At 65.8% G+C, this 57671-nt stretch carries 52 protein-coding genes (2 of these 52 only partly in view); 21 read left to right on the top strand and 31 right to left on the bottom strand.

Annotated elements, in window-relative coordinates:
* The 6 genes from ACQR1L_RS16970 to pdhA form a co-directional block, all read right to left on the bottom strand.
* Positions 1-186 carry the beginning of a threonine synthase gene (locus ACQR1L_RS16970; protein WP_434859075.1) on the bottom strand. 1056 nt of this gene lie to the left of the window's left edge, so 186 of the gene's 1242 nt are visible here — the first part of the coding sequence; the start codon lies at positions 184-186; the stop codon falls past the left edge of the window.
* 125 nt (positions 187-311) lie between these two features.
* Entirely contained in the window at positions 312-1733 is a 1422-nt protein-coding gene (gene lpdA / locus ACQR1L_RS16975) for a dihydrolipoyl dehydrogenase (protein WP_434859076.1), read from the bottom strand.
* A 149-nt stretch (positions 1734-1882) separates the two neighbouring features.
* Positions 1883-3238, bottom strand: coding sequence for a pyruvate dehydrogenase complex dihydrolipoamide acetyltransferase (locus ACQR1L_RS16980; protein WP_434859077.1), 1356 nt, complete (start codon positions 3236-3238; stop codon positions 1883-1885).
* A 2-nt stretch (positions 3239-3240) separates the two neighbouring features.
* The gene (locus ACQR1L_RS16985) at positions 3241-3546 is read right to left on the bottom strand and encodes a DUF5076 domain-containing protein (RefSeq protein ID WP_008963957.1); all 306 of its coding nucleotides are present in this window, start codon (positions 3544-3546) and stop codon (positions 3241-3243) included.
* A 12-nt stretch (positions 3547-3558) separates the two neighbouring features.
* Positions 3559-4956 (bottom strand): pyruvate dehydrogenase complex E1 component subunit beta, encoded by a 1398-nt coding sequence (locus ACQR1L_RS16990; RefSeq protein ID WP_006614387.1) that lies wholly within the window; start codon positions 4954-4956, stop codon positions 3559-3561.
* Between the two features lie 33 nt (positions 4957-4989).
* Complete coding sequence (gene pdhA, locus ACQR1L_RS16995) at positions 4990-6012, bottom strand: pyruvate dehydrogenase (acetyl-transferring) E1 component subunit alpha (protein WP_434859078.1); 1023 nt, start codon at positions 6010-6012, stop codon at positions 4990-4992.
* Between the two features lie 449 nt (positions 6013-6461).
* On the opposite strand from pdhA, the gene ACQR1L_RS17000 reads away from it, so the two are divergent.
* Positions 6462-8141 (top strand): methyl-accepting chemotaxis protein, encoded by a 1680-nt coding sequence (locus tag ACQR1L_RS17000; protein ID WP_434859079.1) that lies wholly within the window; start codon positions 6462-6464, stop codon positions 8139-8141.
* 69 nt (positions 8142-8210) lie between these two features.
* Here the strand turns inward: ACQR1L_RS17000 and ACQR1L_RS17005 are convergent, their stop codons facing one another.
* The 7 genes from ACQR1L_RS17005 to eno all read right to left on the bottom strand — a co-directional run bounded on the left by ACQR1L_RS17005 (position 8211) and on the right by eno (position 15217).
* Positions 8211-8528 carry an FtsB family cell division protein gene (locus tag ACQR1L_RS17005; protein ID WP_434859080.1) on the bottom strand — a complete coding sequence of 106 codons (318 nt, stop codon included), beginning with the start codon at positions 8526-8528 and terminating at the stop codon, positions 8211-8213.
* A 68-nt stretch (positions 8529-8596) separates the two neighbouring features.
* Positions 8597-9388, bottom strand: a complete 792-nt coding sequence (locus ACQR1L_RS17010; RefSeq protein ID WP_434859081.1) for an aldolase — start codon at positions 9386-9388, stop codon at positions 8597-8599.
* Between the two features lie 128 nt (positions 9389-9516).
* A complete protein-coding gene (locus ACQR1L_RS17015) occupies positions 9517-10074 on the bottom strand; it encodes an NADPH-dependent FMN reductase (RefSeq protein WP_434859082.1) in 558 nt (185 codons plus the stop codon).
* A gap of 149 nt (positions 10075-10223) precedes the next feature.
* Positions 10224-11393: a serine hydrolase domain-containing protein gene (locus tag ACQR1L_RS17020; RefSeq protein ID WP_434859083.1), complete on the bottom strand. Its 1170-nt coding sequence runs from the start codon at positions 11391-11393 to the stop codon at positions 10224-10226.
* A 247-nt stretch (positions 11394-11640) separates the two neighbouring features.
* Positions 11641-12639 carry an MBL fold metallo-hydrolase gene (locus ACQR1L_RS17025; RefSeq protein WP_434859084.1) on the bottom strand — a complete coding sequence of 333 codons (999 nt, stop codon included), beginning with the start codon at positions 12637-12639 and terminating at the stop codon, positions 11641-11643.
* 121 nt (positions 12640-12760) lie between these two features.
* Complete coding sequence (locus ACQR1L_RS17030) at positions 12761-13900, bottom strand: zinc-binding dehydrogenase (protein WP_434859085.1); 1140 nt, start codon at positions 13898-13900, stop codon at positions 12761-12763.
* Between the two features lie 33 nt (positions 13901-13933).
* Complete coding sequence (gene eno / locus ACQR1L_RS17035) at positions 13934-15217, bottom strand: phosphopyruvate hydratase (protein WP_434859086.1); 1284 nt, start codon at positions 15215-15217, stop codon at positions 13934-13936.
* A 181-nt stretch (positions 15218-15398) separates the two neighbouring features.
* Between eno and queF the strand changes: the two genes are divergently transcribed.
* Entirely contained in the window at positions 15399-15875 is a 477-nt protein-coding gene (queF, locus tag ACQR1L_RS17040) for a preQ(1) synthase (protein WP_434859087.1), read from the top strand.
* Between the two features lie 154 nt (positions 15876-16029).
* Here queF and ACQR1L_RS17045 read toward each other — a convergent pair whose 3' ends face one another.
* The 8 genes from ACQR1L_RS17045 to secG form a co-directional block, all read right to left on the bottom strand.
* Positions 16030-16485, bottom strand: coding sequence for a hypothetical protein (locus ACQR1L_RS17045; RefSeq protein ID WP_434859088.1), 456 nt, complete (start codon positions 16483-16485; stop codon positions 16030-16032).
* Between the two features lie 223 nt (positions 16486-16708).
* Complete coding sequence (locus tag ACQR1L_RS17050) at positions 16709-17065, bottom strand: hypothetical protein (RefSeq protein WP_434859089.1); 357 nt, start codon at positions 17063-17065, stop codon at positions 16709-16711.
* A gap of 736 nt (positions 17066-17801) precedes the next feature.
* Entirely contained in the window at positions 17802-19025 is a 1224-nt protein-coding gene (locus ACQR1L_RS17055) for an MFS transporter (RefSeq protein ID WP_434859090.1), read from the bottom strand.
* Positions 19025-19888: a 3-deoxy-8-phosphooctulonate synthase gene (kdsA, locus tag ACQR1L_RS17060; RefSeq protein ID WP_434859091.1), complete on the bottom strand. Its 864-nt coding sequence runs from the start codon at positions 19886-19888 to the stop codon at positions 19025-19027. The genes ACQR1L_RS17055 and kdsA overlap by 1 nt, the downstream gene beginning before the upstream one ends.
* A 119-nt stretch (positions 19889-20007) precedes the next feature.
* On the bottom strand, positions 20008-20334 hold the full coding sequence (locus tag ACQR1L_RS17065) for an NIPSNAP family protein (protein ID WP_434859092.1): 327 nt from the start codon (positions 20332-20334) through the stop codon (positions 20008-20010).
* A gap of 96 nt (positions 20335-20430) precedes the next feature.
* On the bottom strand, positions 20431-21291 hold the full coding sequence (locus ACQR1L_RS17070) for a hypothetical protein (protein ID WP_434859093.1): 861 nt from the start codon (positions 21289-21291) through the stop codon (positions 20431-20433).
* A gap of 96 nt (positions 21292-21387) precedes the next feature.
* Positions 21388-23019, bottom strand: a complete 1632-nt coding sequence (locus tag ACQR1L_RS17075; protein ID WP_434859094.1) for a CTP synthase — start codon at positions 23017-23019, stop codon at positions 21388-21390.
* Positions 23020-23186: 167 nt separating this feature from the next.
* Positions 23187-23567 (bottom strand): preprotein translocase subunit SecG, encoded by a 381-nt coding sequence (secG, locus tag ACQR1L_RS17080; RefSeq protein WP_434859095.1) that lies wholly within the window; start codon positions 23565-23567, stop codon positions 23187-23189.
* A gap of 210 nt (positions 23568-23777) precedes the next feature.
* On the opposite strand from secG, the gene ACQR1L_RS17085 reads away from it, so the two are divergent.
* The gene (locus ACQR1L_RS17085; RefSeq protein WP_434859096.1) at positions 23778-24344 is read left to right on the top strand and encodes a helix-turn-helix domain-containing protein; all 567 of its coding nucleotides are present in this window, start codon (positions 23778-23780) and stop codon (positions 24342-24344) included.
* A 2-nt stretch (positions 24345-24346) separates the two neighbouring features.
* Positions 24347-24874: a GNAT family N-acetyltransferase gene (locus ACQR1L_RS17090; protein WP_434859097.1), complete on the top strand. Its 528-nt coding sequence runs from the start codon at positions 24347-24349 to the stop codon at positions 24872-24874.
* A 36-nt stretch (positions 24875-24910) separates the two neighbouring features.
* Here ACQR1L_RS17090 and tpiA read toward each other — a convergent pair whose 3' ends face one another.
* Positions 24911-25666, bottom strand: coding sequence for a triose-phosphate isomerase (gene tpiA, locus ACQR1L_RS17095; RefSeq protein ID WP_434859098.1), 756 nt, complete (start codon positions 25664-25666; stop codon positions 24911-24913).
* A 223-nt stretch (positions 25667-25889) separates the two neighbouring features.
* Between tpiA and ACQR1L_RS17100 the strand changes: the two genes are divergently transcribed.
* From ACQR1L_RS17100 to ACQR1L_RS17120, 5 genes are all read left to right on the top strand, one after another.
* Positions 25890-27800: a SurA N-terminal domain-containing protein gene (locus ACQR1L_RS17100; protein WP_434859099.1), complete on the top strand. Its 1911-nt coding sequence runs from the start codon at positions 25890-25892 to the stop codon at positions 27798-27800.
* Positions 27801-27824: 24 nt separating this feature from the next.
* Positions 27825-28838, top strand: coding sequence for an anthranilate phosphoribosyltransferase (gene trpD / locus ACQR1L_RS17105; RefSeq protein WP_434859252.1), 1014 nt, complete (start codon positions 27825-27827; stop codon positions 28836-28838).
* A 15-nt stretch (positions 28839-28853) separates the two neighbouring features.
* A complete protein-coding gene (trpC, locus tag ACQR1L_RS17110) occupies positions 28854-29672 on the top strand; it encodes an indole-3-glycerol phosphate synthase TrpC (RefSeq protein ID WP_434859100.1) in 819 nt (272 codons plus the stop codon).
* Between the two features lie 6 nt (positions 29673-29678).
* Positions 29679-30161, top strand: coding sequence for a cyclic pyranopterin monophosphate synthase MoaC (moaC, locus tag ACQR1L_RS17115; RefSeq protein ID WP_434859101.1), 483 nt, complete (start codon positions 29679-29681; stop codon positions 30159-30161).
* Positions 30162-30310: 149 nt separating this feature from the next.
* Positions 30311-33022, top strand: coding sequence for a bifunctional diguanylate cyclase/phosphodiesterase (locus tag ACQR1L_RS17120; RefSeq protein ID WP_434859102.1), 2712 nt, complete (start codon positions 30311-30313; stop codon positions 33020-33022).
* Positions 33023-33267: 245 nt separating this feature from the next.
* Here the strand turns inward: ACQR1L_RS17120 and ACQR1L_RS17125 are convergent, their stop codons facing one another.
* On the bottom strand, positions 33268-34602 hold the full coding sequence (locus tag ACQR1L_RS17125; RefSeq protein ID WP_434859103.1) for a S41 family peptidase: 1335 nt from the start codon (positions 34600-34602) through the stop codon (positions 33268-33270).
* Between the two features lie 395 nt (positions 34603-34997).
* On the opposite strand from ACQR1L_RS17125, the gene ACQR1L_RS17130 reads away from it, so the two are divergent.
* From ACQR1L_RS17130 to ACQR1L_RS17170, 9 genes are all read left to right on the top strand, one after another.
* Positions 34998-36134 carry an alpha-hydroxy acid oxidase gene (locus ACQR1L_RS17130; protein WP_434859104.1) on the top strand — a complete coding sequence of 379 codons (1137 nt, stop codon included), beginning with the start codon at positions 34998-35000 and terminating at the stop codon, positions 36132-36134.
* Positions 36135-36179: 45 nt separating this feature from the next.
* Entirely contained in the window at positions 36180-36809 is a 630-nt protein-coding gene (locus ACQR1L_RS17135) for an HAD family hydrolase (RefSeq protein ID WP_434859105.1), read from the top strand.
* A gap of 817 nt (positions 36810-37626) precedes the next feature.
* Positions 37627-37869, top strand: coding sequence for a FitA-like ribbon-helix-helix domain-containing protein (locus ACQR1L_RS17140; RefSeq protein ID WP_434859106.1), 243 nt, complete (start codon positions 37627-37629; stop codon positions 37867-37869).
* Positions 37870-37876: 7 nt separating this feature from the next.
* Positions 37877-38311: a type II toxin-antitoxin system VapC family toxin gene (locus ACQR1L_RS17145; RefSeq protein WP_434859107.1), complete on the top strand. Its 435-nt coding sequence runs from the start codon at positions 37877-37879 to the stop codon at positions 38309-38311.
* A 254-nt stretch (positions 38312-38565) separates the two neighbouring features.
* Positions 38566-39225 (top strand): hypothetical protein, encoded by a 660-nt coding sequence (locus ACQR1L_RS17150; protein WP_434859253.1) that lies wholly within the window; start codon positions 38566-38568, stop codon positions 39223-39225.
* 1 nt (position 39226) lies between these two features.
* Positions 39227-40036 carry an alpha/beta fold hydrolase gene (locus ACQR1L_RS17155; RefSeq protein ID WP_434859108.1) on the top strand — a complete coding sequence of 270 codons (810 nt, stop codon included), beginning with the start codon at positions 39227-39229 and terminating at the stop codon, positions 40034-40036.
* Between the two features lie 121 nt (positions 40037-40157).
* A complete protein-coding gene (locus ACQR1L_RS17160; RefSeq protein ID WP_434859109.1) occupies positions 40158-41369 on the top strand; it encodes a molybdopterin molybdotransferase MoeA in 1212 nt (403 codons plus the stop codon).
* Between the two features lie 207 nt (positions 41370-41576).
* Positions 41577-42278 (top strand): transcriptional repressor LexA, encoded by a 702-nt coding sequence (gene lexA / locus ACQR1L_RS17165; RefSeq protein WP_434859110.1) that lies wholly within the window; start codon positions 41577-41579, stop codon positions 42276-42278.
* A gap of 281 nt (positions 42279-42559) precedes the next feature.
* Entirely contained in the window at positions 42560-42997 is a 438-nt protein-coding gene (locus tag ACQR1L_RS17170) for a hypothetical protein (RefSeq protein WP_434859111.1), read from the top strand.
* A gap of 138 nt (positions 42998-43135) precedes the next feature.
* On the opposite strand, the gene ACQR1L_RS17175 is transcribed toward ACQR1L_RS17170, so the two are convergent.
* Positions 43136-45427: a ComEC/Rec2 family competence protein gene (locus ACQR1L_RS17175; protein ID WP_434859112.1), complete on the bottom strand. Its 2292-nt coding sequence runs from the start codon at positions 45425-45427 to the stop codon at positions 43136-43138.
* Positions 45428-45565: 138 nt separating this feature from the next.
* Between ACQR1L_RS17175 and ACQR1L_RS17180 the strand changes: the two genes are divergently transcribed.
* Complete coding sequence (locus tag ACQR1L_RS17180) at positions 45566-45778, top strand: hypothetical protein (protein ID WP_434859113.1); 213 nt, start codon at positions 45566-45568, stop codon at positions 45776-45778.
* Positions 45779-45790: 12 nt separating this feature from the next.
* Here ACQR1L_RS17180 and ACQR1L_RS17185 read toward each other — a convergent pair whose 3' ends face one another.
* Positions 45791-47476 (bottom strand): glutamine--tRNA ligase/YqeY domain fusion protein, encoded by a 1686-nt coding sequence (locus ACQR1L_RS17185; RefSeq protein WP_434859114.1) that lies wholly within the window; start codon positions 47474-47476, stop codon positions 45791-45793.
* Between the two features lie 137 nt (positions 47477-47613).
* Between ACQR1L_RS17185 and gltX the strand changes: the two genes are divergently transcribed.
* Both gltX and gltA read left to right on the top strand, forming a co-directional pair.
* Positions 47614-49038: a glutamate--tRNA ligase gene (gene gltX / locus ACQR1L_RS17190; RefSeq protein WP_434859115.1), complete on the top strand. Its 1425-nt coding sequence runs from the start codon at positions 47614-47616 to the stop codon at positions 49036-49038.
* Between the two features lie 324 nt (positions 49039-49362).
* Complete coding sequence (gene gltA / locus ACQR1L_RS17195) at positions 49363-50667, top strand: citrate synthase (protein ID WP_434859116.1); 1305 nt, start codon at positions 49363-49365, stop codon at positions 50665-50667.
* 566 nt (positions 50668-51233) lie between these two features.
* On the opposite strand, the gene lpxB is transcribed toward gltA, so the two are convergent.
* The 6 genes from lpxB to bamA form a co-directional block, all read right to left on the bottom strand.
* Positions 51234-52427, bottom strand: a complete 1194-nt coding sequence (gene lpxB, locus ACQR1L_RS17200; protein WP_434859117.1) for a lipid-A-disaccharide synthase — start codon at positions 52425-52427, stop codon at positions 51234-51236.
* Positions 52424-53281, bottom strand: coding sequence for an LpxI family protein (locus tag ACQR1L_RS17205; RefSeq protein WP_434859118.1), 858 nt, complete (start codon positions 53279-53281; stop codon positions 52424-52426). The genes lpxB and ACQR1L_RS17205 overlap by 4 nt, the downstream gene beginning before the upstream one ends.
* A gap of 3 nt (positions 53282-53284) precedes the next feature.
* Positions 53285-54094: an acyl-ACP--UDP-N-acetylglucosamine O-acyltransferase gene (gene lpxA, locus ACQR1L_RS17210; RefSeq protein ID WP_434859119.1), complete on the bottom strand. Its 810-nt coding sequence runs from the start codon at positions 54092-54094 to the stop codon at positions 53285-53287.
* A 37-nt stretch (positions 54095-54131) separates the two neighbouring features.
* Positions 54132-54590: a 3-hydroxyacyl-ACP dehydratase FabZ gene (gene fabZ / locus ACQR1L_RS17215; protein WP_434859120.1), complete on the bottom strand. Its 459-nt coding sequence runs from the start codon at positions 54588-54590 to the stop codon at positions 54132-54134.
* Complete coding sequence (gene lpxD / locus ACQR1L_RS17220; RefSeq protein ID WP_434859121.1) at positions 54590-55657, bottom strand: UDP-3-O-(3-hydroxymyristoyl)glucosamine N-acyltransferase; 1068 nt, start codon at positions 55655-55657, stop codon at positions 54590-54592. The genes fabZ and lpxD overlap by 1 nt, the downstream gene beginning before the upstream one ends.
* 120 nt (positions 55658-55777) lie before the next feature.
* Positions 55778-57671, bottom strand: partial view of an outer membrane protein assembly factor BamA gene (gene bamA / locus ACQR1L_RS17225; RefSeq protein ID WP_434859122.1) — the 3' portion only. The gene runs 653 nt beyond the window's last position; 1894 of the gene's 2547 nt are visible here — the last part of the coding sequence; its start codon lies beyond the right edge, outside the window; it ends in the stop codon at positions 55778-55780.

The following is a 57671-nucleotide window of genomic DNA, read 5'->3' on the forward strand; positions in this document are numbered from 1 at the left end:
CTGCGCCAGCGCGTCCTTGGTCAGCGCCTGCTTCACCCCGGCCAGATCGTAGCGCACCAGCAGCGGCTTGCCGGCCTTGGAGAGGTTGTGGACCTGGTCCGCCGGATAGTGATCGCCTTCCATCGCGCATTCGAGATGGGTGACGAAGGTCGGGCGCTCGGTGGTGAGGTTGTCGCTGGATTTCATGTTGTTGTTCTTTCCTGCAGCGATCGGAGTTTGTTGTTCGTCATTGCGAGGAGCGAAGCGACGAAGCAATCCAGAGTCTCACCCTGGGCCCTGGATTGCTTCGCTTCGCTCGCAATGACGGCGACTCACATGTTCAACACACGCCCGTAGGCGTCGAGCACGGCTTCCTTCATCATCTCCGACAGGGTCGGATGCGGGAAGATAGTGTGCATCAGCTCTTCCTCGGTCGTCTCGAGGTTCATCGCGACGACATAGCCCTGGATCAGCTCGGTCACCTCGGCGCCGACCATGTGGGCGCCGATCAGCTGGCCCGTCTTCTTGTCGAAGATCACCTTCACCAGGCCCTGGTCCTCGCCGAGCGCGATCGCCTTGCCGTTGCCGACGAAGGGGAAGCGGCCGACGCGGATGTCGCGGCCCTGCTCCTTCGCCTTGGCCTCGGTGAGGCCGACGGAGGCGACCTGCGGGTGGCAATAGGTGCAGCCCGGGATCAGGCTCTTGTCCATCGGGTGCGGATGCAGGCCCTTGATCGCCTCGATGCAGACCACGCCCTCATGCTCGGCCTTGTGCGCCAGCATCGGGGGCCCGGCGACATCGCCGATCGCGTACAGGCCGGGCACGTTGGTCTTGCCGTAGCCGTCGATCACGATACAGCCGCGGTCGGTCTTCACGCCGAGCTTTTCCAGCCCGAGATTCTCGATATTGCCGACGACGCCGACCGCCGAGATGACGCGGTCGAACTCGGTCGTCTCGATCTTGCCCTTGCCGTCGTCGATCGTCGCCACCACGCTGTCGCTCTTCTTGTCGAGCTTCGTGACCTTGGCCCCGGTCATGATCTTGAGGCCTTGCTTCTCCAGCTGCTTGCGGGCGATGCCGGCGATCTCGGCGTCCTCGACGGGGAGGATCTGCGGCAGCACCTCAACCACCGTCACCTCGGAGCCCATGGTGCGGAAGAAAGAGGCGAACTCGATGCCGATCGCGCCGGAGCCGACGACGAGCAGCGACTTCGGCATCTTGTCCGGCACCATCGCCTCGAAATAGGTCCAGACCAGCTTCTTGTCCGGCTCCAGGCCCGGCAGCACGCGCGGCCGCGCGCCGGTCGCCACGATGATGTGCTTGGCCTGGTAGCTGCCCTCGCCCAGCGCTCCCTTCGGCGCGTCCACATTGGACTTGGTCACGGTGATCTTGCCGGGCGCGTCGATGTTGGCGCGGCCCCAGATCACCTGCACCTTGTTCTTCTTCATCAGGAAGCCGACGCCATCGGCGAGCCGCTTGGAGACGCCGCGCGAGCGCTGCACCACGGCCTTCGGATCGTAGGAGATGTTCTCCGCCGACAGGCCGTAGTCCTTGGCGTGCTGCATATAGTGATAGATCTCGGCCGAGCGGAGCAGCGCCTTGGTCGGGATGCAGCCCCAGTTCAGGCAGATGCCGCCGAGATGCGTCTTCTCGATGATCGCGGTCTTGAAGCCGAGCTGCGCGGCGCGGATCGCGGTGACGTAGCCGCCCGGACCGGAGCCGATGATGATGACGTCGAAGGATGTGTCGGCCATGGCTATGCAATCATTCTCATCGTTAGCCGGTTCGTCGAACTCTTTCCGTCATTGCGAGGAGCGTAAGCGACGAAGCAATCCAGGGTTCCGGCGGGACTCTGGATTGCTTCGCTGCGCTCGCAATGACGGTGGATGCGTTTGCTGCGTGCTCACACCATCATCATCACGGGGTTCTCGATCAGCTGCTTGAAGGCGCCGATCAGCTCGGCGCCGAGCGCGCCGTCGATGGCGCGGTGGTCGCACGACAGGGTCACGCTCATCATGCTGGCGATCTCGATCTTGCCGTTGCGCACGACCGGCCGCTCCTCACTGGTGCCGACCGCGAGGATCGTCGCGTGCGGCGGATTGATCACGGCGGTGAAGTGCGTGATGCCGTACATACCGAGGTTCGACACGGCCGTGGTGCCGCCCTGATATTCCTCCGGCTTCAGCTTGCGCGAGCGGGCGCGCGCAGCAAAGTCCTTCATCTCGCCTGAGATGGCCGACAGCGTCTTGGTCTCCGCCTTGCGGATGATCGGCGTGATCAGGCCGCCCGGCATCGCCACGGCAACGCCGACGTCGGAATGCTTGTGCTTGACCATGCCGCCTTCGGTCCAGCTGACGTTGCAGTTCGGAATCTTCTGCAGCGCCACCGCCATTGCCTTGATGACGAAGTCGTTCACGGAGAGCTTGTAGAGCGGCTTCTTGTCCTTGTCCTTCGGCGCTGCCGCATTGATCTCCTCGCGCGCGGCCAAGAGCTTGCCGATGTCGCAGTCGATCGTCAGGTAGAAGTGCGGCACGGTCTGCGTCGCCGCAGTCAGGCGCTGCGCGATGGTCCGGCGCATGCCGTCATGCGGGATGACTTCGTAGGAGCCCGGCTCGAACAGCGCCAGGATCTGCTTGTCGGACATCGACGGCGCCACGGCGGGAGCGCCTGCCGCCGCGGGAGCGGCCGACGGCGCGGCCTTCAGGCCCTTGCCGGACTTGGCCTCCTCGACGTCGCGGGCGACGACGCGGCCATGCGGGCCGGTGCCGGTGATGCGGCCGAGATCGATGCCGGCGTCCTTGGCGAGACGCCGTGCCAGCGGCGATGAGAAGACGCGCGCGTGGCCGTTGACCTGGGGGGCCGCTGCAGGAGCGGCCGTCGCGGGAGCAGCAGCCGGCTTCGGCGCGGGCGCAGCGCTAGGTGCCGGCGCCGCGGTGGGAGTCGCCGACGCGGTCGGCTTGGCTTCAGCCTTCGGCGCAGCAGCCGCCGGCGCGCTGCCGGCCGCCTTGACGTCCTCGCCCTCACCGGCGAGCACCGCGATCACGTCGTTGACGGGGACGTCCTGCGTGCCTTCCGGCACCAGGATCTTGGCGAGCGTGCCTTCGTCGACCGCCTCGACTTCCATCGTGGCCTTGTCGGTCTCGATCTCGGCGATGACCTCGCCCGACTTGACCTGGTCGCCTTCCTTCTTGAGCCAACGAGCGAGGTTGCCCTTCTCCATCGTCGGCGACAGCGCGGGCATCAGAATGTTGATCGGCATGATCAGTGACCTTGTTTCGACCTGGGGCTGGTGGTGCCCATATCAGTCGGCCGAGCCAGCTCGGCTTCGAACATCTCGACGATGCGCTGCAGCGCCTCGTCTTCGGAATAATCGCTCTCGCGCGCATAGGCGCGCGCAGCATGTCGGGCGACGTCGACCAGGAGCAGCCCCCACACGTCGGGCTCCTCGAACGCGCGCTGGAAGGCGATCGAGAGCCCGCCGTCGAGCACGAAGGCGCGCAACACTTCGGTGGCGTCCTCGCGGCCGACGACGTCGGGCGGCAGCGGCTGCTCCTTGGGTCCGGCCATCTGGGATGTCCCTTAGCGGTAGCAGACGGATTTTGCGGCCTGCACGACCTCCGCCGCCGACGGCAGCGCGAGCTTCTCAAGATTCGCCGCATAAGGCATCGGCACGTCCTTGCCCGAGACGCGCGTCACCGGCGCATCGAGATAGTCGAAGGCGTGCTCCATGATGCGCGCCGCGATCTCGGCGCCGACGCCGCTCTGCGCCCAGCCCTCTTCCACCGTGACCGCACGCCCGGTCTTCTTGACCGAGGCGATGATGGTGTCGGTGTCCATCGGACGCAGCGTGCGCAGGTCGATCACCTCGGCCTCGATGCCCTCCTTGGCGAGCTCATCGGCGGCCTTCAGCGCGTAGGTCATGCCGTTCGACCAGGAGATGATCGTGACGTCCTTGCCGGTGCGGGCGATGCGCGCCTTGCCGATCGGGATGATGTAGTCGTCGAGCTTCGGCACCTCGCCGGAGTGACCGTACAGCACCTCGTTCTCGAGGAAGATCACCGGGTTCGGATCACGGATCGCGGCCTTCAACAGGCCCTTGGCATCGGCGGCGGAATACGGCGCGACGACCTTGAGGCCCGGGATGTGCGAGTACCAGGACGAGTAGTCCTGGCTGTGCTGCGCGGCGACGCGGGCGGCGGCGCCGTTGGGTCCGCGGAACACGATCGAGCAGCCCATCTGGCCGCCGGACATGTACAAGGTCTTGGCCGCGGAGTTGATGATCTGGTCGATCGCCTGCATGGCGAAGTTGAAGGTCATGAACTCGACGATCGGCTTCAGCCCGGCCATCGCCGCGCCGACGCCGATGCCGGCGAAGCCGTGCTCGGTGATCGGCGTGTCCATCACGCGGCGGGCGCCGAACTCCTGCAGCAGGCCCTGGGTCACCTTGTAGGCGCCCTGATATTCGGCGACCTCTTCGCCCATGATGAAGACGTCTCCGTCGCGACGCATCTCCTCGGCCATCGCGTCGCGCAGCGCCTCGCGGATGGTCTGCGTCACCATCTCGGTGCCGGCGGGCACTTCCGGATCCGGCTCGGCGACGCTCTGCGGCGCGGCCACGCCGGTCGGCGCGGGCGAGGCCTGCACGGAGACGCCAGCGTCCGCCGGCGGCGCCGATTGCGCGGCCTTCATTTCGGCAGCCGGCGCCGAGGCCTTCCCGAGATCGGCCGCCGTCTCGCCATCGGCGAGAATGGTCGCGATCGGCGTGTTCACCGCGACGTCGGCGGTGCCTTCGGGGATCAGGATCTTGCCGAGCGTGCCCTCGTCGGTCGCTTCGACTTCCATCGTCGCCTTGTCGGTCTCGATCTCGGCGATCACGTCACCCGACTTGATCGCCTCGCCTTCCTTCTTCAGCCATTTGGCGAGGTTGCCCTTCTCCATCGTGGGCGACAGCGCAGGCATCAAAACTTGAATAGGCATATCAGCTCCAGAGAAATCAGCTTGCGCGCGCGATTAGCGATAGACGTCGGTGTAGAGCTCGGCGGCATCCGGCTCGGGATCGGCCTGCGCGAAATCGGCGGCCTCATTGACGATCTTGCGCACGTCGGCGTCGATCGCCTTGAGATCCTGCTCGCTGACCTTGGCCGCCAGCAGGCGGTTGCGCACCTGCTCGATCGGATCCTGGTCGTGGCGGACCTTCTCGACCTCCTCGCGGGTGCGATACTTCGCCGGGTCCGACATCGAGTGGCCGCGATAGCGGTAGGTCTGCATTTCCAGAATGTAGGGACCCTTGCCCTCGCGGCACCAGGCAACCGCCTTCTCGGCCGCGGCCTTCACAGCGCGGACGTCCATGCCGTCGACCTGCTCGCCCGGAATGTTGAAGGAGATGCCGCGCTTGGAGAAGTCGGTCTGCGCCGAGGCACGCGACACCGCCGTGCCCATCGCATAGCGGTTGTTCTCGATGACGTAGATTACCGGCAGCTTCCAGAGCTCCGCCATGTTGAAGCTCTCATAGACCTGGCCCTGGTTGGCGGCGCCGTCGCCGAAATAGGCCACGCTGACCGAATCATTGCCGCGATAGCGGTTGGCGAGCGCCAGCCCCGTGCCGAGCGAGACCTGGGCGCCGACGATGCCGTGGCCGCCGAAGAAGTTCTTCTCCATGCTGAACATGTGCATGGAGCCGCCCTTGCCCTTGGAGTAGCCGCCGCGGCGCCCCGTGAGCTCGGCCATGACGCCCTTGGCATCCATGCCGCAAGCCAGCATGTGGCCATGGTCGCGATAGCCGGTGATGACCTGGTCGCCGTCCTTCAGCGCCATCTGCATGCCGACCACCACGGCTTCCTGGCCGATATAGAGGTGGCAGAAGCCGCCGATCGCACCCATGCCATAAAGTTGACCCGCCTTCTCCTCAAAGCGGCGGATCAGCAGCATGTCGCGCAGCGCGGCCAATTCCTGCTCTTTGGTGAATTCCGGCGGCGGGCCGTTGTCCCTGTCCTGCCCGTGTTCCTTTGCGGCGGTCTTCTTCGGTGCGGCCATGGCAATTCCGGATTGCGAGAAAAAGTAGCCCTCTCTAGCTCAACTCCAGGGGACGTAAAAGGACCGCGTGAACCCAGGTTCATTTTGCTTTGCCGCAGTGCAAACGGCCGCGAAATTTTAGAAATCGAACCGCCGGATTTTTGAAACGATCAATGGATGGCTGCCTATCGAAGCGTCAGGCTTGAAGCCTTGGGTCGACCAAGTCCCAGCGCCGCTTCGCCCCAGCCCAAGCCAATCGCTGCAGCGCCATTGACGAGATGCCGGGGACTGGACCTTCTGGAGCACGCGGCGGATGAAGGCTGCGCCGCCTGTCCTCGCGGGACGCCAGCCAGCCGGGCATTTCGCCGCCGACTGCGTAGTCCTACTGAGACAAATTCAGCAGGCTTAAACCATCGGTCCGCACGGTGTGCCATGCAGCAATGGCGCTGCTGGCCTTCCGGAAGTGCACCATGGTCCTGACGATTCCCCGCCGCTTCGGCATCCTTGTCGCCGTCTCGATTGCAGTCTGTATCGCGGCCATCGCAAGCCAGCTATTGAGCGCCCGCTCCGCGCTTCTGGATGAACGCAAAACGGCCATCGTCGGCCAGGTGCAATCGGCCGTGTCGATCGTGAAGGCGCTGGCCGCCGAGGTCCAGAAGGGATCGCTGACGGAAGCGGAGGCGCAGAGCCGCGCCAAGGCCACGCTGCGCGGCATCCGATACGGCAAGAACGACTACATCTTCGTCTACAAGCCGGATGGAGAGAATATCGTTCTCGGCCCCCGCCCCGATTGGGAAGGAAAGAATCTCAGCAACGAAAAGGACGCCAACGGCCTGCCATTCGTGCGCGAGCTGGTGGCCGCGGGTCTGCGCGACGGCGGCGGCTTCACCGACTATATGTTTGCCCGCGCCGGCAGCACCATTCCCGTCGCCAAGCTGGGCTACACGCTGAAGGCCGACCCGTGGAATTGGATCGTCGGCACCGGCGTCTATGTCGATGATCTCGACGAGATGTTCTACGCCTCGGTGAAGACGGCGCTGGTCTGGGCCGCCGGCCTGATCGCCCTGCTCTGCGTGATCGCCTTGACCATTGCGCGAGGGCTAGTCCGCCCGCTGCAGGCCATCACCCGGGTGATGACCGAGCTCGCCACCGGCAATCTGGCCGTACAGGTCCCCGGCGCCGAACGACGCGACGAACTCGGCGAGATGGCGCGGGCGGTCGAAGTGTTCAAGGTCAATGCCGAGGCCCGCCAGCGGCTCGAAGCCGAGCAGAAGGAGCAGGAAGGCCGCCTCGCCGCACAGCGCAAGGCCGACACCGAGCGCCTCGCCAACGAGTTCGAGAGCTCGGTCGGCAGCATCATCAACACCGTCTCGTCGGCGGCCGCCGCGCTCGAGACCTCGGCCAAGTCCCTCACCTCGACCGCCGACAGGTCCCAGGGCCTTGCGACCGTGGTCGCCAACGCCTCCGGCGATGCATCGAACAACGTTCAATCCGTGGCGGCCTCGACCGAGGAAATGTCGTCCTCTGTCAACGAGATCAGCCGGCAGGTGCAGCAATCGGCGGCGATCGCCAACGAAGCCGTGGCGCAGGCGCGGCGGACCAACGAGCGGGTCGGCGAACTGTCGCAGGCCGCAGCCCGCATCGGCGATGTCGTCGAGCTGATCAACACGATCGCGGGCCAGACCAACCTGCTGGCGCTGAATGCGACGATCGAGGCGGCGCGGGCCGGTGACGCGGGCCGCGGCTTCGCGGTGGTCGCCTCCGAGGTCAAGGCGCTGGCTGAGCAGACTGCCAAGGCCACCGACGAGATCAGCCAGCAGATCGGCTCCATCCAGGCGGCAACGCAGCACTCGGTGTCTGCGATCCGCGAAATCGGCGATACGATCGGGCGCATGTCCGAGATCGCCTCGACCATCGCCGCCGCCGTGGAGGAACAGGGCGCGGCAACGCAGGAGATCTCCCGCAACATCCAACAGGCCGCGCAGGGCACGCGCCAGGTCTCGGCCAACATTGCCCAGGTCCAGCGCGAGGCCAGCGAGACCGGATCCGCCTCGTCTCAGGTGCTCAATTCCGTGCAGTGTCTGTCGCAGGACAGCCAGCGGCTCAAGCTCGAAGTCAGCCGGTTCCTGGCGTCGGTGCGCGCCGCCTAGCAGCCGCTCACGCACAGCTCCCGAACGCCGGCCAGACTGCGGGCCGGCGTTTCGGCGCCGACGGACCGGTCACTGCGGCCGGTTGATGCGGATCAGGTCACGCGGATTGGCGTAGCCGAGCTGGAAGCGCGCGCGCTCATCGAGCATGTCGGGATCGACGCGGTCGGAGCGCAGCAGCGACACCCGCTTCTCGCCTTCCGCGCGCTCCTGCTTCAGCCGCACCAGCTCCGAGGTCAGCGACACGATCTCCTGGTCGAGCTCCTGGCGGGCATTCAGGCCATAGCGGCCGGTATAGGCATTGATGCCGAAATAGCCGATGATGGCCGCCGCCATCGTGTAGAGGGCGAGCCCGGTCAGGAAGGATTTCAGGCGTGCGCGGGAGACCATGCGCCGGAGAATGCTGCGGCGCCGGTTAAGGAATCGCTAACCTTGCGCTCCCGGGCCCGCTTGCACGTCTAAGTCCGGTAGGCCGGCTCCTCGGCGTCCAGCATCCGCTTGACCGCCTCGAGATGCAGCCGCGCCGATTCCGCATCTCCGTCGCGCATCTGGCGATAGGCCGCCTCGGCAATCTCCGGCGCGACCGGCACCACCTTGCGGCCGGTCGAGAGCGCCAGGCACTGCACCTCGCAGGCGCGCTCCAGGTAGTAGAGATCGTCCCAGGCCTCGGCGATGGTCGGCGCCAGCACCATCACGCCATGATGCTTCATGAAGACGATGTCGGCGTCGCCGATCGCGCCGGCGATGCGGTCGCCCTCGCGGTTGTCGAGCGCCAGGCCGTTGTAGTTCTCGTCGACGGCGGTGCGGCCGTAGAATTTCAGCGCGGTCTGGCCGGCGAAGATCAGCGGCGGCCCCTCGGTCATCGACAGTGCGGTGGCATAGGGCATGTGGGTGTGGAAGGCGACCTTGGCGCGCGGCAGCGCCTTGTGGATGCGGGCATGGATGTAGAACGCGGTCGCTTCGGGCTGGCCCTCGCCGGAGACGACGTGGCCGTCGAAGTCGCACACCAGGAGCTTCGAAGCTGTCAGCTCGCGGAAGGCGTAGCCGTAGGGATTGACGATGAAGAGGTCGTCATAGCCGGGCACCAGCGCCGAGAAGTGGTTGCAGATGCCCTCCTCCAGACCGTGCCGCGCGGCCATCCGGAAGCAGGCGGCCAGATCGACCCGCGCCTGCCAGACCGCGTCGGTGTCGAGAACAGGCTGGTTCGGTCCCGGCTTTGACGAGCTGGCGGGCGTAAAGGAATGGGCCATGGCGTGTCCTATCGGGTTGCGCTTCGTTGCGCAGGTGACCAGCCACGCCTTGAAAACGGATCGGGCAAGGCGCGTCAACGCCCTGCCCGTTATACCCGTCATGTCCTGGCGACAATGTGCCCAGAATCTCAGCCGTTCTGCTTGGCCACGAAGGCCGCGAAGGCGTCGAGATATTGCTGCAGCACGGCCTTGAGCGACTCCTTGGTCAGCTCGCCATTGCCGTCGAAGGCGTCGCCGACGCCATTAAGGTAGATCTCCGGCGTGCCCATGACGGGGCCCGAGATGCCCGGCATGATGTTCTGCAGATGCTTCGCGGCAGCGACGCCGCCGAGCGGGCCGGGCGAGTTGGAGATCAGGCCGACCGGCTTGCCCAGGAACGAGCTCTGGCCGTAAGGGCGCGAGGCGATGTCGATCGCGTTCTTCAGGACGCCGGGAATCGAGCGATTGTATTCCGGGGTCAGGATCAGCACGCCGTTCGACGCCTTGAGCTTGTCGCGGAACGCGAGCCATTCGGCCGGCGGATTGGCCTCGACATCCTGGTTGAAGAACGACAGGCCTTCCAGCGTGACCACCTCGATCTTGAGGCTTGAGGGCGCGAGCTTGGCCATCGCCTTGGCGATCTTGAGCGTGAAGCTCTCCTTGCGGAGGCTGCCGACGAGCGCGACGATGGAATACGGGGCGGGCATGGGAAAAATCCTCTTGAGACCGGGATGGCGCGGCACTTAAGGCGCGCCGGCAGGAACATGCAAGTGCATGGAATAACGCTTCGCGAAACTCAGCGTTTCATCGCGGAGCCCGCCTGAGCGGTTCCGCCTCCGGCTCACACCCGGCGGAATCAACCTGTCCCCTTGAGACAGCGGGTGAATTCCGCGACCGCCTGGTGCGTCAGCCAGATCGCCTGGCCGTCGACCGGCTGGGCCCAGCTCGACAGCTTGGCGATCACGATTTTGTTGGCGGCGTCGACGAACAGATTCTGGCCGTGGATGCCCATCGCGAACATCAGCTGCGGCTGATCATTGATGACGTACCAGCCGCTGCGGTAGTGCATGTTGCGGCTGATCGCGGCAAAGCTGTCGCGCCACTGGCCGTCGCGCCAGGCCTGGGTATCGCCGTTGTGCCTGATGTCATCGAGCCAGCCTTCTGGGACGATCGCGTGCGAGCCGCGGCGGCCGCCCGACAGCACGAGCTGGCCGAGCCGGGCGACATCGCGCAACGTCGCGCAGAAGCCGCCGGTGCAACGCGGCGCGCCCTTGCGGTCGACCGTGATGAACGCCTCGCCGCTGGCTCCCATCGGCTGCCACAGCAAGGTGCCGACGAGGCTCGCAAAGCTGCGGCCGGTGGCGCGCTCGATGACCCAGCCCAGGAGATCGGTGTTCGACGAGACATAGCTGAAGGCGCCACCATGCGGCTTGGCCTGCGCCCGCATCGTCGCAAAGAAGTCGTGCAGGTTCGGCGTCGTACCCGGGGCGACCGGTTCCCAGCCGGCGGCGTCGGCATAGGCCTGCAGGCCGACAGCGTCGAACACGATGCCGGCGCGCATGTCGGTGAGCTGGCGAATGGTGGCGCCGCGATAGGCCGTGCCTTCGACCTCCGGCACGTAGCGCGTGATCTCGGCGTCGATGTCGATCTCGCCACGGTCCGCGAGGATGCCGAGCATCAGGCCGGTGATCGACTTGGTCGCCGACATCAGGATGTGCGGCGTGTCGCGGTCCATGCCGCCGTCGTAATGTTCGAACACGATGCGGCCGTCGTGCAGGATCAGCAGCCCGTCCGTCGCGGTCGCTTTCAGGAAGCCATCGAGGTCGAGCGTGCCGCCCTTCGGCAGTTTCAGGCTGAAACCGTCGAACGACACCGGAGCAGCCGGCAGCGGCCACGCGCTGCCCGGCGCGCTCGCGATGTCCGCGACCGGCAGGAGCGAGCGGATGTTGTGGAACGCCCAGCGGCTGTACGGAGCGGTGCGCCAGTTGGAGAGATCGGCGCTGGCGGGAGACGGATCGGTCGACATGCGGGGCCCTGCGGATGGCGGAGCGTCCGACATAGGCGGTCATGGCAGCGGCGGAAAGCCCCGATCTATCGCATATGCAAAAACGAACAGGCCGCCCGAAGGCGGCCCACTCTCTCTCCGCCGTCATTGCGAGGAGCCCCCGGGTCTCGCCTCCGGCGAGCCCGAGGACAGGCTCCGCGACGAAGCAATCCAGAGTCCCGACCGAGCCCCTGGATTGCTTCGCTTCGCTCGCAATGACGAAGAAAACTTACAGCACCGGATTCCACGGCGCCGGGATCAGCCGGTACTTGGCGCCGTCCTTCTCGACATAGCCCACCGACGGGAACGAGAAGTGGAAGCCGATCACCTTGGCCTTCTCGGCGGCGACCATGTCGTAGAACTTGTGCCGGGTCTCCTGGGCCTGCGCCGCGTCGGTGTCGAACATCACGTGCCAGTCCGGATTGCGCAGGAACAGCTCCGGCACGTTGGTGACGTCGGACTGGATGAACACCTTGGCATTGCCCGAGGCGACCGCGAACGAGGTGTGGCCCGGCGTGTGGCCGGGGGTGGCCAGCGCGGTGATGCCGGGCGCGACCTCCTTGTCCCACTCGTACTGGGTGACCTTGTTCTCCAGCCCGCCGAACACCTTCTTGAAGTTGGCGAAGTTGCCCTTCATCAGCTCGGAGGACGCCTTGGCGGCGTTCTCGTCGCTGTTCCAGAACGCCCACTCGACCGAGGGCACCTTGAGCTCGGCGTTCGGGAACGCCAGCGAGCCGTCGGCGAGCTTGAGGCCGTTGATATGGTCGCCATGCATGTGCGAGAGCACGACGATGTCGATCGCCTTGGGATCGATGCCGGCGGCGGCGAGGTTCTGCTGCAGGCGGCCGACGGCGCCCTTGCTGGCCTCAAACGCGCCCGCGCCGTTGCCGGTGTCGATCAGGATCAGCTTGGAGCCGGTATTGATCAGCTGCGGATTGAAGGGAATGGTGATCATGCCCTTCGGCATGTAGGCGCTCTCGGCCGCGGCCAGCGCCTCGTCCTTCGGCGTGTTGACGACGAACTTGTCGGGCATCGGGAAGGTGCGCGCGCCGTCGTTGATCGAGGTGCACTCGTAGTCGCCGACCTTGTAGCGGAAGAAGCCGGGCGCCTGGGCGCCGGCCGGCGCGGTGGCTGCGCGGGCTTGCGTGCCCGCGAGCGAGGGCAGCGTGCCGGCGGCGCCAGCCAGCGCGGCACCGGCCAGGAAGCGACGGCGATCCAATTGTGTCATCAGAAATCTCTCCTCAGAGGTGTCAGCGGCCAGCACCGCCCGCGAACCAAGACGGCGCGGATTGTCTTCGGCCGCAGGCCAAAGGCAAGCCCGTCCGCAACGTTCGGGACGCGGCGTTAGGTCACTTATCTTTGTTGGGGTCGATAAGGAATTTTTCGCCAGTGGCCCGTTTGGCGTACACGGCGAGGTTGGCCGGATCGAGCGCCTCGGCCAGCGACACCACCTTGGTGTAGTGGCTGGCGAAGGTGGTCTTGAGCTCGTCGACGACGCGCTGGCGCAGCCGCTCGCTGTCGGCCTTGCCGATCTTCATCAGGAAGGGAAACAGCAGCCAGCCGCCGACGCTCCAGGTCATGCCGAAGCCGCGCGTGATCTCGGTCGGGCGCAGATCGAGACCGCCGTAGATGTAGACCTGCTTGTGCACGGCCGAGCCGTAGCGGCTGTAGGGATACTTGCCCGACTTGTTGATGGCCGCTTCCATCGCATTGAGGATCTGCCCGGCGAGCTTACCGCCGCCGATCGCATCGAAAGCGATGGTCGCGCCGGTCTCGACCAGCGCCGCCGTCAGCTCCTCCATGAAGGTCGGAGACGTCGAGTCGACGACGTACTTCGCGCCGATGCCGCGCAGCAGTTCGGCCTGCGCCTGGCTGCGCACGATGTTGACCAGCGGGATGCCGTCCTTGAGGCAGATCTTGTTGAGCATTTGCCCGAGATTGGAGGCGGCCGCGGTGTGTACCAATGCGGTGTGGCCCTCGCGCTTCATCGTCTCGGTCATGCCGAGCGAGGTCAGCGGATTGACGAAGCAGGAGGCGCCCTCCTCCGGCGTCGTGCCGTCCGGCAGCGGCAGGCACTCGGAGACCTTCAGGCAGCGATACTGGCTGTACATCGCGCCGCCGATCGCCGCGACCGTGCGGCCCATCAGCGCCTTGGCGGCGTCGGACGATCCGGTCTTGACGACGACGCCGGCGCCCTCGTTGCCGATCGGCAGGGACTCGTCAAGGCGGCCGGCCATTGCGCGCATGCCGGCCTCCGGCACCTTGGCGGTGATCACGGGGCGATCCTTGCTGCCCGACGCCCTGGCGGTCGAGAGATCGGCCGCGCCGACGAGAAGGCCGAGATCGGACGGATTGATCGGGGCCGCCTCGATGCGGACCACCACCTCGTCCGGCCCCGGCTCAGGGGTCGGCACATCGACCAGCGACAGTTCGAGCTCACCGCTGCGCTTGATCAGCGTCCGCAGTTGCAGGCCGGTCTCGCCACTCATCTGTGCCTCCCTCGTCTTGTTGTCAGCGACCGATCAGGCCAGCGCCTTCAGCGCCGCGCGGCCGGCATACTTCGCCTGCGCATCCAGCTCCTGCTCGATGCGCAGCAGCTGGTTGTACTTGGCGGTGCGGTCGGCGCGCGCCAGCGAGCCGGTCTTGATCTGCCCGCAATTGGTGGCGACCGCGAGATCGGCGATGGTCGAATCCTCGGTCTCGCCGGAGCGGTGCGACATCACGGCGGTGTAGCCGGCCTTGTAGGCCATCTCGACCGCGGCGAGCGTCTCGGTCAGCGTGCCGATCTGGTTGACCTTGATCAGGATCGAGTTGGCGCGGCCGTTGCGGATGCCGTCCTCGAGCCGGTTCACATTGGTGACGAACAGATCGTCGCCGACCAGCTGGCACTTCGATCCGATCAGGTCGGTGAGCTCCTTCCAGCCGTCCATGTCGTCCTCGGACATGCCGTCCTCGATCGAGACGATCGGATAGCGCGCGACGAGATCGGCGAGATACTTGGCCTGCTCCGAGCGCGAGCGGCTCTTGTTCTCGCCTTCATAGACGTATTTGCCATCCTTGAAGAACTCGGTCGCGGCGCAGTCGAGCGCCAGCATCACGTCCTCGCCGGCGGTGTAGCCGGCCTTGCCGATCGCGGCCATGACGAAGTCGAGCGCCGCGTCCGCCGACGGGATGTTCGGCGCGAAGCCGCCCTCATCGCCGACATTGGTGTTGTGGCCGGCCTTCTTCAGCTCGGCCTTGAGCGTGTGGAAGATCTCCGAGCCACAGCGCAGCGCCTCCGCGAAGCTCGGCGCGCCCACCGGCATGATCATGAATTCCTGGAAGTCGATCGGATTGTCGGCATGCACGCCGCCGTTGAGGATGTTCATCATCGGCACCGGCAAGGTGCGCGCCGAGGTGCCGCCGACATAGCGATACAGCGGCATGTCGTAGGAGATCGCGGCCGCCTTGGCGCAGGCCAGCGACACGCCGAGGATGGCGTTGGCGCCGATCCGGCTCTTGTTCTCGGTGCCGTCGAGCTCGATCAGGATCTGGTCGATCTGGACCTGGTCGTGCGCCGACATGTCGCTGAGCGCCTCATAGACCTCGTCATTGATGGCCTCGACGGCCTTGAGCACGCCCTTGCCGAGATAGCGGCGCTTGTCGCCATCGCGCAGCTCGACCGCCTCATGGGCGCCGGTCGAGGCGCCGGAGGGAACCGCGGCGCGGCCGACCGAGCCGTCCTCCAGCACGACGTCGACCTCGACCGTGGGATTGCCGCGGCTGTCCAGGATTTCGCGGCCGATGATGTCGACGATGGCGGTCATGGGGGTCCTCGTGAGACGTTTCTGGGTGGGCTTTGCTGCGCCGCTTCTACCGCATGGTCACGGGGGCGAAAAGGCCAAGTCGAGCGGAAGTCGGGCAGAACTGGCGTCGAAATCACGAACCAGATGACGCCCGCCCGGCGATTGGCTAAAGCGGCGCCAATTCCGACGGATGACACAAAACATGGCGAAGAAATCCACCCCACCCCTGACATCGGCCGGCCTTCAGCTCGGCCGCGAGGTGGCGGCCCCGGACAGTCCGGAGGCGGCCAAGCTCGACCGCGTCCCCAACCCGCAGAAGGACACCGATTACCTGGCCCGCTTCACGGTCCCGGAGTTCACCTCGCTGTGCCCGGTGACGGGACAGCCGGACTTCGCCCACCTGGTGATCGACTACGCCCCCGGCCCCTGGCTGGTGGAATCCAAGTCACTCAAGCTCTACCTCGCGAGCTTCCGCAACCACGGCGCCTTCCACGAGGACTGCACGGTCGCCATCGGCAAGCGCCTGGCATCAGAGATCAAGCCGAAATGGCTCCGCATCGGCGGCTACTGGTACCCCCGCGGCGGCATCCCGATCGACGTGTTCTGGCAGACGGGCAAGCTGCCGAAGGGCCTGTGGGTGCCGGAGCAAGGCGTGGCGCCGTATCGCGGGCGGGGGTGAAGGGATTGATAGCTCGTCCACAGCGTGATCGTCGCAGTCATTCCGGGGCAAGGCCGCAGGCCTTGAACCCGGAATCTCGAGATTGTTTGCGTCCGGTGACCGGTCTTTCAACGCAAAATGACAGTCAACCCAATTTTCGCTTCCGACAAGCCAACTATTTCAGAGGCGATCTTGTTCGCTCCAGATCGGATTCCGTGATCACTCGCTGCCACTCGCTATACTTGGCGGCGCTGATAGGAAGGCCGATCAGATGATAGCCGGAGGAGTCTTCGTACATCGCTACGAAATAGTCCTGCTCGAGCTGATACGGGGTGCTGGGACCTAGCGCGTAGCTCAGATCGCTTCCGAACTTAACGTTTATGCGCTCTAGCTCCGGTCGCTTGCCACGAATAACGTCAAGCACTTGCAGCCAAGCTGACCAGGGCTCTCGGGGAACTATGCGCGCGGGCTGTCCAGATTGGTCGGGGCCGACCAGATATGTAGGCCGGTTCAACACCCGCACTTTGGCCAACACGACTTGATCCTCTGACGACGGGGCCTTGGGTTTTGGTATCTCTTGAGGGATCTCTTCCAAGAAGTAGGTGAGGAAATCATCGGCTGCCGCCTTCACGATCGTGGTCCAAACCAGGACAACACAGACCAAATAACTTGCGAACGATCTCATCACTTTCGACCTCGACCGGGAGTTACGGTGAACTTAACCTGTAACCCACCCTCTAGCCCCTATATATCGAGTGTGCTTTCACCGTCATTCCTTTTCAGCCGAGCAGATCGTCCTCGGTCTCAGTCGTGCACCGCACTAGACGACCGCTTCCGAGGTCCTGGCACATTGATCATGCAACGTCGGCTGTCATCGTCCGCGAAAGCGGACGATCCAGTACACCGTGACGTTTCGGGTTGATCTCTTCTGCCGCGGAGTACTGGATGCCCCGCTTTCGCGGAGCATGACAGCGGTGGAGATGGCGAGAACTCGCCCCGGAAAACAATTGTTTCCACGGAAATGCTCGATCTTCCGGCCGCCGCTCGCTGGCACCTGAGTCGCCCGCCGGGCACGCGCCCCGCCCGATAGTCTCATTCCGGACGATCAGCAAACCGTTGCTCCCGGAAGTTGATTTCTGCCGCGCTTTCAAACCGATCACCGCGATCATATCTTGCGCGAAAAATTCTTCTTTCGCTTTATCGGAATTCATGATTGACTGTCGCCGTCCCGTCTCGATCTGAGGGGCGCTTCGCGGTCGTCACGGACGTTGAGGCGGGATGCGGTGGGCGTGTCGGGTTCGCAGCGTGATCAGTCATGCGGACGAACGGGCCTGATGCGCCGGCGAAGTCGTATGGTCCTGGCCTCCCGACGCTGAGGTCACGCTGGTGGTGATGATCCGCCGGTCACGGAGGCAAGACAGCCCGGTCCCCGGGGAGAGTACGTATAAGCCGCCCAACCATCGCGCGGGGAATGCCGGGATGTCTCGGCTGAACCTGTGGTTCTCGCCGCCTGCATTTTTTTCCGCAGGCGGGCCATGGGGGCGGCCAGCTCCCGGCATTCCCCGTGCCCTCTTCGAAGGAAAAGGGCATGTCCAAAGCCAAAGCTCGGACGCAGATGCGCCGCGAGGCAGCGGCGGTATGTCCTGTGACGAATGACGAGACGAACCCAAATGTCTCAGCCGCGCATGTTCAGCATCGAGAGTGAGATAGCACCTACAGGCTCTTGCTTGGTACTACCGAGGCCGACGGCGCGCATTTTTGCGCTCCCCTCTCTCCGCGTCGTCATGGCCGGGCTTGTCCCGGCCATCCACGTCGTTCGGCATGCTGAGAAGGACGTGGATGCCCGGGACAAGCCGGGGCATGACGGAGAAACAAATGAGCAGCCCTTCCTGCGGCCCTGGCCCTACGTCGGCGAATGCGGCCATGCGCTCGCCCTGGAGACGACCTTCACGTCGCCGCCGCATCCGCCGGCGGCCGCTGCCGCAGCAGGGCGGCGCAGGCAAGGCCGAGGGCGACCATCAGGGCGCCGGCGATGAACAGCGTCGGCTGCTTGCCGCCATGCACGACGCCGAAGCCGTAGGCGATCGGGCCGACGGTCTGGCCGAGGAAGAAGAAGAACGAGTGCAGCGACATCGCGGTGGCGCGCGCGCCGATCGACAGCTCGCTGGCGAACACCTGGAGGCAGCCATGGATCATGTAGAAGCCCCAGCCCATCATCAGCATGCAGGCGAATTGCAGCTTCCAGGATGGGCCGAACGACAGTGCGGCGAGCTGCACGCCGACCAGCGCGGCGCCGACGATCATCATACCCTTGACGCCGAGCCGCGGCAGGAAGTTCGACACGGTCGCCGTGTAGAACAGGCCGCCGACGGCAAAGCCCGCGATCACGATGCCGGCGATCGACAGCGAGGTCTCGCCGAGGTCGAACAGGAACGAGGCGATGAACGGAAACAGCCCGAACACGCAGCAGCCTTCGACGAACACCGCCGAGTAGCAGAACCGCGTGTTCGGATTCCTGAAGATGATGCCGTAGCCCTTCTTCAAGGTGGCGAGATCGGTGGTGGCGGCGTGCGTCACCTTGGCGCCGCGGAAGCCGGCGGCGACCGCGAAGGAGGCGATCAGCCCGAGCGCGCCGAGGATCGCGAGCACGCCGCGCCAGCCGATGAAATCGCCGATGATGCCGGACGCGGTGGCGCCGAGCAGATTGCCGGCCATCGAGCCCGCGAGCGTGCGGCCGATCGCGACCTGGCGCTTGTCGGGCGCGACGAGGTCGGCGGTCAGTCCCAGCGCCACCGGAAACACGCCGCCGGAGGCGATGCCGGCGAGGATACGGGTGGCGAACAGCAGCGGAAACGAGGTCGCGAGCGCGCCGAGCACGCTGGCGACGCCGAGCAGCGCGAGGCACAAGGTCATCAGCCGCGCCTTGCCGAACAGGTCGGCGGCGGCGCCGATCGCCGGCTGGATCAGCGCGTAGATCAGCGCATAGCCGGCGGCGATGCCGGCCGCGGTGGCGATGCTGATCGAAAAATCCTCGGCGACATGCGGCAGCACCGGATCGAGCGCGCGCGTCGACAGCGCCGCGGAGAAGCCCGCCAAGGCGATGATGTTGACGGCCGGCGGAAACTTGTTGTCTGGCTTGTTATCAGACGGCTTGGCGACGGGCTGGTGCATCAACTGATGGCGTCCGCCGCCTGCCCCTTCGCGAGCTGGTCGAACGCCATCAACGTCCGCAGCAATCCCTCGAACTGCGCGAGCGGCACCATGTTGGGTCCGTCGGAGGGCGCATGATCGGGATCGGGATGAGTCTCGATGAACACGCCGGCGACGCCGACGGCGACCGCGGCCCGCGCCAGCACCGGCACGAATTCGCGCTGGCCGCCCGACGAGGTGCCCTGCCCGCCCGGCTGCTGCACCGAATGCGTCGCATCGAAGATCACCGGCGCGCCGGTCATCTTGGCCATGATCGGCAGCGCGCGCATGTCGGAGACCAGCGTGTTGTAGCCGAACGAGGCGCCGCGCTCGGTCGCGAGCACGTTGGGATTGCCGGCACCGGTGATCTTGGCCACCACATTCGCCATGTCCCAGGGCGCCAGGAACTGGCCCTTTTTGACGTTCACGACCTTGCCGGTCGCGGCCGCCGCGAGCAGCAGGTCGGTCTGCCGGCAAAGGAAGGCCGGGATCTGCAGGATGTCGACGGCTTGCGCCACCTCGGCGCATTGGCTGGCGTCATGCACGTCGGTCAGCACGGGAAGGCCGAGCGAGGACCGGATCTCGGCGAAGATCGGCAGCGACTGTGCGAGGCCGAGTCCACGCGCGGCAGAGCCGCTGGTGCGGTTGGCCTTGTCGAACGAGGTCTTGTAGACGAGGCCGATGTTCAGCCGCGTCGCGATCTCCTTCAGCGCCGAGGCGACCTCCAGCGCATGCCCGCGGCTCTCCAGCTGGCAGGGACCTGCGATCACCGCGAGCGGCAGCTGATTGCCAAACTTGACGGCGCCGACGGTGACGACCGGCGCGGCAGAGATCGAAGCGTTCAAGACATCATTCCTCTCGTGGGCGCGCGACCATGACCCGGCGCAGGCCGCCCAATCAACCCGGCGCATGGGCGCGAATAGCAGGGTTGCGGGGACCGGTCATCCCCGCCCCTGCCCGGCCTCTATTTCAGCGCCGAGAACGCCGTCGGCACCAGGAACTGGCTGGTGATGTTGGCGACGATCTGGCCGTCCTCCTCGCTCTTGGCGCGCGCCGCGATCCACTCCGGATTGGTCATGAACGCGGTCCATTTGGTCTCGCGCTCAGCCAGGGATTCCCAGACGAGGAAATAGGTCAGGTCCTGGTTGGATTCGCCGATCAGGGTGGTGAAGAAGCCGACCGGTCGGATACCGTGCTTCTCCCACAGCTTCAGCGTGGTGTTTTCGAAGCGCTTCAGCAACGCCGGCAGCCGGCCGGGAATGCAGCGATAGATGCGGCTCTCGTAGATCATTGGCGATCCCTCCCTGATTTCGTTTCACATCGAATGATCAGGCGGGTTGTCGCAACAATCCCGGTCCGCGTCAAAGCCGGCCGCTTAGGGCATCTTTCAGGGCATTTTGGGCGGCGGAATTCGGCCGGCGTTCTGCGCGATGTTCGGATCGACGAGATCGATCTTGTCGCCGGGATCGATGCCGAACACGGCCTTGAAATCCGCCGGGCCGAGCACGCGCGCCGCTTCATCGAGCATGTGCTGGTTGCGCGCATTCAGCGCATCGGCACTCGGCTGTCCGGTTCCCGGCCAGGCCCGCGCGGCGAACTGGTGCACGTCGGATCGCAGCCGCAGCAATTCGAGCAGCTTGGGATTGCCGGGCCCGAGAACGCGCTGGGCGTGGGCTTCGAACTCGTCCGCGCCACCCGGGCCAGGGGATGCCGAAACCGTCATGGAGCCTCCTGCCGTCGCCGGCGGCGCAAGCCTCATGCTGCTGCACGCAGCAATCCTGGCGGCCCACGCCGCGTGTTGCAGCCCGTATGTCCCATAGATGAACGTACTCGCTGCATAGCCTCGGGCCAAGTTCACGGTCAGCGGCGAGCCCCCGCCAAGTCCGGTCGCATACAGGACCTGGTTGGCAAGCTGGTGGCAGACGCCGTCGACGCCGTAGACGTAGACGGTCCCGCGCGCCGCAGGCGTCGTCGCCGAATCCGCATTCGCCTGCACCAGGCACTGCGCCAGAGCCAGATCGCCCGCCTGGCTGCCGAGAAAACCGCTTGGATTGATCGGCGTTCCTCCCGTGGGATGAAACGATCCCCAGCAATACCAGTAGAACTCGCCGGCAGCGGCGACCGCCGCGTCGTTTGGATAGACCGTCCGGCGATTGTCGTACGTTGTGACCCAGGTGTGATCGACCGGCGAGCCCGTCGTGAAGGCTGGCACGGCCCAAGCAAACAACGTCGCCGTCGCTGCCGCCATCGTTTCCGCCCCATCGCATGGAGGCGGCAGCATCGCCGCCTCGGGAGCACAACCTTAGCGTTTATTGAGTTCGGAGGCCAGCCTGCGATCTGGCCGTCACACCAGCCGCGACTGCACCACCGCCGCCTGGATGAACGAGGCGAACAGCGGGTGCGGCTCGAACGGGCGCGACTTCAGCTCGGGGTGGAACTGGACGCCGATGAACCAGGGATGGTCCTCGTACTCCACGATCTCGGGCAGCACGCCGTCCGGCGACAGGCCGGAGAACTTCAGGCCGTGCTGCTCGAGCCGGTCCTTGTAGGCGGTGTTGACCTCGTAGCGATGGCGGTGCCGCTCCGAGATCTCGGTCGCGCCGCCATACACCTCGGACACACGGCTGCCGCGCTTGAGCGCTGCAGGGTACGCGCCGAGTCGCATCGTGCCGCCGAGATCGCCGGTCTGCGAGCGCTTCTCCAGCTCATTGCCGCGCAGCCACTCGGTCATCAGGCCGACCAGCGGCTCCCTGGTCGGCCCGAACTCGGTCGAGTTGGCTTCGGTGATGCCGACCAGATTGCGCGCGGCTTCGATCACCGCCATCTGCATGCCGAAGCAGATGCCGAAATACGGCACGTCACGCTCCCGCGCGAACTGCGCCGCGCGGATCTTTCCTTCCGCGCCGCGCTGGCCGAAGCCGCCGGGCACCAGGATGCCATTGACGTGCTCGAGGAACGGCGCGGGGTCCTCGTTCTCGAACACCTCGCTCTCGATCCAGTCAAGCTTGACGCGGACCTTGTTGGCGATGCCGCCATGCGACAGCGCCTCGATCAGCGACTTGTAGGCATCCTTCATGCCCGTGTACTTGCCGACGATCGCAATCGTCACGTCGCCTTCCGGATTGCGGACACGCTCGTTGATCGTGTGCCAGCTGGCGAGCGCCGGCGGAATGCGCGGCTCGATGCCGAACGCCGCCAGCACCTCGTCGTCGAGACCGGCGGCGTGATACGCCTCGGGCACCGCGTAGATGTTGTCGACGTCGCGCGCCTCGATCACAGCGCTCTCACGCACGTTGCAGAACAGGCCGAGCTTGCGCCGCTCCTCCTTCGGGATCTCGCGATCGGTGCGGCACAGCAGGATATCCGGCTGGATGCCGATCGAGCGCAGCTCCTTCACCGAGTGCTGCGTCGGCTTGGTCTTCAGCTCGCCCGCGCTCGGGATGTAGGGCAGCAAGGTGAGATGGATGTAGATCGCGTGATCGCGCGGCAGCTCGTTCTTGAGCTGGCGGATGGCCTCGAAGAACGGCAGGCCCTCGATGTCGCCGACGGTGCCGCCGATCTCGACCAGCACGAAATCGTACTCGTCGTTGCCCGACAGCACGAAATCCTTGATCGCGTTGGTGACGTGCGGGACGACCTGGATGGTCGCGCCGAGATAATCGCCGCGGCGCTCCTTGGTCAGGATGTCCTGATAGATGCGGCCGGTGGTGATGTTGTCGGCCTTGGTCGCGGGCCGCCCGGTGAAGCGTTCGTAATGGCCGAGATCGAGATCGGTCTCGGCGCCGTCGTCCGTCACGAACACTTCGCCATGCTGATACGGCGACATCGTGCCTGGATCGAGGTTGAGATAGGGGTCGAGCTTGCGAAGCCGGACCTTGTAGCCGCGGGCCTGCAGCAGCGCGCCTAACGCGGCTGAAGCCAGACCCTTTCCGAGCGAGGAAACCACGCCGCCGGTGATGAAGATGTACCGCGCCATGGGACCCTACCTTTAATGCCGCGCGCTCGATTCGCCAAAACGAATCGTGGTTGGCCCGCAACGCTGTCGCGGGCCTGTGGGTTACGTCGAAATATGAATGGTCTCAGGAACTTGAGACCGCCTCCTGATGCAGGACGCCAATTGCGTTCCTGCATGGCATCCCCGCGTTATTGCGACTGCGGGGCGGACGGCGCGCTCGGTGCCGCAGGCGCCTGCTGCTCGTCGGCCTTCTTCAACTGGTCGAGCACGCCGCCGCTGCCCGGCGCCACCGGCGTTCCGCCGGACTGCGTCTGGCCGGGCACGGTGCCGAGAATCGAAGTCGGCTTGCGCTCGAGGCCCGCGAGCCAGGTCAGCAACAGGCTGGTGATGAAGAAGCCGACCGCCAGCACCGCCGTCGTGCGCGTCAGCAGGTTCGCGGTGCCGCGGCTCGACATGAAGCCGGCACCGCCGCCCATGCCGAGGCCGCCGCCTTCGGACTTCTGCAACAGCACCGCGCCGATCAGGACGGCGACGATCATGAGGTGGATGACGATCAAGACAGTCTGCATGGTGACCTTCCGTCACAAGCCCTCGCTGGCCCCGACCGGAGGCCGGGATCGCGAGAGCTTCGCGGGCTATTCGGAAATTTGCGCGGTGTTACACGATCAAATCGGGCAACGCCACCCCGCAGATAATCGCAGCCGCGCTTCTCACAAGCGCAGTCACGAGCGGCGTCGCTTCCTCTTGAAAGCTGAACTTCATTCCATTATTAGAGACAAATGGATCAAATAATAGACGACTTCAGCCAACGGCTCGCCCGGCGCCTTCAACTGGAGCGCGACGGCCGAGGCTGGTCGCTGGCCGACCTCGCCGAGCGCTCAGGCGTCTCGAAGGCCACCATCAGCAAGATCGAGCGCGCCGAAGTGAGCCCGACGGCTGTGGTGCTCGTCAAGCTGGCGAGCGCCTTCGAGCTCAGCCTGGCAGGACTGATGCTGCGCGCCGAGGCCCAGCCGGAGCGCGTGTCCAGGGCCGATGAGCAGCCGGTCTGGCGCGACCCGGACACCGGCTACCTCAGGCGGCAGGTGTTCCTGCGTCCAGACCATCCGGTCGAGCTGGTGTCCGTCGAGATGCCCGCTCGCCGCAGCGTGACCCTGCCGGCCTCGTCCTACATCCATATCCGCCAACTGCTCTGGGTGCAGAGCGGACGCCTGACCATCATCGAAGGCGCCGAGCGCCATGAGCTTAGCCCCGGCGACTGCCTCGGCTTCGGCCCGCCGATCGATACCACCTTCGCCAATGAGACCGACGCGCCCTGCACCTATGTCGTGGCGCTTGCCCGGAGTTGAGAATGTCCACGATTCGAATTGCGCCCCTGTCCGATACACCTGCCGTTCGCGCCGGGCTGAACGCGATGCTGATCGAGACCGTGGCGAACGGTGGCTCCGTCAGCTTCATGCACCCGCTCAGCACTAACGACGCCGACGCGTTCTGGCGCGATTCGCTGTCGAGCGCCGCGCGCGGCGAGCGCATCGTGCTGGGCGCCATCGACGGAGATGCGGTGGTGGGGACCGTGACCTTGCAGCTCAAGCTGCCGCCAAACCAGCCGCATCGCGCGGAGATCGCGAAGATGATGACGCGTGTCAGTCACCGCAAACGTGGAATCGCCACCGCGCTGCTGCGCGCCGCCGAAGGCCTTGCCCGTCAGCACGGACGGACGATGCTCGTGCTCGATACCGCCGAAGACGGCGGCGCGTCGGAGCTGTACGAGGGTCTCGGCTTTCAGCTCAGCGGCATCATTCCGGACTACGCCGTGAAGCCGCATGGCGGCCTCACCGGGACGAAGATCTATTGGAAGCGCCTCGGAGAAGCGGCGTGACGCGTGAGTGTTGGCGCGCTGTCTTCAGACGGCCCTTCAACATCCCTTCGCAATTGCGAGAAAATCCGCCGCCTTCAGGCTAGCGCCGCCAACCAGCGCGCCGTTCACATTCGCGACCGCCATCAGCTCGGCGGCATTGGAGGGCTTCACCGAACCGCCGTAGAGGATTCGCATCTTCGCGCCCTCCCCCTTGAAGCGATTGGTCAGCAACTCCCGGATAAAGGCATGAATCTGCTCGACATCCTTTGCTGTCGGCGTCAGCCCGGTGCCGATCGCCCAGACCGGCTCATAGGCCACGACGAGGTTATCGGCCCGCGATCCCTCGGGAAGGCTCAGGTTGAGCTGCCCGCGCAGGATATCCAAGGTCTGGCCGGCATCGCGCTGCTGCTGGGTTTCGCCGACGCAGACGATCGCTACCAGCCCGGCCCGCCAGACCGCCTCGGTCTTCTGGTGCACGACAACATCGCTCTCGCCGTGGTCGGCGCGCCGCTCGGAATGACCGACGATGATGGCGCTCGCGCCGGCATCGGCCAGCATCTCCGCCGACAGATCGCCGGTATGGGCGCCCGACGCCTTGGCGTGGCAATCCTGCGCCCCGACCGCGATCGCCTTGTTGCCATGCGCCTTCTCGGCGAAGGCCGACACCAGGGTCGCCGGCGGACAGACCAGAAGATCGGCCTTCGCGGTCACCTCGGCGGCACCCGCGATCATCGCCTCGAACTCCGTCATCGAGGCCTTCAGGCCGTTCATTTTCCAGTTGCCGGCAATCAGGGGGCGGATGCGGTCGGTCATGGCAGGATTCCAGCAAGCGTTGTGACAGGAGATCGGCTAGCAGAGCCCCTGCAGGAGTACCAGAGCGGGAACGGTGTTCCCACCGCTTCAATCCGCCTCAGGCGCGAGGTTGCGACCGGGCGGCTGCCTCTTTATAAGCCGTTCCAACTCGGTGACGCCCTTCCGCGAACTTCGCTCCAAGGCGCGGCCCCTTCATCCTTTTTCCTGCAGACAGACTGGACCCATGCTTCGAGGATTACGCAAGGCCTCATCAAACTGGCTCGGCAAGACCATCATGGCGGTGGTCATGGGCGTTTTGATCGTCAGCTTCGGCATCTGGGGCATCGCCGACATCTTCAAGGGCTTCGGGCAGTCGACGGCTGCAACCGTGGGACGCACCGAGATCTCGATCAACGAGTTCCGGCAGATCTATACCGACCGCCTGCAGCAGATCGGCCGCCAGATCGGCCGTCCGCTGAGCCAGGAGCAGGCCCGCATGTTCGGGCTCGATCGTTCGGTGCTGCAGCAGACCATCGCGGAGGCCGCGCTCGACGAGCAGGCCCGCCGGCTCGGTCTTGGCCAGTCCGACGCGGAGACGATGCGCGTGATCCTGAGCGACCCCAACTTCAAGGGTCCGAACGGCGCCTTCGACCCGCAGCGCTTCCAGGCGATCATCCGCAATTTCGGCTTCACCGAGCAACGTTATCTGGCCGACCAGCGCCGGCAGTCGCTGCGGCGGCAGATCACCGGCACCATCGCGGCCGGCCTCGAGCCGACCACCACGATGCTCGATGCACTGAGCCGCTTTCAGAACGAGCAGCGCTCGATCGACTATATCAAGCTCGACGCGGCGCAGGCCGGCACCATCGAGACCCCCGCGCCCGAAGTTCTCGCGGCCTATTTCGATGCGCACAAGGCGCAGTTCAAGGCGCCCGAGTATCGCAAACTCTCTTTCGTCGTGGTGACCCCCGAGGAGATCGGCAAGTGGACCACCGTCTCTGACGAAGACGCGCGGAAGCTGTTCGATCAGCGCAAGGGCCTGATGGGCACGCCGGAAAAGCGCCAGGTCCTGCAGATGACCTTCCCGAGCATGGAAGAGGCGCAGGGGGCACGGGCGCGGATTGCGTCGGGCGAAGTCACGTTCGACGAGCTCGCCAAGGAGCGTAACCTGAACCCCGCCGATCTCGATCTCGGATTGGTGACGAAGTCGGCCATCCTCGACCCCGCGGTCGCCGATACCGCGTTCTCGCTGCCGACCGGCGAGGTCAGCCAACCGGTCAAGGGCGCCTTCAACGTGGCGCTGGTGAAGGTGAGTGCGATCCAGCCCGGCCAGGAGCCGGCCTATGAGAGCGTGGCCGCCGACATCAAGAAGGAGATCGCCGCCGACCGCGCCAAGTCGGAGGTCGCCAATCTCCGCGACAAGATGGAGGACGAGCGCGGCGGCGGCGCGAGCGTGGCCGAGGCCGCCAAGAAGATCGGCCTCAATGCCGTGACCGTCGAGGCGGTGGACCGCTCCGGCAAGCAGCCCAACGGCCAGCCCGTCCCGAACATTCCGCTCGGCCTCGATGTCGTCTCGCAGGCCTTCAACAGCGATGTCGGCGTCGACAATGAGCCGATCTCGTTCCGCGGCGGTTATGTCTGGTTCGAGGTGCTCGGCATCACCCCGCCGCGCGATCGCACCCTCGACGAGGTCAAGGATCAGGTCGCCGCGCGTTGGCGCGACGACGAGGTCGCGGCCAAGCTGCGCGCCAAGGCGGCCGAGCTGGTCAAGAAGCTGAACGAGGGCGGCAAGCTCGCGGATGAGGCGACCACGCTCGGCGTGAAGCTGGAGAACGCGACCGCGTTCAAGCGCGATGCGAGCCTGCCCGGCGTCCCCCCTGGGGCGATCACCGCTGCGTTCCGCACGGCGAAGGACGGCGTCGGCCAGACCGAGGCCGATGGCGGAAAGCAATGGATCGTCTTCCGCGTCACCGACATTGTCGATCCCAAGGTCGATCTGGCGTCCGAGGACGTCAAGAAGCTCAAGGATCAGCTGCAGCGCGCGCTCGCCGACGAGCAGGGCACGGCCTATGTCCTCAAGCTCGAGAAGGACATCGGGACCACGATCAACGAGGCGGCCGTGGCCCAGGTGGTCGGCGGCGGCAGCAACCAATAATCGCTCGCCAGGGGTAAGCGCGTGATGGACGATCTCAAGTCGATCATTGGCAAGGTGGCGACAGGCGCTGCTCTGTCCCGCGACGAAGCCGCGTCCGCCTTCGACCGCATGATGTCGGGCGAGGCGACGCCGTCGCAGATGGGCGCGCTGCTGATGGGCTTGCGCGTGCGCGGCGAGACCGTCGACGAGATCACCGGCGCCGTGAGCGTGATGCGGGCGAAGATGCTGCGCGTCGACGCGCCGGCCGGAGCGGTGGACATCGTCGGCACCGGCGGTGACGGCTCCGGTTCGGTCAACGTCTCGACCTGCGCCTCCTTCATCGTCGCCGGCGCCGGCGTGCCGGTCGCCAAGCACGGCAACCGCGCGCTGTCGTCGCGCTCGGGCGCCGCCGACGTGCTCGCCGCGCTCGGCGTCAAGATCGATCTCAAGCCCGACCAGGTCGGGCGTTGCGTCCGCGAGGCCGGCATCGGTTTCATGTTCGCCCCCGCCCATCATCCGGCGATGAAGAATGTCGGCCCGACCCGCGTCGAGCTCGCCACCCGCACGATCTTCAACCTGCTCGGGCCGCTGTCGAACCCCGCCGGCGTCAAGCGCCAGATGGTCGGCGTGTTCTCGCGGCAATGGGTCGAGCCGCTGGCGCAGGTGCTCAAGAATCTCGGCTCGGAAGCCGCCTGGGTCGTGCACGGTTCCGACGGGCTCGACGAGATCACGCTGACCGGTCCGACCTTCGTCGCCGCTCTGGAGAACGGCCAGATCAGAACCTTCGAGATTTCGCCGGAGGAAGCCGGCCTCGGCCTGTGCGGCAGCGACGGTCTGAAGGGCGGCGATGCCGCGGCCAACGCCGTGGCGCTGCAGAGCGTGCTGGATGGCCTGCCGAGCCCCTATCGCGACGTCGCGCTCCTGAATGCTGCCGCTGCCCTGGTGGTCTCGGGCCGCGCCAAGACGCTGAAGGAAGGCGTCGCGATCGGCCGCGATTCGCTCGACAGCGGCGCGGCGGCCGCGCGTCTGAAGCAGCTGATCGACGTTTCCAACGGCTGACCTCTGGAGTCCGGCATGTCCGACATTCTGGCCAAGATCGAAGCCTACAAGCGCGAAGAGATCGCGGCCGCGAAGCGGGCATGCCCGTTGCCGGAACTCGAGGCGCGTGCGCGCAATGCCTCGCCGCCGCGCGGCTTCGTCAACGCGATCCGTGCCAAGCATTCGCACGGCAATTATGCGCTGATCGCCGAGATCAAGAAGGCGTCGCCCTCGAAGGGCCTGATCCGCGCCGATTTCGATCCGCCGGTTCTTGCCAAAGCCTACGAGGCCGGCGGCGCGGCCTGCCTGTCGGTGCTGACCGATACGCCGTCGTTCCAGGGCCATCTCGACTTCATGGTCGCCGCGCGCGCCGCAACCGCCCTGCCCGTGCTGCGCAAGGACTTCATGTTCGACACCTATCAGGTGGTCGAGGCGCGCGCGCATGGCGCCGACTGCATCCTGATCATCATGGCCGCGCTCGATGACGCGGCGGCCGCCGATATCGAGGCGGCGGCGCTGGCCTGCGGCATGGACGTGCTGATCGAGATTCACGACCGCGCCGAGCTCGACCGCGCGCTCAGGCTGCGCTCGCCGATGATCGGCATCAACAACCGCAACCTGCGCACCTTCGAGACCACGCTGGCGACCTCGGAAGCGCTGGCGCCGCTGGTGCCGAAGGAGCGCCTGCTGGTCGGCGAGAGCGGCATCTTCACATGCGCGGATCTTGCGCGTCTGGCACGGGTCGACATCCAGACCTTCCTGGTCGGCGAAAGCCTGATGCGGCAGGCTGACGTGACAGCGGCGACACGTACCCTGCTCGCCCGTGATTCCGCCTCTGCCAGCGCGGCCGAGTAGCCGGCGATGACCGAGAAGCCGTCCCTCACCCATATCGACGCCCGCGGCGAAGCCCGCATGGTCGACGTGTCCGACAAGGCCGCGACGGAACGGACCGCAACGGCCGAGGGGCGCGTCGTGATGAGCCCGGCGACGCTGGAGCTGATCGTCTCGAGCAATGCGAAGAAAGGCGACGTGCTCGGCACGGCCCGCATCGCCGGGATCATGGCGGCGAAGCGGACGTCGGACCTCATTCCGCTGTGCCATCCGCTGGCGCTGTCCAAGGTCACCGTCGACATCACGCCGGATGTTGCCCTGCCCGGCTGCATCGTCACCGCCACCGTGAAGGTGACCGGACCGACCGGCGTGGAGATGGAAGCGCTCACGGCGGTCTCGGTCGCCTGCCTCACGATCTACGACATGATCAAGGCGGCCGAGCGCGGCGTGCGCATCGAAGGCATCCATCTGACCGAGAAGATCGGCGGCAAGTCCGGGCATTATCGCGCCTGACGGTATTTTCAATCTCAATACAACTTCAAATTAATCGTTCGCTAACTCAACTTCCTAACCTCACTTCCATCGCGGGCATGTAGCCATGGTTGTGGGAGGGGCGTCATGCGTTCCATCCCGAAGCGCCGATCGCAAGCGTATTCAGGACGATGACGACCAAGATCGACCCACGGGATGCCCTCGGAACTTCGAACGACCGCGGCGGTCCGATCCGCTGGCTGGTCGGCGGAGGACTTGTGCTCATCGCTGCCATCGCGATCGGCGCGACCATCATGGCCGACAGTTTTCGCGAACGCGCGCTGAACAGCGCGACGCGGGAACTCGAGAACACGGTGCTGCTGCTGGCGCGCCATTTCGACCAGCAGATGGAGGATTTCGCCGCCATCCAGCGCGACCTCGCCAACTACGTCCGGCAGAGCCGCATCGACACCGGCGCCCGCTTCCACGACCAGATGGGAACGGCCGCCGTCAATTCCATGCTGAAGGGCAAGCTGAGCGCGATGTCCTATGTCGGCGGCCTCAACATCTTCGATGCCGACGGCAACCTGATCAATTCGGCAACGGTGTGGCCGGTGCCCGCGATCAACATTTCCGATCGTTCGTTCTTCAAGCGCCTCAAGTCCGACCCGACCGCGCCGCAACTGCTGATCGAACCGATCGTTGGCCGGATCAGCGGGACCTATGTCGCGGTCCTCGCGCTGAAGCTGACCAGCCCGTCCGGCGAATTCCTCGGCATCATCAGCCGCAGTCTCGAACCCATCAATGTCGAGCGCTTCTTCGCCTCCGTCGCGCTCGGACCCGAAGCTGCGATCTCCATGATGCACTTCGACGGCACGCTGCTGGCGCGATACCCGCGGCATGACGGCATGGTCGGCCAGAACTACAAGGATGCCCCCATCTTCCGGCAGATCCTTGCCGGCGAGGGCAACACGACGGGTATCTTCAACAGTCCCGTCGACGGCGAGCACCGCATCGGCGCCTCGCACCGGCTGACGAGCTATCCGCTGATCGTGACCGCGACGACCACCGTGTCCGCCGCGCTGGCCGATTGGCGCGAGCAGATGCGCTTCCTGATCAGCGTCGGCGTCACCTCGGTCCTGCTGATCGCCGGCATGCTCACCGTCGTTGTGCGCCGCCTGATCAGCGATCACGAGGCGTCGAACCGCCGCTTGACGCTGGAAAAGGAGCGGCTGGACAAGGCGGTCAACAACATGACCCAGGGACTGCTGCTGTTCGACGCCTCGGAACGCCTGGTCATCAGCAATCAACGCTACATCGAGATGTACGGCCTGTCCGCCGAGATCGTGAAGCCCGGCTGCACCTTCCGCGAGCTGATCGCGCACCGCAAGGCGTCCGGCTCGCTCGCTGGTGACGAGAGTGAATATGCCGAGGCCGTGCTGCGCGACGTCGGTCGGAACAGCTCTCAGATCATCGAGACCACCGACGGCCGCTGGATCCAGATCGTCAACGAGCCGATCGCCGGCGGCGGCTGGCTCGCCACCCACGAGGACATCACCGAGCGCAAGCGCGCCGAGCAGCAGATCACCCATCTGGCGCATTACGACGCGCTGACGGACCTGCCCAACCGCACGCTGTTCCACGAACGGTTGAAGCAGCACTTGGCCGATCTTGCGAGCGGCCAGCGGCTTGCGCTGCACTACATCGACATCGACGAATTCAAGGGGGTCAACGATTCGCTCGGCCACCTGATCGGCGATGAACTGCTGAAATCGGTCGCGGCGAGTCTCCGGACCTGCGTCGGCGACGCCGGCTTCGTCGCGCGCCTCGGCGGTGACGAGTTCGCCGTCGTCCAGACATCGATGCGCGACCAGCAGGACGTCGAGCGGCTGATCGAGGCCATCCTGGCCGCGATCCGCGTGCCACGCGACTGCCTCGGTCACCAGCTCACCGCAGATGCCTCGATCGGCGTGGCGCTGATCCCGGAGCACGGCACCGATCTCGACCAGATAATGAAGAACGCCGATCTGGCAATGTATGCCGCGAAGGCCGCGGGACGTCATACCTGGCGCTTCTTCGCCCCCGAGATGGACGCCCAGGTCAAGGCGCGCCGCCAGCTCGAGGTCGACCTGCGCCAGGCGATCGCCGACGGCCAGCTCGAAGTCTACTACCAGCCCTGCCTGAGCCTGCAGGACGACCGCATCGTCGGCTGCGAGGCGCTGGTGCGCTGGAAGCATCCGATGCGCGGCAACGTATCGCCCGCCGAATTCATTCCGATCGCCGAGGACACCGGGCTGATCAACGATCTCGGCGAACACGTTCTCCAGGTCGCCTGCAGCGAGGCTGCGAGCTGGCCGGACGACATCCGCCTCGCCGTCAACGTCTCGCCGGTGCAGTTCAAGAGCGGCACGCTGGCGCTGAAGGTCGCCAAGGCGCTCGCCGACTCCGGGCTGTCGCCGCACCGTCTGGAACTGGAGATCACCGAGGCGGTGCTGATCCGTGACGACGACGCGCTCGACACGTTGCATCAACTCCGTGCGCTCGGCGTGCGCATCGCGCTCGACGATTTCGGCACCGGCTATTCGAGCCTGAGCTATCTGCAGCGCATCCCGTTCGACAAGATCAAGATCGACCGCTGCTTCGTCAAGGACATCACCGAGAGCGAGGGCTCGGCGAGCATCGTGCAGGCCGTCGTCAACATCGCCGCCATCCGCAAGATGACGACGACTGCCGAAGGCGTCGAGACCGAGGCGCAGCGCCAGGTGCTGAAACGGCTCGGCTGCTCGGAGATGCAGGGCTATCTGTTCAGCCCTCCGAAGCCCGCGGCCGACGTTCGCCAACTCTTCGCGACGCACCGCGCCGACCCCGATGCTCGTCGGCGATCCCGGTCCGACGCGGCCTGACCGCAGTTCCAAACCGATAAATACCGCTGCAATTTGAGCCTTTTCCGCAAGCCGAATTCAAACCCTATCCGCCGAATCGTACCACCTGCCGCTTGCGGTTCACCTCAGCGCCATGATCTATCGGACACAGGCGGACATACTCCGTGTTCGTCTGTACACGCTGGTCGAAAACCACGACGGGACGGCCGTAACGGCCGCCCCGTCGGGTGTGAAGCATCCGGCGCCACCTGGCCGCGCCGTCCTGATCAGTTCGGCACCGCCGCCTTGGCACGCACATCCGCATTGACGGTCACGCCGCGCAGCACGTTGAAGGCCGCGTGCAGCGCCTTGTCGTCCTTCTCGTCCGGCGGAACGTAGGATTGCGACCCGGTCTGCTCGGTGCCGTCGGCGGCCGAGAGATGGCCGCGCATGCCGGCCTCGCCCTTGAGATCGGTCCTGTCCTTCAGATCATCCGGCACGTCCTGCTTGACCTCGATGTCCGGCGCGATGCCCTGCGCCTGGATCGAGCGGCCCGACGGCGTGTAGTAGCGCGCGGTGGTCAGCGCCAGCGCGCCGTTGCCGGCGCCGAGCGGAATGATGGTCTGCACCGAGCCCTTGCCGAACGAGCGTGTGCCGACCAGCGTCGCGCGCTTATGATCATGCAGCGCGCCGGCCACGATCTCGGACGCCGAAGCCGATCCGCCGTTGATCAGCACCACGAGCGGCTTGCCCTTGGTAAGATCGCCGCCGCGCGCCGTGAAGCGCTGCGTCTCCTCGGGATTGCGGCCGCGCGTGGAGACCACCTCGCCGCGCGGGATGAAGGTGCTGGACACCGACACCGCCTGATCGAGCAGTCCGCCGGGATTGTTGCGGAGATCGACGACGTAGCCCGCGAGCTTCTCCTGCGGGATGTCCTTGGAGATGCTGGCGATGGCCTTGCGAAGACCTTCGGTGGTCTGCTCGTTGAACGAAGTGATGCGGATGTAGCCGATGTCGCCGCCCTCGGTGTGATAGCGCACCGGCCGCACCTTGATGATCTCGCGGTTCAGCACGACGTCGAGCGGAGCATCCTTGCCCTTGCGCATGATGGTGAGCTTGGTCTTGGTGTTGACGCCGCCCTTCATCTTGGCGACCGCCTGTTCGAGCGTCAGCCCCTGCACGTTCTCGCCGTCGATCTTGGCGATGAGATCGCCCGAAAGGATTCCGGCCTTGGAAGCGGGCGTGTCGTCGATCGGAGCGACGACCTTCACGAGGCCATCCTCCATGGTCACCTCGAGACCAAGCCCGCCGAATTCGCCGGAGGTGGTCTCCTGCATGTCGCGCCAGGATTTGTCATTCATGTAGCGCGAATGCGGATCGAGCGACGACACCATGCCGTTGATCGCGCCTTCGATCAGCGCGGGATCGCTCGGCTTCTCGACGTAGTCGGCGCGCACCCGCTCGAACACGGCGCCGAACAAATTGAGCTGCGAATAGGTGTCGCCCATGCCGGCCGCCGCCTTGGCCTTTGCGACGAGCTGCGCGCCATCGGGCCCGGTGACCATCAGGGTCAGACCGATGCCGGTCATCGTGCCCGCCAAGAACAGCCAGTTTTTCCGCATTGTTTGCTTCCCGAGCGTTTGTTGGATGGCCGGCCGATTCACTGGTCCGCACGCATCGCCGGCGCGATTGGTGTTGCGAACTCACACCACATTTTCGGTTTCTTCAAGGCCGATATTGCGCCGCCAACCCGCGACCGCGCCCGCTTGAGCGGAAATGGACGTTTCAGGCCTGAAATCAAGATCGAAACGCAGCCTTCGCCGGATCCGATCAGACCTCTCCGGTCTTCCACGGTGACGGGCCGATCACAGCTCACCAAGTCGTGTTGAGCTGCTGCACCCTGCCCGGCCCGCGGCGAAGCGATCACTCGCCAGTTCGGAATGGCTTGCACTGGGGCTCGCCGATGGGCAATGCTCGCGAAAAGATAACGCAAGATAACAGGTGCTGGGAGGCAGGCATGAATCAACAGACCCCGATCGAGGGTGGATGGCGCAACGTCGAGCTCGGCGCCAGCGACGAGAAGTTCCAGAACCTGCATGAGTTCATCCGCAAGGCGCGCGCGCAGCTCAATCAGAACGCCTGGGACTACATCATCGGCGGCGCCGAGACCGAGACCACGCTGCGCCGGAACCGGATGGCGCTGGACGAGATCGCGTTCCGGCCGCGTGTGCTGCGCGACGTCTCGCGGGTCGACGGCTCGGTCGAGGCGTTCGGACGCAGGCTGCGCCTGCCCGTCGTGATGGCCCCGGTCGGCGCGCTCGAGATCTTCGATCCCGCGGGCGCGGCGAGCGTGGCTCGCGGCGCGGGCCGATTCGGAGCCGCGCACATGCTGAGCTCGGTGTCGGAGCCGGGATTGGAGAAGACGGCCGAGGCCGCGCCCGGCGCGCTGCGCATTTTCCAGCTCTATGTCCGCGGCGACGACGCCTTCGTCGAAGATTACGTGAGCCGCGCCGTCGCCAACCGCTACGCCGCGTTCTGCCTCACCGTGGATACCGCGCATTACAGCCGGCGCGAGCGCGACATTGCCAAGCGCTATGTGCGCGAGAGCCGGCTGCGCGCAACCGGCGGCGATCACCAGAAGGCGCTGAGCTGGCACACGGTCAAGCTGATCAAGGACAAGTTCAAGCTGCCGCTGATCATCAAGGGCATCGCCACCGCCGAGGACGCGCAAATCGCGGTCGATCACGGCGTCGACTGGATCTACGTCTCCAACCATGGCGGCCGCCAGCTCGATCACGGCCGCGGCGCCATGCATGTGCTGCCTGAGGTGGTCGCGGCGGTGAAGGGCCGTGCCAAGATCATGGTCGATGGCGGCTTTTGCCGCGGCACGGATATCGTCAAGGCAATCGCCTCCGGCGCAGATCTCGTTGGAATCGGCCGACTGCAATGCTGGGCGCTCGCCGCTGCCGGCGAGGACGGCATCCTTCGGATGCTCGAATTGCTGGAGGACGAGGTCATCCGCGCGCTCGGCCTGCTCGGCGTCACCTCCTTCGCCGAGTTGAACGGCTCCTATCTGCATCCGGCGACCGCGACCAACATGCCGAGCGTCGTCAGCGCGTTTCCGCTGGTGGACATCGAGCCCTATCGGTATTGAGGAGGCGATCCTTCGCTTCAACCTCAAGCCCGACCGCAGCTTCCCATGCCCTCCTCCGCTCTCCGTCCCGGCGCGGCCGATGCGCTGCTGTTCGATCTCGGCCGCGTCGTCATCGACATCGATTTTTTCGAGGTCACCTCGCGCTGGGCCGCGCATGCCGGCTGTCCCGCCGAGCAGATCGCCGTGCGCTTCGTGCGCGACGAGATCTATCACGGCCATGAGCGCGGCACCGTCTCGGATGCCGCGTTCTTCGCCAATCTGCGCAGCCAGCTCGGCATCGACATCACCGACGAGCAGTTTCTCGACGGCTGGAACGCGATCTTCGTCGGCCCGATGCCGGGCATCGCGCCGCTGCTGGCCCGCGCCGCCGAGAAGCTGGCGCTGTACGCGTTCTCCAACACCAACCAGCCGCACGTCGAACACTTCTCGCCTGTTTATGCCGACCTGCTCGGTCATTTCCGCGAGGTCTTCCTGTCGTCGACGATCGGCCTGCGCAAACCGGACCTTGAGGCCTTCGCGCATGTGGTCGCTGCGATCGGCGTGCCGGCGGAACGCATCGTGTTCTTCGACGATCTCGCGGAGAACGTCGACGGCGCGCGTGCCAGCGGGCTGCAGGCGGTGCTGGTCCGTTCGACGGATGATGTGGCGGCGGCCATGCAGGCGCTGGGGATCTGAGTGCGTTTGACTTGCAGGTTGCCATTGCCTCCCAAGTCTCTCCTCCCAAGTCTCTCCTCCCAAGTCTCTCCGCACGAAACAATCAATAGGTCCTTCGTCATTGCGAGCCACCCGGTCCGCGCGAAGCGCGGCCGGATGACAGGCTCCGCGAAGCAATCCAGAGTCCCGCCCGCCACCCTGGATTGCTTCGCTGCGCTCGCAATGACGGTTTTCAACCAAGCAAATTTGTTCTCGCGGCATGAGATGCCCGAGCTTTGCTGAACTCATCACCCTCCTCCCTCGGAGGGCGCAGGGAATGCCGGGCTGCAGGCCGCAACCCATGGCCCGCCTGCAACAAGAAAAGCAGGCGGCAGTCACCACAGGTTCAGCCGACATCCGGCATTCCCTGCGCGATGGTCTTCACGCTTATACGCGATCTCCCCGGTGCCCGGCTTGTTGGCCACCGTCGCCAGCTGGGATCATCAGGACCCACCGGCTTGGCATCAGCATCGGGATGCCAGGACCACGCGATTTCACGTCCACGTCATGCCGTTCGTCCGCGCGCCATCAAAGCACGCTGCGACACGTCGCGGCCACCGCATCCCGCGCTCCACGTCTCGTGACGATCGCGAAGCGCCCCTCCTGTCGAGCACGGGACCAAATCAGCATAGCAGAGTATTCGGAAATATAGAAGACATTTCTTTGCTCGGCATTTGGGAGCCGGTGCGGCGCACACAGCAGGCCGAGCCAAGCTCCGAATATCCCGGTCGGCAAGGAGCCGTAGCTTGATTGCAATGCAATCAGCGCTTAGTCTCAGACGGAGGTATAAGAGGCGATCATGGCGAGTATCACCATCAGCGATGTGGACGATAGGCTGAGGCTCCGCCTCGAGGTCCGCGCAGCTCGGCACGGCCGATCACTCGAGGAGGAGGCACGCGAAATACTGCAGCAGGCGATCGGCGACGGGGTGCCGGTAGCAAACCTCGGCCAGCGGATTCACGAACGCTTTGCTGCGCTCGGTGGCGTCGAGCTTGAGCTTCCAGAGCGCAAGCCGATGCGCGACCCGTCGGGGCCGACGTGAGGCATTTTTGATCATCATCGATACCAACGTGATTTCCGAAGTTATGAGGCCTGTGCCGGCGTCGGCAGTGTTGGGCTGGTTCGCCGCTCAAGATGCAAGCGAGCTTTATTTGAGCGCGGTAAGTGAGGCTGAGCTGCGGGTCGGAGTAGCCGTCATGCCGAGCGGCAAGCGTCGCGAGGCCCTAATGGCAACAATTGATGCTATGATTGATCAGGACTTCGCCGGTCGAATCTTGCCATTCGACAGTTCCGCGGCAAAGGCTTATGCGGCCATCGCTGCAGTCCGTCGCGCTCTCGGTCGTCCGATCATGGATGCCGATTGCCAGATTGCAGCCATCGCGCAGGTCGCAGGTGCTGCCCTGGCAACGCGAAATGTTGCTGACTTCAACGGATGCGGACTCCGCATCATCAATCCATGGCAGAGTTCAGCAACGAGCGGCTGACTGATTTTGCTCGACCTGACGCGGAACGTAAATTGAACTCAGTCTTGCCAAGGTATAGCGAGCTTGCCAGCGTTTGCGGCAGCGGTCGCCACGGTGGATGAGCCTAGCCTGCGCCGATCGACGTCCGTGAAGGTTTGGTCCAGGCGCGCTCGACGGGAGGTTCAATGAACATCGACATCATCTCCTTGCGCGACCGCCCGGACTTGATCCCCTGCGTGTTCTCGCCCGAGCTCGACGCCGTCTGGCCCGAGTTCATGCGGCAGGATCGGACGGCGATGCTGTATTATGATGAGCCCGCGTTCGCTCATTACGCCGACTGCGCTTTCGCAGCTCTCGCCGGCGACGAGGTTGTCGGGCGCGCCTTCGCGGTGCCCTTCGCCTTCGGCATCGAGGGCCGCGACGAACTGCCCAATGCCGGCTGGGACGAGGTGATCCGATGGGGTCACGAGGACCGCATGCTGGGACGGCAGCAGACGACCATGAGCGCATTGGAGATCGCCCTGCTGCCGAAGGCGCGCGTGCCGGGCAGCTCGCGCGCCATGCTCGATGCGTTCAAGCAATGCGCGCGAGCGAAGGGCTTCTCCGAGCTCTACGCGCCGGTGCGGCCGAACCAGAAGCATTTGCAACCGAAGACGCCGATGCGTGACTATCTCGAACAGCGACGCGCCGATGGCCAGCTCGCCGATTCCTGGCTGCGCACGCACCTCGCCATCGGCGGCGAGATCGTCAAGATTGCGCCTTGCTCGATGACCATTGTCGGCACGCTTGCAGAGTGGTCACAATGGACGGGCGTGCCATTCGATCATTCAGGCGAGGTCGAGATCCCCGGCGCGCTGGTGCCCGTGCTCACATCGGTCGAGCAAGATTACGCCGTCTACGTCGAACCCAACGTGTGGATCAGGCATCCGGTGTGATATGAACTCACTTCGTCGAATTATTTCCGGCCGTGCAAAACTCGCGACGTTGGTTGCCGGCCGAGGCGAGCCCGTCGTCTTCCTGCATGCAGCGGTGTTCGACCACACCATGTGGCTTGCGCAGATCGACGACATCGCAGCCACCCACACGGCGATCTCCTACGATCGCCGCGGCTTCGGAGAGACGGTGGCAGAGATCGAAGACCATTCACCGGTTGCCGACTTGCTCGCGGTGATCGATGCGCTCGCGCCGGGCCGGCAGGCGACGCTTGTCGCCTGTTCGCAAGGCGGAAAGATCGCGCTCGACTTCGCGCTGGCGCAGCCGTCGCGGACACGTGCCCTCGTTCTGATCGCGCCATCGATCAGCGGAGCGCCAGAGCCGGTCTACCCACCGGCCATCACGGCGCTGCTGCGCGATGTCGCCGCAGCAGAGGCGGCACGCGATTGGGACCGCGTCAGCATGCTCAAGGCGCATCTCTGGCTCGACGGTCCGCTCGCACCTGATGGGCGCGTATCGGGCGAGTTGCGCGACATGTTTCTGCAGAAGAACGCCGCCGCGCTGCGCGCAGCGCCGGTGGGCGCAAGTCTCGACGTGACACCTGCCTTCCCGCGCCTCGGCGAGATCACCGCGCCGGCGCTCGTGATCTGGGGCGACCTCGACTTTCCTCATATCCAGGAGCGAAGCCGATTGCTTGCTGCGACGATGCCGAACGCGGCCGGTCACGGGATCACCGGTGTTGCGCATCTGCCGAGCCTCGAACAGCCCGCGGAGGTCACCGGACTGATCACGAGGTTTCTCGCCACATTGTAAGAGCGCCCCGCGCGAGGCTGCTCCCCAAGGCACCGGTCGGATTGGCCCCTTGGCCCCGCCCTGCGCGTTCGGTTAGAACGCGACTCCCTCGACTCGTCCGCTTCCTTCCAAAGGAACTCTGATGGCCTTGATGCCGGTGTCCGATGCGTTGTCCGCGGTGCTTGCCGGCGCCGAGCCGCTGCCTGAGGAGATGGTCGGGCTGGACGAGGCATTCCACCGCATCCTGGCGCGCGACCTGGCAGCACTGCGGACGCAGCCGCCGGAGGCGATGTCGGCGATGGACGGTTACGCGCTGCGGGCGGCCGATGCCGACAGGCCGGGCGCCAAGCTCAAGGTGATCGGCGAGGTCGCGGCCGGGCGGCCGTTCGATCGCGTGGTCGGCGCTGGCGAGGCGGCGCGCATCTTCACCGGCGGCGTCGTGCCGGAGGGCGCCGATGCGGTCGTCATCCAGGAGGATACGACCGCGGAGGGCGGCCATGTGGTCGTCAATGAGGCCGCCATCAAGGGCCGGCACATCCGCCCCGCTGGCGTCGACTTCCACCAGGGCATGGTGCTGCTGAAGGCCGGACGCCGGCTCAGCGACCGCGACCTGTCGCTGGCGGCCAGCATGAATCATCCGGCGCTGCCGGTGCGGCGGCGGCCCAAGGTGGCGCTGCTCGCGACCGGCGACGAACTGGTGATGCCGGGCTCCGAGCCCGGTCCCGGCCAGATCGTCTACTCCAACGGCTATGCGCTGCGGGCGCTGGTGCGTAGCGAGGGTGCCGAGCCGATTGATCTCGGCATCGCCGTCGACACGATGGAGGCCACCGTGGCCGGCATCCGCCGGGCACGCGAGTCCGGCGCAGATATCTTGATCACCACCGGCGGCGCCTCGGTCGGCGACCATGATCTGGTCAAGCAAGCCCTCGAGGCCGAAGGCGTCGAGATGGCGTTCTGGAAGATCGCGATGCGGCCGGGCAAGCCGATGATGCACGGCCGGCTCGGCGGCATGAGGGTGATCGGCCTGCCGGGCAACCCGGTGTCGTCCTATGTCTGCGCCATCCTGTTCCTGGTGCCGCTGATTCGTGCCCTGCTCGGGCGCGAGGAGGTCGCGCCGCCGCGCGAGACCGCCCTGCTCGGCCGCGAACTCGGGCCGAACGACTCACGCGAGGACTATCTGCGCGCGCAGTTGGAAGAGCGCCCCGACGGCACGCTGATCGCCACGCCGGTGAACCAGCAGGATTCGTCTCTGCTCGGGAATCTCGCGCTTTCGCAGGCGCTGGTGATCCGTCCGGCCTTCGCGCCGAAGGCTCCCGCAGGCAGCCCTTGCGAGATCCTGCGCCTGCCCAGGTGAGGCGTCGGTGGGTGGGCTTCCTCCGGTAAAGCTCGGTCCATTCATCATATTTTTAGGATTGCAGAACACACATCGAACAGATAGTGTCCGTTCATGATTTGTTTTTAGTATGTTGCGGGTGACGTGAATGACGGTCGTCCAGTCTGGCTCTGGGACGCAAGAGCTCTTGAGAACTTCGGACGACAACCAACCGGGGACCAGGTCGAGATGCTGACGCGCAAACAGTACGAACTTCTGCGGTTCATCAACGAACGGCTCAAGGAAGCCGGCGTGCCGCCGTCCTTCGACGAGATGAAGGATGCGCTCGACCTGCGCTCCAAGTCCGGCATCCATCGGCTGATTACAGCTCTCGAAGAGCGCGGCTTCATCCGCCGGCTGCCCAATCGCGCCCGCGCGATCGAGGTGATCAAGCTGCCCGAGCTCTCGCAGGCCGCCAACAACCGGCGCGGCGGCTTCACGCCGTCGGTGATCGAGGGCAATCTCGGCAAGGTTCGCACATCGACACCGGCGCTCGACGATGGTGAGCGTCCCGTCGCGGTGCCGGTGATGGGCCGGATTGCCGCGGGTACGCCGATCGAGGCGCTGCAGACGCGCAGCCACACCATCAGCGTGCCGGCCGACATGCTTGGCAATGGCGAACACTACGCGCTCGAAGTCCGCGGCGATTCGATGGTCGACGCCGGCATCCTCGACGGCGACATGGCGCTGATCCAGCGCAACGAGTCCGCCGACACCGGCGACATCGTCGTGGCGCTGATCGACGACGAGGAAGCGACGTTGAAGCGCTTCCGCCGCCGCGGCGCGTCGATCGCCCTGGAGCCGGCCAACACGGCGTATGAGGTGCGCATCCTGCCGCCCAACCGGGTGAAGATCCAGGGCAAGCTGGTCGGGCTGTACCGGAAGTACTGAGTCCCGGCGTCTGCGAGGCCGCCGGATCTGCCCAGCAGATCGGCGGTGTGAGCCGCCCGGACTCGCGGCCGCCTATTTATGAGTCAGTTGAGAATGCACATCATGATGTGCAGCGCGGCACACTCAAACGCTTGTGATCGGCAGCGCCCGCGCGCACTGCAGATCAGCGCAGAATTGCCGCGAAGCGCGCGCTAACATCGCTCCCGATGTCCACTCTGATAGAGGCCTGCGCCTGTCCGGGGGGAGCGTGGGTCAGCTATCTCTGAACGAGGAGCGATCCGATGTGTGACTACAGCCTCCATGCCGTTGCCTCCCGTCCCGCCAAAGTCGGCGAGACGCTGATCTCGACGACGTTCCGCGGCACCGCGACCCGCGGCTTCGCCTTGGAAAGCGAGCCGACCGTCGCGGTCTGCATGCTGCCCGGCACCGAGCTCGCCTTTGCCGAGGACGTTCGCTACGACAGCCGCTGGCTGTGGACCCGCACGATCCGCGAGCGCGTCGCCAAGTTCAACACCATCGAGAAGCACATTCCCGACCGCCATCACGACGCGATCGAGTTCGCGGATGGACGCCATGTGCTGGTGACTCAGCTCTGCGAGGGCCAGCGCGTCACCGTGCTGCAATTGCCGGTCAGCAAGCAGCCGGGCGAACGACGCGAGATCGCGGAGGAGGCGCCGGCGCAGCAGCCGACGCCAATCCGCCGCATCAGCATCACCTGAGCCACGCGCAACATTCGATGGGCTGAGCGTCAGCTCATTGTCATGCGGATCGCACGCTGACGCCGCAATCGTCGACCGGCTCTACTCCGGAGCCGACCGTTGCGGCGCCGGTGTCGTGTGCTGCATTCGACCCAAGGACTAATCCTCTCCAGCCTGCTCCGTGTCAGGCGGTGTCGCGTCCTGCGCGCGCGACGGTGGCGCGCGCGGCGTCAGCGTCGCCTCGAACTCGCTGGGCTCGGCGGGTGCCGGCCACCACGGCCGGCCCGTGCCGTCGGCGCGCACCGGCGTGACGGCAAGGCCCTTGCCGTTCTGCACGAGCATCAAGGCCCCCTGCTGCTGCAGGCGCGGACGGTCGATCACGGCAGCCTCGCACGACTGTGGGGCCGAGCGCGCCGTCACCACCAGCGCGGCGCGGGTGCAATCGTCGGCAAGTGCATCGACCCGCAGCGCCAGCGCGACGATGCGGCCGTCTGCCATCGCGACCACGCAGCCCTGCTCGTCACAGGACACGCCGTCACCAAGCGACGAATCGGCGGGCAGCCGCGCGTCGGCGTCGGCCGCGAGCCATTCCTTGGTGACGAACACGTCCTTGCCGCTGCGCATCACATGCAGGCGTCCGTCGCGGCCGCGGACGGCCACCGCGCGGCCATCGCCGGAGACGAGAATATCGGGACGGGGCGTCATCGCGGCCCAGGCCGTGGCCGCCGCCAGCAGCACGGCGCCCGACCAGCGCAGCGGCGTGCGCAACAGGCCGATCAGGATGAGGCCCAGGCTGGCCGCGATCAGCGGGCCGATGCCGAACGCCGGGATACGGCCGACGGCACCGGGCAGCGCCGCCACCCAGCGCGTCACGGCGATCATCCAGTCGATGCCCCAGCCCATCAGCGTCCACCAGGGGCCATCGAGGCCGAACGGCGCTGCGAGCAGGCCCAGCAGGCCCGCCGGCATCACCAGCACCGAGACCACCGGCATCGCCGCGAGATTGGCGAGCACGCCATAGGGCGTGATGCGGTGGAAATGGAAGGCGGCATAGGGCGTCGTCGCGAGCCCCGCGATCAGCGAGGCCAGCAGCAGCATGGACAGTTCCCGGCCGCCCCACAGCGCGATGCGCTGCGTGGTCGAACTGTCGGGGGTCGCGAACAGTCTCGGCAGGCCGAACTGCACCAGCGCGACGAGGCCGAGCGTGGCCGCGAACGACATCTGGAAGCTCGGATGCACCAGCGCTTCGGGGGCCGCGATCAGGACGATCATGGCGGCCACCGCGAGCGTGCGGAAGGTGACGGCGCGGCGATCGACCATCACGGCGATCAGCACCACGGCCGTCATGAAGAACGATCGCTGCGTGGCGACCTCGGCACCCGACAGCAGCAGATAGAACGCGGCCGCGACCAGTGCCGCGGCGGCGGCCCATTTCTTGATCGGATGGCTGATGGTCAGGCCGGGGATCAGCGCGAGCAGCGCGCGCACGGCGAAGAACACGACGCCGGCCACGACCGCCATGTGATAGCCCGAGATCGACAGCACGTGGCCGAGGCCGGAGACGAACATCGCGTCGTTGACATCCGGCGTGATGGCGTCGCGCCGTCCGGTCAGCAGCGCAGTAGCAATGGCGCGCTCGTCACCACTGAGACGGGAGCGGATGCGCGCATCGATCGCATCGCGCAGGCCCTGCATGGTCGCGGCGTAGCGCAGGGCGTAGCTGCTCTCCTGTGGCGGTGGCTGGGCCGTGATCGTGCCCATCACGAAACCGGAGGCGCCGATGCCCTGGAAAAACATGTCGCGCGCGAAGTCGTAACTGCCGGGACGCACCGGCGCGAGCGGCGGCAGCAGCCGCGCCTTGAGCTGCACGAAGCTGCCAACCTCCGGCGCCGTGCCCTTGCGCACCGCGAGCCGCACGCGCACCAGCGCGACGCTGCTGCGCGGGCTCTCCATCGATGCCACCCGCAGCACGATGCGGTCGCTGCGCTCGCGGATGTCGCGCGCTTCGACGAAGCCTGTGAGCGAGACCGAATACAGCGGCCGCGCCAGCACGGGGTGGGCGACGCGGGCGGTCCGGGCGGTCGCGGCGGCAAAGCCGGCCGCCGCCGCTGCGATCATCACGACCGCCGGAAACAGCCGATGCCGGCGCATCAGCCCGGCCGCGACGCAGAGCAGCACCGCGGTGACCGCGGTGACCCACAGCACGGGCTCGTGGTCGGCGGAAAAATACAGCGCGATGCCCGCGCCGAACGCGACGGGCACCCACGGCAGCAGCCGCCCTGCGCCGGCCTCCTCCCGGGCCCAGCTCTTGAGCTTGCCGGCAAGCGACGGCCATGCGCCGGCGCCGATCGCGGGCCAGCCGGCGGCAAGCGCGCCGCGCGGCGGCCAGACATCGGCCATCACGCCCGCGAACCCGCGCCGCCCTCCTGGCGGCCGCACCGGCCCCGCCATGCCCACACCACCCGCTACCGGACTGGCGTCAGGCTACCGGAAGCTGTGCGAGCGCGCCTAGCAGAACGGAACGGGAATACCGGTCGATGCATCCCGCAATGCACGGGAACTTTCGTGCACCCCCGGACTTATACGGTCATGGACGACCACGCGATCGACGACCCCTTCGCCGACCTCGAACTCGAGAAGGCGATCCACCTGCGCTGGACCCTGCGCGACATCAAGGCCAACCGGCTCACCCTCTCTCCCGTCAGCGACGAGGACCTGTCCCTGCTCGCCGAGCGCGGCCTCGTCGAGCTCGGCGAGGGCGTGCCGACACTGACCGATGCCGGCCAGGACGCGATCGGCTGAGCGGCGCGCGCCTCAGCCCTTCGCGACCTCCTTGGCGAACGTGTCGCGCAGGCCGATGGTGCGGTTGAACACCAGCCTGTCGGGCGTCGAGTCGGGATCGCGCACGAAGTAGCCCTGACGCTCGAACTGCATCGGGTCGGCCGAATTGCTTTCGGCGATCGCCGGCTCGATGCGCGCGTCGGTCAGCACCTCCAGCGAGTCCGGATTGAGGTCGGCGGTGAAGTCCGCCGCGTTCGGGCTCGGATTGGCGAACAGCTGGTTGTAGAGGCGGATCTCGGCTGTCAACGACTGCGCGGCCGGCAGCCAATGCATCGTCGCCTTGACCTTGCGTCCGTCGGGCGCGTTGCCGCCCTTGGTCGCCGGATCATAGGTGCAGCGCAGCTCGACGATCTCGCCGGCGTCGTTCTTGATGACCTCGCGGCACTTGATGAAATAGGCGTAGCGCAGCCGCACCTCGTTGCCTGGCGACAGGCGGAAGAACTTCTTCGGCGGGTTCTCCATGAAGTCGTCCTGCTCGATATAGAGCTCGCGGCCGAACGCGATTCTGCGCGTGCCGGCCGAGGGATCGTCGGGATGATTGATCGCCTCGAGCTCCTCGACCTGGCCTTCCGGATAGTTCTCGATCACCACCTTCAAGGGACGCAGCACCGCCATGCGGCGCTGCGCCGTGCGGTTGAGCTCCTCGCGGATGCAGAATTCGAGCATGCCGACATCGACGATGCTGTTGGCCTTGGCGATGCCGATGCGCTTGGTGAATTCGCGCACCGCCGCCGGCGGCACGCCGCGTCGCTTCAATCCGGCGATGGTCGGCATACGCGGATCGTTCCAGCCGGAGACATGGCCGTCCTGCACCAGCCGCGTCAGCACGCGCTTGGACAGCAGCGTGTAGGTGAGGTTGAGGCGCGCGAACTCGTACTGCCGTGGATGCGACGGCACCGGCAGCTTGTCGAGCAGCCATTCGTAGAGCGGCCGGTGATCCTCGAATTCGAGCGTGCAGATCGAATGCGTCACGCCCTCGATCGCGTCCGACTGGCCGTGGGCGTAGTCGTAGCTCGGATAGATCTTCCAGGTATCGCCGGTGCGCGGGTGGTGGGCGTGCAGGATCCGGTACAGCACGGGGTCGCGCAGATTGATGTTGCCGGCGGCCATGTCGATCTTGGCGCGCAGCACGCGCGCGCCGTTCGGGAATTCACCGGCCTTCATGCGCCGGAACAGGTCGAGATTCTCCTCGACGGTGCGGTCGCGGAACGGGCTGTTCTTGCCGGGCTCGGTCAAGGTGCCGCGGGCCAGCCGGATCTCCTCCTGGGTCTGGTCGTCGACATAGGCGAGGCCGGCCTTGATGAGGCCTTCGGCCCACTCGTAAAGCCGCTCGAAATAATCCGAGGCATAGAACAGGTTGTCGTCCCAGTCGTAGCCGAGCCAGCGCACGTCGGCCTGGATGGAATCGATGTATTCCTGCTCTTCCTTGGTCGGATTGGTGTCGTCGAAGCGCAGATTGCAGCGGCCGCCGAATTCCTTGGCGATGCCGAAATTGAGACCGATCGACTTGGCATGGCCGATATGCAGGTAGCCGTTCGGCTCCGGTGGGAACCGGGTGACGACCGTCTTGTGCTTGCCGCTGTCGAGATCGGCCTGGACGATGTCGCGGATGAAGTCGCGCCCTGCCTCTGCCGTCGCTGCCGTGTCGTTCGTGGTCATCAAGAAATATCCTGCTCCGGAATTTGGCAGTCTATGTGCCAAATCCGCCTCCCCCAAGGAAGGCTTTAGTTATGCGATAGGCCTGCTATACACCCCCCGCCCGCTTGAGCCCCTGCCTGGATTTCGTGCTGCCGCCCATGACCACCCCGATCGTCACGCGCTTTGCCCCCTCCCCGACCGGCTTTCTCCATATCGGAGGCGCCCGGACGGCCCTGTTCAACTGGCTGTATGCGCGCGGCCGCGGCGGCAAGATGCTGCTCAGAATCGAGGACACCGACCGCGAGCGCTCGACCGACGCGGCCATCACGGCCATCCTCGACGGGCTGAAATGGCTCGAGCTCGATTGGGACGGCGAGGTCATCTACCAATATAGCCGCGCGGCGCGGCATCGCGAGGTCGCCGAGCAGCTGCTCGCCAGCGGCATGGCGTATCGCTGCTATGCCACCGCCGACGAGCTGGCAGCCATGCGCGAGAAGGCGCGCGCGGAAGGCCGCACTCGGCTCTACGACGGCATGTGGCGCGACCGCGATCAGAAGGAGGCGCCGGAGGGCGTCAAGCCGACCATCCGGCTGCGCGCGCCGCTGACCGGCGAGACCGTGATCGAGGACCAGGTGCAGGGCCGCGTGGTCTGGCAGAACGAGAACCTCGACGACCTCGTGCTGCTGCGAGGCGATGGCAATCCGACCTACATGCTGGCCGTGGTGGTCGACGATCACGACATGGGCGTCACCCACGTTATCCGCGGTGACGATCATTTGATCAATGCCGCGCGCCAGAAGCAGATCTACGATGCGCTGGGCTGGACGGTGCCGTCGATGTCCCACATCCCGTTGATTCACGGGCCCGACGGCTCGAAGCTGTCGAAGCGCCATGGCGCGCTCGGCGTCGATGCCTACCGCGCGATGGGATATCTGCCGTCCGCGCTGCGCAATTACCTGGTGCGGCTCGGCTGGAGCCATGGCGACCAGGAGATCTTCTCGACCGACGAGATGATCAAGGCGTTCGATTTGCCGGCGATCGGCCGCTCGGCCGCGCGGTTCGATTTCGCCAAGCTCGAAAACCTCAACGGCCACTATATCCGCCACAGCGACGACGCCGCCCTGGTGCGGCAGTTCGAGGACGTCTTGAACTACGAGCCGAACGGCGCGGCGCTGAAAGCCAAGCTCAACGATACGACGCGCGCACAGCTCACCCAGGCGATGCCGAGCCTCAAGGAGCGCGCCAAGACGCTGCTGGAGCTGATCGACGGCGCCGCCTTCATCTTCGCCGACCGGCCGCTCGCCATCGACGCCAAGGCTGCCGCGCTACTGACACCGGACAGCCGCGCCTTGATCGGCCGGCTGCACGAGGCGCTGTCCGCGGTCGAGCCGTGGAGCGGACAAGCCACGGAGGCCGCGCTGCGTGCGTTTGCGGAAGCCAACAATCTCAAGCTGGGCGCGGTGGCCCAGCCGCTGCGGGCCGCGCTGACGGGGCGGACCACGTCGCCCGGCATCTTCGACGTCCTGGCGATCCTGGGACGTGATGAATCCTTGGGCCGTCTGCAGGACCAGGCCACCTCATAAGGTCTGAGGGACCCCATCTTGCAGCGCACAGGGCAATACGGTACGCATTTGCGCGGCACCATCTGGTGTCCCCGACTTTGACATTCACGACACGTTGCGGCGGGCTCGTTGACGGATGTGAGGGCCGAAGGACACTAGTAAGTATAAGATTCCAGTGTGGTTTCGGATTTGACCTTCGCTTAAGCACTTCGCGCAAGACTCGCCGCGACCTGAAGCGAATGCCAGAACCACCGCACTGGATAAAGTCCACCCGCCCTGCCATCTCTCACAAAGAACAAGGGCCAAGACTAACGATCAGCCTAACGATCTCATCGGGGACAAACGATGGACGCAAAATCCGCTAGCAAGACCGCGACCCTCACCGTCGGCAACAAGAATTTCGATCTTCCGATCCTGAGCGGCACGGTGGGCCCCGACGTCATCGACATCGGCAAGCTCTACGCCCAGACCGGGATGTTCACCTATGACCCCGGCTTCACCTCCACCGGCAGCTGCCAGTCGAAGATCACCTATATCGACGGCGACGCCGGCGTGCTGGAATACCGCGGCTACCCGATCGAGCAGCTCGCCGAGAAAGGCGACTTCCTCGAGACCTGCTATCTCCTGCTCTACGGGGAGCTCCCGACCGCCGCGCAGAAGAAGGACTTCGACTATCGCGTGACCCATCACACGATGGTGCACGAGCAGATGTCGCGCTTCTTCCACGGCTTCCGCCGCGACGCGCATCCGATGGCCGTCATGGTCGCCTCGGTGGGCGCGCTCGCCGCGTTCTACCACGACTCGACCGACATCAACGATCCGAAGCAGCGCATGATCGCGTCGATGCGGATGATCGCGAAGATCCCGACGCTGGCGGCGATGGCCTACAAATACACGATCGGCCAGCCTTTCGTGTATCCGAAGAACTCGCTGTCCTTCGCCGAGAACTTCCTGCACATGTGCTTCGCGGTGCCGTGCGAGGAGTACAAGCCGAACCCGGTCCTCGCCGACGCGCTCGACAAGATCTTCATCCTGCACGCCGACCACGAGCAGAACGCCTCGACCTCGACGGTGCGCATCGCCGGCTCCTCGGGCGCCAACCCGTTCGCCTGCATCGCCGCCGGCATCGCCTGCCTGTGGGGTCCGGCGCATGGCGGCGCCAACGAGGCGGCGCTGAACATGCTGGCCGAGATCGGCACCGTCGACAAGATTCCGGACTTCATCGCCAAGGTGAAGGACAAGAACAGCGACGTGCGCCTGATGGGCTTCGGCCATCGCGTCTACAAGAACTACGACCCGCGCGCCAAGATCATGCAGAAGATGTGTCACGCGGTGCTCAAGGAGACGGGCCACGCCGACGACCAGATGCTGAAGGTCGCGATGGAGCTCGAGAAGATCGCGCTCAGCGATCAGTACTTCATCGACCGCAAGCTGTACCCGAACGTCGACTTCTATTCGGGCATCACGCTGAAGGCGATGGGCTTCCCGGTGTCGATGTTCACCGTGCTGTTCGCCGTCGCCCGCACTGTCGGCTGGATCAGCCAGTGGAGCGAGATGATCGAGGACCCGCAGCAGAAGATCGGCCGCCCGCGCCAGCTCTACACCGGCGTCACGACGCGCAACTACGTCGACATGGACAAGCGCAGCTGATCGTAGCCAGCAACAGATGAACGATGAGAGGCCCGTCCGGTACGCTGGATGGGCCTTTTCTATTGCGGCTGAAGCCCGCGTAGCATTGCGATCGCAGCGAAGCATTGCAGAGTCTTGTCGCGGAAAAATTTCTGGATTGCTTCGCTACGCTCGCAATGACGGGGGCGAGAGAGGCGCAAGACAACAATGAAACGGGGTGAGCGACGGCCCCAGACGCTACGATTCAGTGGTTCCGCGACAACGGCATGAGTTGGACGCGCATTCTGCATCCGCGTCATTGCGAGCGCAGCGAAGCAATCCAGGGCCGCGCAAGGACACTGATTAGTCACCGCTGCCCGCGGACACCCGGATGTCGCTTCGCTCACCCGGGCTACGAAATGTCAGGTACGCATGCGCGACAACTTATGAGGAGCCGTAGGGTGGGGAAAGCAGCCGCCGCGAGGCGGCAGCGTGCCCACCGTCGTGCAGCGGATTTTGCCGCAAGACGGTGGGCACGGCGCCACCGAGATCTCACATGTCGAGAGAGCACGGCGGCGCCTTTGCCCACCCTACGCTTTCATTACTAATTAGGACGTCACCTGCCGTCCCCCGCGCATCGTCGCCAGCACGATGTCCGCCGCGCGTTCGCTCGGCGAGGCCGCGCCTGTCGCCATGATGCCGTCGAGGCGATTGAAGGCCTCGACCTGGCGCGTGCGGATCGGCCCGCCGTTCAAAAGATCCACCAGCACCGGCGCGAGGTTGTCGGCCGTGCAGGCCTCCTGCAGATATTCCGGGATCACATTCTCGCCGATCACCAGGTTGGCAAGGATCACGGACTGCACGTTGACGACTCGTCTGAGAATGAAGGCTTCGACCTCGCCCACGCGATAGGCCGTGACCATCGGAACACCTGACAGCGCGAGCTCCAGCGTCACCGTTCCCGACTTCGCGAGCGCCGCATGGGCGCTTCTGAAGGCGGCGCGTTTCTCGGCTTCGCCAGTCACGATGGTCGGCGTCACCGGCCAGCTTGCAACCCCTGCCCTGACGGCGGCCTCCAGATGCTGCGTCGTCGGCAGCACTGCTTCGAACGCAATGCCTTGCGCCTGCAGGCGCGACAGCGTCTCGCCGAACACCGCCATGTGGCGCGCGACCTCGCTGCGACGGCTGCCGGGCAGCACCAGCAGCAGCGGCGGCTTGCCATCGCGCCGCGCCTGCTCCTCGGCGTTCGGACGCAAGCTCGACAATTGCTCGATCAAGGGATGGCCGACATAGCTGCAGGGCGGACCGCCCAACCTCTGAAACGCCTCGGGCTCGAACGGCAGCAGGCCGAGCACGTGGTCGATATAGCCGTGCATGGCGCGCGCACGGCCGGGACGCCAGGCCCACACGGTCGGCGCCACGTAGTTCACGATCGGAATGGCGGGATCGCGGGCGTGGACGCGCTTCGCCACGCGTTGGGTGAAATCCGGGCTGTCGATGATGACAAGGACATCGGGCTGGCTCGCCACGACGGCGTCCACCGTCTGCCGGAGCAGGCGCAGGATCTTCGGCAGCTGCTTGATGACGGCCGTGAAGCCGACGATCGAGAGCTCCTCGATCGGAAACAGCGAGGACAGCCCCTCGCCGATCATGCCGCGGCCGCCGACGCCGGAGAATTCGACGCTGTCGCCGAGCCGCTGGCGCAGCACCTTCATCAGGCTGGTGCCGAGCCGGTCACCGGACTCTTCGGTCGCGACCAGGCAGATCCTGCGGACGGCCCGGCCTGCCGACGGCGGCGTCACGCGGTGACGCCCGTGATGAACACACCGGCGCGGTCGGCGGCTTCCACGGTCTCCTGCGGATCGGCCAATAGCGTGTAGGCCGCTGCGACGGCGACACCGGCAAGGCCGGCGGCGGACAGTCCTTCCACCGTGCGCGGACCAATGGTCGGCAGATCGTAACGCAGGTCCTGGCCGGCTTTGGGCGCCTTCACCAGCACGCCGCGCCCGGCGGCGGCGCGGATGCGCCTGTTGGCACGCAGCCGGGCCACGCGGGCCAGCAGCCCGTCGGTGCCCTCGATGTCCTCGAGCGCCACGACGTGGCCGTCGATCACCACCACCGCCTGCCCGACATCGAACGGCGCCATCGCCTTGAGCACGGCAAGCCCCTTGGCGATATCGTCGCGGACCAGATCGTTCGGCGCGTTGCGCGTCAGCCGGCCCTCGGGGACCAGGAGATTCGGCGCGATATCCTTGACGCCGACCATGTGGAAGCCGTGGCGCTCGAAGATGCGCCCCACCCCCGACAGCAGATGATCATCGCCGCCGCGGAAGGCCGACCAGATGTAGGGCAGCTCGCGCAAGGTGCCCCAGTCGAAGCGGATCTCCGACACCGCCGGGCGTACCAAGTTGCCGATGAACATCAGGTCGCGGACGCCTTCGGTCTTCAGGAGCTTCAGCGCGTTGCCGAGCTGGCCGAGGCCGATCCAGTGATGGCGGAAGCGCGCCAGCGGCTTGGGATCGCAGATGCCCTTCAGCGCGAACAGCACCGGCGTCTGACCGCGCGCGACGACCGCGTCGGCCACGGCGAACGGCAGCACGCCGCCCGCAGCGATCAGGCCGATCGGAGGGGCGGTGTCTGCGGCCGGCGCGCCCATGGCTCAGTGCTCGGCGGCAGGCCTGCCGCTCTCGGGCAGGCACAGCGCGCGGTGACGGCTGCCGTCGATGAAGGCCAGGATCTCGGCGATCGCAGGGTCCTCTCCGGCGAGCGGACGCACGCCCGCCAGGCGATCGGCGAACACGCCGGGGCCATGGAACAGCTTCTGATAGAAGGCGCGGACGGCGGCCAGGCGCTCGCGGGTGAACTTGCGGCGCTTCATGCCGATGACGTTCAGGCCTTCGAGCGCGGCATACTGGCCGTTGACGAGGCCATAAGGAATGATGTCGCCGCGCACGCCGCAGACGCCGCCGACCATCACGCCATGGCCGATGCGGGTGAACTGATGCACAGCCGAGAGGCCGCCGATATAGACAGCGTCACCGACCTCGACATGGCCGCCGAGCGTCGCCGACGTCGCGAAGATCACGTTGTTGCCGACCACGCAGTCATGGGCGACATGCGCGTTGTTCATGAAGAACCCGCCATTGCCGATCCTCGTCAGGCCGCCGCCCTTGGTCGTGCCGATGTTCATCGTCACGCCCTCGCGGAAGGTGCAGCCGGAGCCGATCTCGAGCCGGTGCGGCTCGCCGCGATAGCTGAGATCCTGCGGCGCACCGCCGAGCACGACGAACGGCGAAATGACGTTGTCGTCGCCGAGCGTGGTGTGGCCCATGATCTGGACGTGGCTGATCAGCTTGCAGTTCGCCCCGATCACGACGTTCGGACCGACGATGCAGTACGGGCCGATGACCGTGCCCTCGCCGATGACGGCGCCGTCCTCGACGCGCGCGGTGGGATCAATCTTGCTCATCTCGACGCAATCAACTCTCTACCTGCAACCCGCAACGTCAGTCGGTCAGCATCGCGCCGACGTCGGCTTCCGCGACGACCATGCCGTCGACCTTGGCGTCGCCATGGAACCACCACATCGTCTTGCGCCGTCCGATCGAGCGCATGTGGTACTCGATGGTCTGGCCGGGCAGCACCGGCTTGCGGAACTTGCACTTGTCGATGGTGAGGAAATACACCGCGCGCGGCTTTTCCGTGCCCTCGACCGATTTGATGCCGATCACGCCCGCGGTCTGCGCCATGCCCTCGATCATCAGCACGCCCGGATAGACCGGCCGCTCCGGGAAGTGGCCCTGGAAGCACGGCTCATTGAACGAGACGTTCTTGACGCCGATGCCGCTGTAGTCGGCGCGGATGTTCTTCACGCGGTCGATCAGGAGAAACGGGTTACGGTGCGGCAGCGTCTTCAAGATCTCGTTGATGTCGATGTCCGCAAACCTGATGGGTGACTCCTCCATCACTCCTGTCCTTCGTCCTTTTTCGTCGCGGTCTGATCACGCACCAGCCGTTCCACGGCGACGATCTCGCGGAACCACTGCTTGGTCGGCTTGGCAAAGAAGCCGCCCCACCGGCCGTTCGGCGGAATGTCGTCCTTGACGCCGCTCATCGCGGTCACCTGGGCGCCATCGCCGATCGTCAGGTGATTGTTGATGCCCACCTTTGCCCCGAGCGCGACGTTGTCGCCGATCGTGAGGCTTCCTGCCAGCCCGATCTGGGCCGCCAGCAGGCAATGCCGGCCGATCGTGACATTGTGGCCGATCTGAACCTGGTTGTCGATTTTGGTGCCCTCGCCGATCACCGTGTCGCGCAGGCTGCCGCGGTCGATGGTCGTGCCGGCGCCGACCTCGACATGATTCTGGATCAGCACCCGGCCGGTCTGCGGCACCTTGGTGTGCCCGTCCGCTCCGAAGAAGATGAAGCCGTAGCCGTCCTGGCCGATGCTGCAGCCGGGATGGATCAGCACGTCATTGCCGATCAGGGCGCATTGGATCACGGTCCGGGCGCCGACATTACAGTCGCGGCCGATCTTGACGTGCGGGCCGATCACGGCGCCGGCGCCGACGATGGTGCCGGAGCCGATCTCGACATGGGCGCCGATCACGGCGAGCGGCTCGACGATGACGTCGTCCTCCAGCCGCGCGGTGGGATCGATGATCGCCTGGGGCGAGATGCCCTCGCAACCGAACCAGGATTGCGGACGCAGCGCATCGCCGTGCATCTCGCGCGCGAGTTGCACGAAGGCGCGGAACGGCTGGTTGGCGCGGAGAACGGCGACATGCGGCGGCACGCGTGCCTCGAACCGTGGGCTGACCAGGCAGGCCCCCGCCTTCGTCGCGGCGAGCTGGTCGGCGTATTTGAGATTGTCGAAGAACGCCAGGTGCATCGGACCGGCTTCGTCGAGCGACGCCAGCCCCTTGATCACCTGCTCCCCACGCGACGGATCGACCAGGGTGGCCTTGGCCGCAGTGGCGATCGCCGCCAGGGTGGTCCGCGGCGGGGATTGGAAGAAGGTCGGCTGGCCCATTCGGTCGCACTCTCAGGACAAAAAGTCAGAGCCCGGCTCCGGCCTCCCGGAACCGAGCTCCCATCTCTTACACCGTCCGGGGTGGCTCAAGCCAACCCGGAATTGGCCGGAACGGCTGGCTTAGAAGCTCGTGCCACCACCGAAGCGGAATTCCTGCGTGCGGTCGAACTGCCCCTTGGTGAGCGGGATCGCGTAGTCGAAGCGCAGCGGACCGAACGGCGACGCCCACACCAGACCGACACCGACCGAGGTCCGAACCGTGTTCTGGTCGTTGAACTGCAGGCCAAGGCAGGTGCCGGCATTGTTCGGATTGCGCGTCGGCGCCCGGCATCCAGCGACGTTGACCTCACCCGTCTGGGCCCAGGACGTCGGGCCCTGATAGCCCCACAGGCCGCCGGCATCGGCGTAAACCGCACCCTTCAGACCAGTCTCCTTGGGCAGGAACCAGAACGGCATCTGCAGTTCGAGCGAAGCGCCCCAGTACTTGGTGCCGCCAAGGGCGTCCTGGGTACCGAAGGGATTGATGTCACGCGGACCAATACCGTTCGGAGCGAAGCCGCGAACCAGGTTCGGACCCATCTGGAAGTGATCGAGCATGCGCAGCTGCGTGTTGCCGATCTTGTTCAGAATGCCGCCCTGGAGGTGGACGATGCTGACGATGTCCGACACCAGCGGGGTGAAGTACTTCGCATCGAACGCCGTCTTCAGGTAGGACACGTCGCCGCCAACACCCGCGAAGTCCTGCTTGAAGTCGACCAGCAGGCCGTCGGTGGGGTTCTTGTTGTTGTCGAGCGTGTTGTAGTTCAGCGTGTAGCCGAGCGCCGAGGTCAGCGTCTTGCCGTTCGCCAGCTCCTGGCGGACCGGGAGCGACGCCTCGCCATTGGCGAAGCAGCCCAGACCGTTGTTGCCGGTCGGATCGACACCGCCATTGGCGTTGATGAAGGCAGGCGTCGGGTTGAACGGCACGAAGCGGTTGCCGATCATGGTGCCGGCCGCGATGTTGTTACAGTCGGACAGCGTCGTCGGCAGCGAGATCTCCTGGCGGTAGATCGAGTAGCGCAGCTGCAGCGACAGGTCTTCACGCAGCTGGAAGCCGAGGCGCGGGCTGAAGCCGAGCGTCTTGGTGCCGTAGGAGATGAAGTTGTTGGCGAGCTGCTGGCGCTGATAGAGGTCGAGACCCAGCGCGACGCGGTAGTCGAGAAGATACGGCTCGACGAAGGACAGCGAGTAGCCGCGGGCGAACTGGCCGTAGGTCACCGACGCCTTGGCGAACAGGCCGCGGCCGAGGAAGTTGCGCTCGGAGATCGAGACCTCGGCCAGCGCGCCGTCGGTGGTCGAGTAGCCGCCCGAGATCGAGAAGTCGCCGGTCGACTTTTCTTCCAGAAGGACGTTCAGGACGACGCGGTCGCTCGACGAGCCCGGCTCGGTGGTGATCTTCACGTCCTTGAAGAAGTCGAGGTTCTTCAGGCGGCGCTCGGCACGGTCGACCAGGGCGCGGTTGTAGGCATCGCCCTCGGAGATGTCGAACTCGCGGCGAATGACGTAGTCACGGGTGCGGGTGTTGCCGCGGATGTTGATGCGCTCGATGTAGGTGCGCGGGCCCTCGTCGACGGCGAACACCACCGACACGGTATGCGCCTCGAAATTACGGTCGCCGCGCGGACGGACCACCGCGAACGCGTAACCGCGCCGCGAGGCCTCGATCTGCATCTCCTCGACCGACTTCTCGACGTTCTCGACGTTGTAGAGCGAGCCGACGCCGACGCGGGAATAGCCGCGCAGGGTGTTGGCATCGAAATTCGCGATCGACGACTGGAAGTCGACCGAACCGACCCGGTACTGCTGGCCTTCCTCGATCTTGAAGGTGACCATGAAGCCCTTGCGCTCGGGATCGTACTCGCTGAGCGCGGCGACCACCTGCACGTCGGCATAGCCGTTCTTCAGATAGAAGCGGCGAATCAGGTCGCGATCGGCCTCGACGCGGTCCGGATCGTAGACGTCGCCCGAACCCAGG

The sequence above is a fragment of the Bradyrhizobium sp. HKCCYLR20261 genome, from assembly GCF_051168435.1.
Classification (GTDB): Bacteria; Pseudomonadota; Alphaproteobacteria; order Rhizobiales; family Xanthobacteraceae; genus Bradyrhizobium.

Coding starts and splice junctions, on each gene's coding strand:
- lpdA (WP_434859076.1), bottom strand. CDS start 1,733: ATGGCCGACACATCCTTCGACGTCATCATCATCGGCTCCGGTCCGGGC.
- ACQR1L_RS16980 (WP_434859077.1), bottom strand. CDS start 3,238: ATGCCGATCAACATTCTGATGCCCGCGCTGTCGCCGACGATGGAGAAG.
- ACQR1L_RS16985 (WP_008963957.1), bottom strand. CDS start 3,546: ATGGCCGGACCCAAGGAGCAGCCGCTGCCGCCCGACGTCGTCGGCCGC.
- ACQR1L_RS16990 (WP_006614387.1), bottom strand. CDS start 4,956: ATGCCTATTCAAGTTTTGATGCCTGCGCTGTCGCCCACGATGGAGAAG.
- pdhA (WP_434859078.1), bottom strand. CDS start 6,012: ATGGCCGCACCGAAGAAGACCGCCGCAAAGGAACACGGGCAGGACAGG.
- ACQR1L_RS17000 (WP_434859079.1), top strand. CDS start 6,462: ATGGTCCTGACGATTCCCCGCCGCTTCGGCATCCTTGTCGCCGTCTCG.
- ACQR1L_RS17005 (WP_434859080.1), bottom strand. CDS start 8,528: ATGGTCTCCCGCGCACGCCTGAAATCCTTCCTGACCGGGCTCGCCCTC.
- ACQR1L_RS17010 (WP_434859081.1), bottom strand. CDS start 9,388: ATGGCCCATTCCTTTACGCCCGCCAGCTCGTCAAAGCCGGGACCGAAC.
- ACQR1L_RS17015 (WP_434859082.1), bottom strand. CDS start 10,074: ATGCCCGCCCCGTATTCCATCGTCGCGCTCGTCGGCAGCCTCCGCAAG.
- ACQR1L_RS17020 (WP_434859083.1), bottom strand. CDS start 11,393: ATGTCGACCGATCCGTCTCCCGCCAGCGCCGATCTCTCCAACTGGCGC.
- ACQR1L_RS17025 (WP_434859084.1), bottom strand. CDS start 12,639: ATGACACAATTGGATCGCCGTCGCTTCCTGGCCGGTGCCGCGCTGGCT.
- ACQR1L_RS17030 (WP_434859085.1), bottom strand. CDS start 13,900: ATGAGTGGCGAGACCGGCCTGCAACTGCGGACGCTGATCAAGCGCAGC.
- eno (WP_434859086.1), bottom strand. CDS start 15,217: ATGACCGCCATCGTCGACATCATCGGCCGCGAAATCCTGGACAGCCGC.
- queF (WP_434859087.1), top strand. CDS start 15,399: ATGGCGAAGAAATCCACCCCACCCCTGACATCGGCCGGCCTTCAGCTC.
- ACQR1L_RS17050 (WP_434859089.1), bottom strand. CDS start 17,065: ATGAATTCCGATAAAGCGAAAGAAGAATTTTTCGCGCAAGATATGATC.
- ACQR1L_RS17055 (WP_434859090.1), bottom strand. CDS start 19,025: ATGCACCAGCCCGTCGCCAAGCCGTCTGATAACAAGCCAGACAACAAG.
- ACQR1L_RS17065 (WP_434859092.1), bottom strand. CDS start 20,334: ATGATCTACGAGAGCCGCATCTATCGCTGCATTCCCGGCCGGCTGCCG.
- ACQR1L_RS17070 (WP_434859093.1), bottom strand. CDS start 21,291: ATGGCGGCAGCGACGGCGACGTTGTTTGCTTGGGCCGTGCCAGCCTTC.
- ACQR1L_RS17075 (WP_434859094.1), bottom strand. CDS start 23,019: ATGGCGCGGTACATCTTCATCACCGGCGGCGTGGTTTCCTCGCTCGGA.
- secG (WP_434859095.1), bottom strand. CDS start 23,567: ATGCAGACTGTCTTGATCGTCATCCACCTCATGATCGTCGCCGTCCTG.
- ACQR1L_RS17085 (WP_434859096.1), top strand. CDS start 23,778: ATGGATCAAATAATAGACGACTTCAGCCAACGGCTCGCCCGGCGCCTT.
- ACQR1L_RS17090 (WP_434859097.1), top strand. CDS start 24,347: ATGTCCACGATTCGAATTGCGCCCCTGTCCGATACACCTGCCGTTCGC.
- tpiA (WP_434859098.1), bottom strand. CDS start 25,666: ATGACCGACCGCATCCGCCCCCTGATTGCCGGCAACTGGAAAATGAAC.
- ACQR1L_RS17100 (WP_434859099.1), top strand. CDS start 25,890: ATGCTTCGAGGATTACGCAAGGCCTCATCAAACTGGCTCGGCAAGACC.
- trpD (WP_434859252.1), top strand. CDS start 27,825: ATGGACGATCTCAAGTCGATCATTGGCAAGGTGGCGACAGGCGCTGCT.
- trpC (WP_434859100.1), top strand. CDS start 28,854: ATGTCCGACATTCTGGCCAAGATCGAAGCCTACAAGCGCGAAGAGATC.
- moaC (WP_434859101.1), top strand. CDS start 29,679: ATGACCGAGAAGCCGTCCCTCACCCATATCGACGCCCGCGGCGAAGCC.
- ACQR1L_RS17120 (WP_434859102.1), top strand. CDS start 30,311: ATGACGACCAAGATCGACCCACGGGATGCCCTCGGAACTTCGAACGAC.
- ACQR1L_RS17125 (WP_434859103.1), bottom strand. CDS start 34,602: ATGCGGAAAAACTGGCTGTTCTTGGCGGGCACGATGACCGGCATCGGT.
- ACQR1L_RS17130 (WP_434859104.1), top strand. CDS start 34,998: ATGAATCAACAGACCCCGATCGAGGGTGGATGGCGCAACGTCGAGCTC.
- ACQR1L_RS17135 (WP_434859105.1), top strand. CDS start 36,180: ATGCCCTCCTCCGCTCTCCGTCCCGGCGCGGCCGATGCGCTGCTGTTC.
- ACQR1L_RS17140 (WP_434859106.1), top strand. CDS start 37,627: ATGGCGAGTATCACCATCAGCGATGTGGACGATAGGCTGAGGCTCCGC.
- ACQR1L_RS17150 (WP_434859253.1), top strand. CDS start 38,566: ATGCGGCAGGATCGGACGGCGATGCTGTATTATGATGAGCCCGCGTTC.
- ACQR1L_RS17155 (WP_434859108.1), top strand. CDS start 39,227: ATGAACTCACTTCGTCGAATTATTTCCGGCCGTGCAAAACTCGCGACG.
- ACQR1L_RS17160 (WP_434859109.1), top strand. CDS start 40,158: ATGGCCTTGATGCCGGTGTCCGATGCGTTGTCCGCGGTGCTTGCCGGC.
- lexA (WP_434859110.1), top strand. CDS start 41,577: ATGCTGACGCGCAAACAGTACGAACTTCTGCGGTTCATCAACGAACGG.
- ACQR1L_RS17170 (WP_434859111.1), top strand. CDS start 42,560: ATGTGTGACTACAGCCTCCATGCCGTTGCCTCCCGTCCCGCCAAAGTC.
- ACQR1L_RS17175 (WP_434859112.1), bottom strand. CDS start 45,427: ATGGCGGGGCCGGTGCGGCCGCCAGGAGGGCGGCGCGGGTTCGCGGGC.
- ACQR1L_RS17180 (WP_434859113.1), top strand. CDS start 45,566: ATGGACGACCACGCGATCGACGACCCCTTCGCCGACCTCGAACTCGAG.
- ACQR1L_RS17185 (WP_434859114.1), bottom strand. CDS start 47,476: ATGACCACGAACGACACGGCAGCGACGGCAGAGGCAGGGCGCGACTTC.
- gltX (WP_434859115.1), top strand. CDS start 47,614: ATGACCACCCCGATCGTCACGCGCTTTGCCCCCTCCCCGACCGGCTTT.
- gltA (WP_434859116.1), top strand. CDS start 49,363: ATGGACGCAAAATCCGCTAGCAAGACCGCGACCCTCACCGTCGGCAAC.
- ACQR1L_RS17205 (WP_434859118.1), bottom strand. CDS start 53,281: ATGGGCGCGCCGGCCGCAGACACCGCCCCTCCGATCGGCCTGATCGCT.
- lpxA (WP_434859119.1), bottom strand. CDS start 54,094: ATGAGCAAGATTGATCCCACCGCGCGCGTCGAGGACGGCGCCGTCATC.
- fabZ (WP_434859120.1), bottom strand. CDS start 54,590: ATGGAGGAGTCACCCATCAGGTTTGCGGACATCGACATCAACGAGATC.
- lpxD (WP_434859121.1), bottom strand. CDS start 55,657: ATGGGCCAGCCGACCTTCTTCCAATCCCCGCCGCGGACCACCCTGGCG.